The 57,313-nt window shown below is 54.8% G+C and carries 56 protein-coding genes and 1 tRNA gene (1 of these 57 cut by a window edge); 34 read left to right on the forward strand and 23 right to left on the reverse strand.

Annotated features, from left to right (window positions below; all coding sequences use genetic code 11):
• Window positions 1–134 precede the first annotated feature (134 nt).
• The 25 genes from tsf (at window position 135) to ACLL9E_RS06090 (ending at window position 23,400) form a co-directional block, all read left to right on the forward strand.
• A complete protein-coding gene (gene tsf / locus ACLL9E_RS05970; protein ID WP_411290893.1) occupies window positions 135–1,061 on the forward strand; it encodes a translation elongation factor Ts in 927 nt (308 codons plus the stop codon).
• A gap of 218 nt (window positions 1,062–1,279) precedes the next feature.
• Window positions 1,280–2,005, forward strand: coding sequence for a UMP kinase (gene pyrH / locus ACLL9E_RS05975; protein ID WP_411290826.1), 726 nt, complete (start codon window positions 1,280–1,282; stop codon window positions 2,003–2,005).
• A 3-nt stretch (window positions 2,006–2,008) separates the two neighbouring features.
• The gene (gene frr, locus ACLL9E_RS05980; RefSeq protein ID WP_411290827.1) at window positions 2,009–2,566 is read left to right on the forward strand and encodes a ribosome recycling factor; all 558 of its coding nucleotides are present in this window, start codon (window positions 2,009–2,011) and stop codon (window positions 2,564–2,566) included.
• A gap of 40 nt (window positions 2,567–2,606) precedes the next feature.
• Window positions 2,607–3,335, forward strand: a complete 729-nt coding sequence (gene uppS, locus ACLL9E_RS05985; RefSeq protein ID WP_411290828.1) for a polyprenyl diphosphate synthase — start codon at window positions 2,607–2,609, stop codon at window positions 3,333–3,335.
• The gene (locus ACLL9E_RS05990) at window positions 3,332–4,069 is read left to right on the forward strand and encodes a phosphatidate cytidylyltransferase (protein WP_411290829.1); all 738 of its coding nucleotides are present in this window, start codon (window positions 3,332–3,334) and stop codon (window positions 4,067–4,069) included. The genes uppS and ACLL9E_RS05990 overlap by 4 nt, the downstream gene beginning before the upstream one ends.
• 3 nt (window positions 4,070–4,072) lie before the next feature.
• A complete protein-coding gene (locus tag ACLL9E_RS05995) occupies window positions 4,073–5,239 on the forward strand; it encodes a 1-deoxy-D-xylulose-5-phosphate reductoisomerase (protein ID WP_411290830.1) in 1,167 nt (388 codons plus the stop codon).
• Entirely contained in the window at window positions 5,229–6,350 is a 1,122-nt protein-coding gene (gene rseP / locus ACLL9E_RS06000; RefSeq protein ID WP_411290831.1) for an RIP metalloprotease RseP, read from the forward strand. Before ACLL9E_RS05995 ends, rseP begins: the two co-directional genes overlap by 11 nt.
• Window positions 6,351–6,505: 155 nt before the next feature.
• A complete protein-coding gene (gene bamA / locus ACLL9E_RS06005) occupies window positions 6,506–9,151 on the forward strand; it encodes an outer membrane protein assembly factor BamA (protein ID WP_411290894.1) in 2,646 nt (881 codons plus the stop codon).
• Complete coding sequence (locus tag ACLL9E_RS06010; protein ID WP_411290832.1) at window positions 9,151–9,843, forward strand: OmpH family outer membrane protein; 693 nt, start codon at window positions 9,151–9,153, stop codon at window positions 9,841–9,843. Before bamA ends, ACLL9E_RS06010 begins: the two co-directional genes overlap by 1 nt.
• Before the next feature lie 5 nt (window positions 9,844–9,848).
• Window positions 9,849–10,310, forward strand: a complete 462-nt coding sequence (gene fabZ / locus ACLL9E_RS06015) for a 3-hydroxyacyl-ACP dehydratase FabZ (RefSeq protein ID WP_411290833.1) — start codon at window positions 9,849–9,851, stop codon at window positions 10,308–10,310.
• Between the two features lie 190 nt (window positions 10,311–10,500).
• Window positions 10,501–10,728 (forward strand): 50S ribosomal protein L31, encoded by a 228-nt coding sequence (gene rpmE / locus ACLL9E_RS06020; protein WP_411290834.1) that lies wholly within the window; start codon window positions 10,501–10,503, stop codon window positions 10,726–10,728.
• A gap of 86 nt (window positions 10,729–10,814) precedes the next feature.
• Window positions 10,815–10,891 (forward strand) — tRNA-His (locus ACLL9E_RS06025).
• 107 nt (window positions 10,892–10,998) lie between these two features.
• Window positions 10,999–12,030: a Leu/Phe/Val dehydrogenase gene (locus tag ACLL9E_RS06030; protein ID WP_411290835.1), complete on the forward strand. Its 1,032-nt coding sequence runs from the start codon at window positions 10,999–11,001 to the stop codon at window positions 12,028–12,030.
• A 52-nt stretch (window positions 12,031–12,082) separates the two neighbouring features.
• Window positions 12,083–12,799 (forward strand): heme ABC transporter permease CcmC, encoded by a 717-nt coding sequence (gene ccmC / locus ACLL9E_RS06035; RefSeq protein WP_411290836.1) that lies wholly within the window; start codon window positions 12,083–12,085, stop codon window positions 12,797–12,799.
• Window positions 12,799–12,930, forward strand: coding sequence for a heme exporter protein CcmD (ccmD, locus tag ACLL9E_RS06040; RefSeq protein WP_411290837.1), 132 nt, complete (start codon window positions 12,799–12,801; stop codon window positions 12,928–12,930). Before ccmC ends, ccmD begins: the two co-directional genes overlap by 1 nt.
• Complete coding sequence (ccmE, locus tag ACLL9E_RS06045; protein ID WP_411290838.1) at window positions 12,927–13,376, forward strand: cytochrome c maturation protein CcmE; 450 nt, start codon at window positions 12,927–12,929, stop codon at window positions 13,374–13,376. Before ccmD ends, ccmE begins: the two co-directional genes overlap by 4 nt.
• Window positions 13,377–13,403: 27 nt before the next feature.
• The gene (locus ACLL9E_RS06050; protein ID WP_411290839.1) at window positions 13,404–15,335 is read left to right on the forward strand and encodes a heme lyase CcmF/NrfE family subunit; all 1,932 of its coding nucleotides are present in this window, start codon (window positions 13,404–13,406) and stop codon (window positions 15,333–15,335) included.
• Complete coding sequence (locus tag ACLL9E_RS06055; RefSeq protein WP_411290840.1) at window positions 15,332–15,862, forward strand: redoxin family protein; 531 nt, start codon at window positions 15,332–15,334, stop codon at window positions 15,860–15,862. Before ACLL9E_RS06050 ends, ACLL9E_RS06055 begins: the two co-directional genes overlap by 4 nt.
• Complete coding sequence (locus ACLL9E_RS06060) at window positions 15,859–16,260, forward strand: cytochrome c-type biogenesis protein CcmH (RefSeq protein ID WP_411290841.1); 402 nt, start codon at window positions 15,859–15,861, stop codon at window positions 16,258–16,260. Before ACLL9E_RS06055 ends, ACLL9E_RS06060 begins: the two co-directional genes overlap by 4 nt.
• Window positions 16,257–16,913, forward strand: coding sequence for a tetratricopeptide repeat protein (locus ACLL9E_RS06065; protein ID WP_411290842.1), 657 nt, complete (start codon window positions 16,257–16,259; stop codon window positions 16,911–16,913). The genes ACLL9E_RS06060 and ACLL9E_RS06065 overlap by 4 nt, the downstream gene beginning before the upstream one ends.
• A gap of 128 nt (window positions 16,914–17,041) precedes the next feature.
• Window positions 17,042–18,979: a potassium transporter Kup gene (locus tag ACLL9E_RS06070; RefSeq protein ID WP_411290843.1), complete on the forward strand. Its 1,938-nt coding sequence runs from the start codon at window positions 17,042–17,044 to the stop codon at window positions 18,977–18,979.
• 388 nt (window positions 18,980–19,367) lie between these two features.
• Complete coding sequence (locus tag ACLL9E_RS06075; protein ID WP_411290844.1) at window positions 19,368–19,784, forward strand: hypothetical protein; 417 nt, start codon at window positions 19,368–19,370, stop codon at window positions 19,782–19,784.
• A gap of 42 nt (window positions 19,785–19,826) precedes the next feature.
• Window positions 19,827–20,300: an AHH domain-containing protein gene (locus ACLL9E_RS06080; protein WP_411290845.1), complete on the forward strand. Its 474-nt coding sequence runs from the start codon at window positions 19,827–19,829 to the stop codon at window positions 20,298–20,300.
• A gap of 214 nt (window positions 20,301–20,514) precedes the next feature.
• Entirely contained in the window at window positions 20,515–22,185 is a 1,671-nt protein-coding gene (gene leuA / locus ACLL9E_RS06085; RefSeq protein ID WP_411290846.1) for a 2-isopropylmalate synthase, read from the forward strand.
• Window positions 22,186–22,428: 243 nt separating this feature from the next.
• The gene (locus ACLL9E_RS06090) at window positions 22,429–23,400 is read left to right on the forward strand and encodes an NAD(P)H-dependent flavin oxidoreductase (protein ID WP_411290847.1); all 972 of its coding nucleotides are present in this window, start codon (window positions 22,429–22,431) and stop codon (window positions 23,398–23,400) included.
• A 133-nt stretch (window positions 23,401–23,533) separates the two neighbouring features.
• Here ACLL9E_RS06090 and ACLL9E_RS06095 read toward each other — a convergent pair whose 3' ends face one another.
• From ACLL9E_RS06095 to miaA, 5 genes are all read right to left on the reverse strand, one after another.
• Window positions 23,534–24,163: a YceI family protein gene (locus ACLL9E_RS06095; protein WP_411290848.1), complete on the reverse strand. Its 630-nt coding sequence runs from the start codon at window positions 24,161–24,163 to the stop codon at window positions 23,534–23,536.
• A gap of 78 nt (window positions 24,164–24,241) precedes the next feature.
• Window positions 24,242–25,261, reverse strand: coding sequence for a ketol-acid reductoisomerase (ilvC, locus tag ACLL9E_RS06100; protein ID WP_411290849.1), 1,020 nt, complete (start codon window positions 25,259–25,261; stop codon window positions 24,242–24,244).
• Between the two features lie 58 nt (window positions 25,262–25,319).
• Complete coding sequence (gene ilvN / locus ACLL9E_RS06105; protein WP_411290850.1) at window positions 25,320–25,835, reverse strand: acetolactate synthase small subunit; 516 nt, start codon at window positions 25,833–25,835, stop codon at window positions 25,320–25,322.
• Window positions 25,835–27,577, reverse strand: coding sequence for an acetolactate synthase 3 large subunit (locus ACLL9E_RS06110; RefSeq protein WP_411290851.1), 1,743 nt, complete (start codon window positions 27,575–27,577; stop codon window positions 25,835–25,837). The genes ilvN and ACLL9E_RS06110 overlap by 1 nt, the downstream gene beginning before the upstream one ends.
• A gap of 101 nt (window positions 27,578–27,678) precedes the next feature.
• Window positions 27,679–28,605: a tRNA (adenosine(37)-N6)-dimethylallyltransferase MiaA gene (gene miaA / locus ACLL9E_RS06115; protein WP_411290852.1), complete on the reverse strand. Its 927-nt coding sequence runs from the start codon at window positions 28,603–28,605 to the stop codon at window positions 27,679–27,681.
• Between miaA and serB the strand changes: the two genes are divergently transcribed.
• Window positions 28,598–29,485 (forward strand): phosphoserine phosphatase SerB, encoded by an 888-nt coding sequence (gene serB / locus ACLL9E_RS06120; protein ID WP_411290853.1) that lies wholly within the window; start codon window positions 28,598–28,600, stop codon window positions 29,483–29,485. The genes miaA and serB overlap by 8 nt on opposite strands.
• A gap of 75 nt (window positions 29,486–29,560) precedes the next feature.
• Complete coding sequence (locus ACLL9E_RS06125; protein WP_411290854.1) at window positions 29,561–30,100, forward strand: superoxide dismutase family protein; 540 nt, start codon at window positions 29,561–29,563, stop codon at window positions 30,098–30,100.
• A gap of 1 nt (window position 30,101) precedes the next feature.
• Here ACLL9E_RS06125 and ACLL9E_RS06130 read toward each other — a convergent pair whose 3' ends face one another.
• Window positions 30,102–30,689 (reverse strand): murein L,D-transpeptidase catalytic domain family protein, encoded by a 588-nt coding sequence (locus tag ACLL9E_RS06130; protein ID WP_411290855.1) that lies wholly within the window; start codon window positions 30,687–30,689, stop codon window positions 30,102–30,104.
• A 249-nt stretch (window positions 30,690–30,938) separates the two neighbouring features.
• Here ACLL9E_RS06130 and ACLL9E_RS06135 point away from each other — a divergent pair, with 249 nt between their 5' ends.
• From ACLL9E_RS06135 to ACLL9E_RS06145, 3 genes are all read left to right on the forward strand, one after another.
• A complete protein-coding gene (locus ACLL9E_RS06135) occupies window positions 30,939–31,799 on the forward strand; it encodes a L,D-transpeptidase family protein (RefSeq protein ID WP_411290856.1) in 861 nt (286 codons plus the stop codon).
• A 93-nt stretch (window positions 31,800–31,892) separates the two neighbouring features.
• Window positions 31,893–32,345 carry a MerR family transcriptional regulator gene (locus ACLL9E_RS06140; RefSeq protein WP_411290857.1) on the forward strand — a complete coding sequence of 151 codons (453 nt, stop codon included), beginning with the start codon at window positions 31,893–31,895 and terminating at the stop codon, window positions 32,343–32,345.
• 31 nt (window positions 32,346–32,376) lie between these two features.
• Window positions 32,377–34,176 carry an acyl-CoA dehydrogenase C-terminal domain-containing protein gene (locus ACLL9E_RS06145; RefSeq protein ID WP_411290858.1) on the forward strand — a complete coding sequence of 600 codons (1,800 nt, stop codon included), beginning with the start codon at window positions 32,377–32,379 and terminating at the stop codon, window positions 34,174–34,176.
• A gap of 58 nt (window positions 34,177–34,234) precedes the next feature.
• Here the strand turns inward: ACLL9E_RS06145 and cysK are convergent, their stop codons facing one another.
• The 5 genes from cysK to ACLL9E_RS06170 form a co-directional block, all read right to left on the reverse strand.
• Window positions 34,235–35,155 carry a cysteine synthase A gene (gene cysK, locus ACLL9E_RS06150; RefSeq protein ID WP_411290859.1) on the reverse strand — a complete coding sequence of 307 codons (921 nt, stop codon included), beginning with the start codon at window positions 35,153–35,155 and terminating at the stop codon, window positions 34,235–34,237.
• Window positions 35,152–36,501, reverse strand: a complete 1,350-nt coding sequence (locus ACLL9E_RS06155) for an MFS transporter (RefSeq protein WP_411290860.1) — start codon at window positions 36,499–36,501, stop codon at window positions 35,152–35,154. Before ACLL9E_RS06155 ends, cysK begins: the two co-directional genes overlap by 4 nt.
• A gap of 86 nt (window positions 36,502–36,587) precedes the next feature.
• Window positions 36,588–37,643, reverse strand: coding sequence for an aspartyl/asparaginyl beta-hydroxylase domain-containing protein (locus ACLL9E_RS06160; RefSeq protein WP_411290861.1), 1,056 nt, complete (start codon window positions 37,641–37,643; stop codon window positions 36,588–36,590).
• A gap of 274 nt (window positions 37,644–37,917) precedes the next feature.
• Window positions 37,918–38,808 (reverse strand): alpha/beta fold hydrolase, encoded by an 891-nt coding sequence (locus ACLL9E_RS06165; RefSeq protein WP_411290862.1) that lies wholly within the window; start codon window positions 38,806–38,808, stop codon window positions 37,918–37,920.
• 95 nt (window positions 38,809–38,903) lie between these two features.
• Window positions 38,904–41,207 carry an ATP-dependent helicase gene (locus ACLL9E_RS06170; protein ID WP_411290863.1) on the reverse strand — a complete coding sequence of 768 codons (2,304 nt, stop codon included), beginning with the start codon at window positions 41,205–41,207 and terminating at the stop codon, window positions 38,904–38,906.
• A 112-nt stretch (window positions 41,208–41,319) separates the two neighbouring features.
• Between ACLL9E_RS06170 and ACLL9E_RS06175 the strand changes: the two genes are divergently transcribed.
• Window positions 41,320–41,784 (forward strand): hypothetical protein, encoded by a 465-nt coding sequence (locus ACLL9E_RS06175; protein ID WP_411290864.1) that lies wholly within the window; start codon window positions 41,320–41,322, stop codon window positions 41,782–41,784.
• On the opposite strand, the gene rsmD is transcribed toward ACLL9E_RS06175, so the two are convergent.
• On the reverse strand, window positions 41,781–42,329 hold the full coding sequence (gene rsmD / locus ACLL9E_RS06180) for a 16S rRNA (guanine(966)-N(2))-methyltransferase RsmD (protein ID WP_411290865.1): 549 nt from the start codon (window positions 42,327–42,329) through the stop codon (window positions 41,781–41,783). The genes ACLL9E_RS06175 and rsmD overlap by 4 nt on opposite strands.
• On the reverse strand, window positions 42,329–43,174 hold the full coding sequence (locus tag ACLL9E_RS06185) for a pseudouridine synthase (protein WP_411290866.1): 846 nt from the start codon (window positions 43,172–43,174) through the stop codon (window positions 42,329–42,331). Before ACLL9E_RS06185 ends, rsmD begins: the two co-directional genes overlap by 1 nt.
• A 91-nt stretch (window positions 43,175–43,265) precedes the next feature.
• Here ACLL9E_RS06185 and ACLL9E_RS06190 point away from each other — a divergent pair, with 91 nt between their 5' ends.
• Window positions 43,266–44,828, forward strand: a complete 1,563-nt coding sequence (locus ACLL9E_RS06190) for an AmpG family muropeptide MFS transporter (RefSeq protein ID WP_411290867.1) — start codon at window positions 43,266–43,268, stop codon at window positions 44,826–44,828.
• Between the two features lie 21 nt (window positions 44,829–44,849).
• Here ACLL9E_RS06190 and ACLL9E_RS06195 read toward each other — a convergent pair whose 3' ends face one another.
• The 9 genes from ACLL9E_RS06195 to purB form a co-directional block, all read right to left on the reverse strand.
• Window positions 44,850–46,190: a bifunctional folylpolyglutamate synthase/dihydrofolate synthase gene (locus ACLL9E_RS06195; RefSeq protein WP_411290868.1), complete on the reverse strand. Its 1,341-nt coding sequence runs from the start codon at window positions 46,188–46,190 to the stop codon at window positions 44,850–44,852.
• Between the two features lie 147 nt (window positions 46,191–46,337).
• On the reverse strand, window positions 46,338–47,192 hold the full coding sequence (gene accD, locus ACLL9E_RS06200) for an acetyl-CoA carboxylase, carboxyltransferase subunit beta (protein WP_411290869.1): 855 nt from the start codon (window positions 47,190–47,192) through the stop codon (window positions 46,338–46,340).
• A gap of 113 nt (window positions 47,193–47,305) precedes the next feature.
• On the reverse strand, window positions 47,306–48,088 hold the full coding sequence (gene trpA / locus ACLL9E_RS06205) for a tryptophan synthase subunit alpha (RefSeq protein WP_411290870.1): 783 nt from the start codon (window positions 48,086–48,088) through the stop codon (window positions 47,306–47,308).
• A gap of 97 nt (window positions 48,089–48,185) precedes the next feature.
• Window positions 48,186–49,427 (reverse strand): tryptophan synthase subunit beta, encoded by a 1,242-nt coding sequence (gene trpB / locus ACLL9E_RS06210; protein ID WP_411290871.1) that lies wholly within the window; start codon window positions 49,425–49,427, stop codon window positions 48,186–48,188.
• Entirely contained in the window at window positions 49,414–50,055 is a 642-nt protein-coding gene (locus tag ACLL9E_RS06215; protein ID WP_411290872.1) for a phosphoribosylanthranilate isomerase, read from the reverse strand. Before ACLL9E_RS06215 ends, trpB begins: the two co-directional genes overlap by 14 nt.
• A 129-nt stretch (window positions 50,056–50,184) precedes the next feature.
• Window positions 50,185–50,559: a bleomycin resistance protein gene (locus ACLL9E_RS06220; RefSeq protein WP_411290873.1), complete on the reverse strand. Its 375-nt coding sequence runs from the start codon at window positions 50,557–50,559 to the stop codon at window positions 50,185–50,187.
• Window positions 50,559–51,233, reverse strand: coding sequence for an orotidine-5'-phosphate decarboxylase (pyrF, locus tag ACLL9E_RS06225; RefSeq protein ID WP_411290874.1), 675 nt, complete (start codon window positions 51,231–51,233; stop codon window positions 50,559–50,561). The genes ACLL9E_RS06220 and pyrF overlap by 1 nt, the downstream gene beginning before the upstream one ends.
• Entirely contained in the window at window positions 51,230–51,529 is a 300-nt protein-coding gene (locus tag ACLL9E_RS06230; RefSeq protein ID WP_411290875.1) for a hypothetical protein, read from the reverse strand. Before ACLL9E_RS06230 ends, pyrF begins: the two co-directional genes overlap by 4 nt.
• A gap of 101 nt (window positions 51,530–51,630) precedes the next feature.
• On the reverse strand, window positions 51,631–52,941 hold the full coding sequence (gene purB, locus ACLL9E_RS06235; RefSeq protein ID WP_411290876.1) for an adenylosuccinate lyase: 1,311 nt from the start codon (window positions 52,939–52,941) through the stop codon (window positions 51,631–51,633).
• A 215-nt stretch (window positions 52,942–53,156) separates the two neighbouring features.
• Here purB and parC point away from each other — a divergent pair, with 215 nt between their 5' ends.
• Both parC and ACLL9E_RS06245 read left to right on the forward strand, forming a co-directional pair.
• The gene (gene parC, locus ACLL9E_RS06240) at window positions 53,157–55,481 is read left to right on the forward strand and encodes a DNA topoisomerase IV subunit A (RefSeq protein WP_411290877.1); all 2,325 of its coding nucleotides are present in this window, start codon (window positions 53,157–53,159) and stop codon (window positions 55,479–55,481) included.
• A 118-nt stretch (window positions 55,482–55,599) separates the two neighbouring features.
• Window positions 55,600–57,288, forward strand: a complete 1,689-nt coding sequence (locus ACLL9E_RS06245; RefSeq protein ID WP_411290878.1) for a putative bifunctional diguanylate cyclase/phosphodiesterase — start codon at window positions 55,600–55,602, stop codon at window positions 57,286–57,288.
• On the opposite strand, the gene ACLL9E_RS06250 is transcribed toward ACLL9E_RS06245, so the two are convergent.
• Window positions 57,246–57,313 carry the 3' end of a CCA tRNA nucleotidyltransferase gene (locus ACLL9E_RS06250; protein ID WP_411290879.1) on the reverse strand. The gene runs 1,159 nt beyond the window's last position, so the window shows 68 of its 1,227 coding nt (coding positions 1,160–1,227); its start codon lies beyond the right edge, outside the window; its stop codon occupies window positions 57,246–57,248. The two genes, ACLL9E_RS06245 and ACLL9E_RS06250, sit on opposite strands and share 43 nt — an antisense overlap.

The raw sequence follows: 57,313 nt of genomic DNA on the forward strand, positions 1-57,313 counted from the left end.
CTCCGCGTAGGCGGGGGCTCAATCCCTGCGGCTGGCATCCTATGTCAGTTCGGGTATTGGATCCCCGCTTTTGCGGGGTGACGCATGTTATTGAGGCCGTTTCGGCCTTCCATATGATCAGAAAGGACAAAATGATGTCTGCAATTACCGCTTCAGCCGTCAAGGAACTGCGCGAGCTTTCCGGCGCTGGCATGATGGACGCCAAGAAGGCGCTTGAAGAAACCAATGGCGATATCGAAGCCGCAGTTGACTTGCTGCGCGCTAAGGGCCTTGCCACTGCTGCCAAGAAATCGAGCCGCACTGCGGCCGAAGGTCTGGTGGGCGTGGCTGTTGAGGGCACCAAGGGCACCGCGATTGAAGTCAACAGCCAGACCGACTTCGTTGCCAAGAATGAGCAGTTCCAGGAATTTGTCGCTGCAGTCAGCACGGTTGCACTCAACCTGGCCGCAAACGACGCTGAGGCCGTTCTGGCAGCGCCTTATGGCGATGGTGAAACTGTTCAGGAACGTTTGACCAACAACATTGCAACCATCGGTGAAAATCAGGTTATTCGCCGCGTGAAGTCGCTTTCGGTCAACAATGGCCGTGTTGTTTCCTACGTCCACAATGCTGCGGCGCCTGGCATGGGTGGCATCGGCGTATTGGTGGCGCTCGAAAGCGATGCCGACGCAGCGACACTTGACGGCCTTGGCAAGCAATTGGCGATGCACATCGCGGCTGCATTCCCGCTGTCCCTTGATGAGACCGGCCTTGATGCCGAAACGCTTGAGCGTGAACGCGGCATTGCACGTGAAAAGGCATCCGAAAGCGGAAAGCCTGCCGATATCGTCGAAAAGATGGTTGAAGGCGCTGTGAAGAAGTTTGCCAAGGAAAATGCCTTGTTGAGCCAACCGTTTGTCATGGACGGCAAGACACCGATTTCCGACGTTGTTGCCGCCGCTGGAAAAGAAGCCGGCACGCCAATCGTGCTGAAGGATTATGTCCGCTTCCAGCTTGGTGAAGGTATCGAAAAGGAAGTGTCCGACTTTGCGGCCGAAGTGGCTGCTGCGGTCGGCGGCTAAACCAAATAATAATATGCTGTGTCACCCCCCGCTTGACCGGGGGGCCATGGTCCAGAAATTCGGTCTAAACCGACATTTCAGACTATGGATACCCGCTTTCGCGGGAATGACCAAGGTTTGTTGTTTTGCGAAGTTTGAAGCCGCTTTATTGGCACTTGGCGATGTGGCGCGCGGCTCCTATAGCTGGGCGCCGTTATCGTATCTGGATGAGGAAAAACATGGGCGCGCATGGCTATCGCCGCATTCTGCTGAAATTATCAGGCGAAGTGCTTATGGGTGAACAAGCCTATGGCATTGACCCCGACACCGTTGCGCGCGTGGCCGAAGAGGTGAAAGCTGCTCAGGACACTGGCCTGCAACTGTGTCTCGTCATTGGCGGAGGCAACATATTTAGGGGCATGGCAGGCGCGGCGAAAGGAATGGACCGCGCTCAGGCCGACTATATGGGCATGCTCGCGACAGTCATGAACGCGCTTGCCATGCAGAATGCGCTTGAGCAACTCGGAGTGCCTACACGCGTGCAGTCAGCCATTGAAATGGACAAGGTGTGCGAGCCCGTCATCCGCCGCCGCGCCGAGCGGCATTTGGAAAAAGGCCGCATCGTTATTTTTGCAGCAGGCGTTGGCGCCCCTTTCTTTACCACTGATAGCGGCGCTGCATTACGCGCCGCCGAAATGCAGTGCGATGCCTTGTTCAAGGGCACATCTGTTGACGGCGTCTATGATGCCGATCCCAAAAAAGTATCAACAGCAACGCGTTACGAAACATTAAGTTATGACCGGGTGTTGGCAGATAATCTGAAGGTCATGGATGCAAGCGCGGTGTCGCTGTGCCGGGACAACAACATTCCAATCGTGGTGTTCTCCATCCGCGAGCAGGGCAATATTTTGAAAGTGCTCGACGGAAGCGGCACTTCAACTGTGGTAACAAGCGAAGGGAAATAATCCATGCCGCAATATGACAAAACTGACGTTGAGCGCCGAATGAAGGGCGCTGTAGATTCGTTCAAGAGCGACCTGTCCGGGCTGCGTACTGGCCGTGCCAACGTGACCTTGCTCGATCCTGTGGTGGTTGAGGTCTATGGCTCGCATATGCCGTTAAGCCAGGTTGCAACGGTCAGCGCGCCTGAGCCGCGGATGCTTTCGGTGCAGGTTTGGGATCGGTCGAATGTGACCCCGGTGGAAAAGGCCATTCGTTCGGCAGGGCTCGGGCTTAATCCTATAACCGATGGCCAGACGTTGCGATTGCCTATTCCTGATTTGACCGAGGAGCGCCGCAAGGAACTCGCCAAACTTGCGGGCCAATATGCCGAAAAGGCGAAGATCGCGATCCGTAACGTTCGCCGTGACGCCAATGACGGCCTGAAGACCGACGAGAACAAAAAGGTCATCAGCGAAGACGACCGTAAGCGTCTTGAAACCGAAGTGCAGAAGATGACGGACGAGATGATCAAGGCTGTGGATGATGCCGCCGCGCACAAGGAAAAGGAAATCCTGAGCCAGTGATTATTACGCTGGATCTTTCACGAACGGATTTAGGTACGTAATGGCCGTCGCTGAGGTAGAAACTCCATTGCCCACCCGCATAACAGCGGGAACAGGCAAATTGCCGCGCCATGTTGCGATCATCATGGATGGCAATGGCCGCTGGGCAAAGAAGCGTCTATTACCTCGCGCCATGGGACACAAGCGCGGCGTTGAGACCGTCCGAAACATTGTTAAGGCAGCGGGTGAGCTCGGGCTTGAAACATTAAGCCTTTATGCGTTCTCCAGCGAAAACTGGAAGCGGCCGGAAGAAGAAATCAATGACCTGATGGGGTTGATGCGGGACTTCATCAAATCGGATCTCGATGAATTCGCAGCCAATGACGTGCGTTTGAGAATAATTGGCGATTACAAGGCATTGGCGCCAGATATTGTGGAAATGCTTGAAGAGTCGATTGCGCGGACGTCGAAGAATAGTCGCACGACACTTGCCGTGGCGTTGAACTATGGATCACAGGACGAAATGGTTCGTGCGGCGCGCGCTGCGGCAACTCAGGGCGAAATCAGCGTTTCGTCTATTGAGGCTAATCTCGACACTTTTGGCTTACCACCGCTGGATTTGGTCATCCGCACGTCAGGCGAGCAAAGGCTTTCCAATTTCATGCTGTGGCAAGCAGCCTATGCCGAATTCTGGTTTACCGAAACCCTGTGGCCAGATTTCAGCAAGGATGAGCTTGCAGCTGCGTTGAACGAATTTGCACGCCGTGAGCGCCGCTATGGTGGCCGGTGACGGATAACACCGCGCCGCTGCACAAAACGCGTTCTGACTTGGGCGTGCGGACATTGTCCAGCGTCGTTATGATGTCGGTTGCCATTGGCGCGATCTACATTGGTGGCTATGCGTTTATGGCGCTCGTTATTGCCGTGGGACTGGGCGTCTTTTTCGAATATTCCAGGCTTGTCCTTGGCTTTGCAAAAGGCATTCCGTCCCGCTTAATGTGGCTTGCGGGCGGGTTAGTCTATGTCGGGCTAGCTTGTTTTACACTGCTCATCTTTAGCGCGCCATTTTTCGGGATGACGCCAGCAATCATGCTGATCGCCGGAGTAATCGGCACCGATGTTGGCGCATATTTTGTTGGAAGAAATCTAGGCGGACCCAAAATTGCGCCGCAGATCAGTCCGTCAAAGACATGGTCCGGCCTATTCGGCGGCATGCTTGGGGCAGGGCTCGCGATGGTGGCGATCCAGGCTGCTATCTATGCCATGCGAGGCGGACATGCTGGCGATGGCGATATGTATCTCGCTTATGGCTGGTCGCGGCTGATGCTGACCGGCGCTGCGCTTGCCGTTATTGCACAGGCAGGGGATTTCTTTGAAAGCTGGATGAAGCGGCGCGCCGGGGTCAAGGATTCAGGTGGCCTTATTCCGGGGCATGGTGGTCTGTTTGATCGGACCGATGGCCTCATCGCTGTCGCATTTGCGGCTGGGCTCGTTATGCTCTTTCAATTTAGTGCAGGCAGTTAACCGATGACGCGCAGTGTTTCCATTTTTGGCGCGACTGGCTCGGTTGGCTTGTCCACGCTTGACCTTATCCGCCAGCATCGAAGCAAATACCGGGTTGTCGCTCTTACCGCAAATGGCAACGCGTCCGCAATTGCGCAGTTGGCGCGCGAATTTGATGCCGAGATTGCTGTCGTTGCAGATGAATCGGCCTATTCGAAACTTAAGGAAGCACTTGCCGGTACAGGGATAGAGGCTGCGGCGGGCGCCGATGCCCTTGTAGAGGCTGCCAGGCGCGATTGCGACTGGACTATGGCATCGATAGTGGGTTGCGCTGGATTGCCCCCTACGATGGCTGCAATCGAGGCTGGGAAGACCGTTGCCTTGGCGAATAAGGAGGCGTTGGTTTCGGCCGGCGCATTGATGATGGCGGCTGTCCACAAATCGGGCGCCAAGCTTCTGCCCGTAGACAGCGAGCATAATGCGATCTTTCAATGCCTTGCCGGCGGCAAACTTGATCAAGTGCGCAAAATAACGCTGACCGCGAGCGGCGGGCCGTTCCGGTCATTTTCGTTGGATGAAATGCGCGCAGTCACCCCGGCTCAAGCCGTGGCGCACCCCAATTGGGACATGGGTGCAAAGATCAGCATTGATTCGGCCACCATGATGAACAAAGGCCTTGAGCTGATTGAGGCTTACCATCTTTTTCCTGTCGGGTTGGATAGGCTCGATATTCTTGTCCACCCGCAATCGGTAATCCATTCAATGGTCGAATATGTCGATTGTTCAACGCTCGCGCAGCTAGGGTCGCCTGACATGCGCATTCCAATTGCAAGCGCTCTGGCATGGCCTGAGCGCATCGCAACAAGCTGCAAGCCACTTGACCTCGCCTCGATTGGCCAATTGACATTCGAGCAGCCCGACCTTGTCCGCTTCCCAGCGCTTCGACTGGCGCGAGCGGCAATTACACAAGGCGGTGCAAAGCCTGCAATCCTGAACGCGGCAAACGAGGTTGCAGTTGCTGCGTTTTTGAATGGGCAAATTAAGTTCCTGGAAATCGCGGCACTGGTAGAATCCACGTTAACCGCGTATCTGCCAGAAGCCCCAATGAATTTGGACGACTTGTTCATCATTGATGCAGACGCGCGCCACTACGCGCGGGAAGAATTGGAGAAACTGACCAGTGGCAACTGAATCCCCGCACATACTTTTGACATTAGCCGCATTTCTGGCGCTGATTGGCTCGCTCGTCGTCGTGCATGAGTTGGGGCATTATCTGGTTGGGCGCTGGTTCGGGGTAAAGGCGGAGAAATTCTCGATTGGCTTTGGCCCACAAATTTGGGGACGTGAAGACAAACGCGGCACCTTATGGCGTGTGGGCCTGCTGCCTTTGGGCGGATTTGTCCAGTTCGCAGGCGACATGAACCCGTCAAGCCAAGCCGATGAAAGCTGGAGGCAATTGCCCGAGCATGAGCGCAATCAGACGTTCCAATCCAAAACCTTGTGGCAACGCGCGCTGATTGTTGCCGCCGGGCCTGCGGTCAATTTCCTGCTCGCGATCCTGATCGCCATGGGGTTCCTTCTGGCCTTTGGAAAATCATCGACACCGCCTGTGGTAGATGTTGTTCAACCGGCAAGCCCAGCTGCGGTGGCAGGCTTGCAAATTGGTGATCGCATCCTGACGCTGAATGGCCGTACGGTCGAAACATTCGATGCCATGGCAAGTGAAGTCGTGATGATCCCCGACGAAAAAGTCGTCATGGAAATTGAACGCGGTGGCGAGCGACTGACAATGGAAGCTACGGTTGCTGCGGTGACTGAAGTGGATCGTTTCGGCAATGAATACCGGATTGGTCGGATCGGCATCGGGGCCAGCAAGGTTGAGATACGCGAAGTTGGCCTGCTGGAGGCACCATGGGCAGCCACAGTGCAAACAGGCAATATATTGCGGCAGCAGATGATTGGCCTTGGGCAGATTATCACTGGTCGGCGTCCGCTTTCGGAACTTGGTGGACCGTTAAAGATTGCAAAAGTTTCCGGCGAAGCCATGAGCCTTGGCATTTTGACCTTCATCAGCCTTGCCGCGCTCATCTCGATTAACTTGGGGTTCATCAATCTCCTGCCAATCCCAATGCTCGATGGAGGGCATCTTTTGCTCTACGCGATTGAGGCAGTGCGGCGGCGACCAGCCACGCCAGTAGTGCAGGAGTGGGCTTTCCGTGCGGGATTTGCGATGCTGGCAGTATTCATGATAATGGTGACATTCAACGACCTAGCGTCTTTCGGGCTTTTCGGAAGCAGTTGAGGTCATTGCATACTTGATTGCGCGCGCTGCATCGGGCAGGGACGCCAAATTATTTTAGCGGCAAATTGCCAAGGCCCGGCGGGTGCCGGACATCAGATCGGATGACAATGAAAAGCAGACCTTTCGGCAACTTCAAAAGCCTTGGCCTATATTTGATGGGTTCAACGGCGCTTGCAGCGACGGGGACAATGACGCCCGCTTTTGCGCAAGCCACGCCCCAAAATACCCCCGTCCAGCCAGTAGCCGCAGCGCCGGCACAGCCTGATGCAGCAGCGCCCACGGAGCTTATCCAGTCCATAACCGTCGTTGGCACGCAGCGGCTCGAAGCCGACACGGTGCGGTCTTATATTCGCCTGCGCATTGGCCAGCCATGGACTCAAGTGTCTGCCGATCAGGCATTGAAAGACCTTTACGCAACGGAATTGTTTGCTGACGTTGCAGTGCGCAACAATTCAGGCGCGGTCGTCATAGAAGTGCGTGAAAACCCCGTCGTCAATCGCATCATTCTCGAAGGCAACAAGCGGATCAAGAATGACAAGATCGAGCCTGAAATAAAACTAGCACCGCGCCAGATTTATTCGCGTTCAAAGGTGCGCGCAGACGTGGCGCGCATCGTCGAATTATATAAGCGGCAAGGCCGCTTTGCCGCGGTTGTTGAACCAAAGCTGGTCCAGCTTGACCAAAACCGAGTCGATATCGTTTTTGAAATAACCGAAGGACCAAAATCCAAGGTTCAGCAGATCAACATTATTGGGAACGACAAGTTTTCCGATGGCCAGCTGCGCGGCGAAATGGTGACAAAGCAGTCGCGTTTTTACCGGTTTTTCAGCTCGGGCACGAGCTATGACCCGGATCGTCTGGCGTTCGACCAGCAGAAGCTGCGTCAATTCTATCTCACACAAGGCTATGCCGACTTCCGCGTTGTTTCTGCAATCGCAGAACTGACGCCGGACAAGCAGGATTTCATCATCACGTATGTGGTGGAAGAAGGCGATCGCTACAAATTTGGTGACGTAAAGGTTGAAAGCCAGATCCGCGATTTTGACTCGGAACGCCTGACGACAACGCTTCGCATGAAAAAGGGCGATTTTTACGACGCCAAGATGGTTGAGGACACGGTCGAAAGCCTTTCCGAAACCGCTGGTCTGTTTGGATATGCCTTTGCCGATGTGAACCCTGATTTCCAGCGCGACAAAGAAACGCTGACGATGGGAATAACATTTAATGTGGCGGAATCGCCGCGTGTTTTCGTCGAGCGTATCGATATTAACGGCAATACGTTGACTCAGGATAAGGTGGTTCGCCGCGAATTCCGCCTGAACGAGGGCGATGCGTTCAACAGCATTCAGGTAAAACGGACTGCCGAGCGCATTAAGTCGCTTGGATATTTCCAGGAAGATCTTGAAGTAGAACAGGCGCAGGGGAGCGCTCCTGACCGGATCATCTTGACCTCTAATGTTGAAGAAAAAGCCACAGGGGAATTGTCGCTTTCGGCTGGGTTTTCTTCGATTGAAAATTTCATCTTCCAAGGTTCGATCAAGCAGCGCAATTTCCGTGGGCTTGGTCAGGAATTGCGAACGAATATCTCATATTCTTCTTATTCAAAGTCGGCTGAAATCGGGTTTACCGAGCCTTATCTGTTTGACCGATCGATTGCATTATCGGGCGATATTTTCCGCCGGGATCTGAACAGCTTCAACTTCTTTAACAACCAGCGCAACACAACGTATCAGCAGGCGACGACTGGCCTTGAAGTGCGCGTTGGCGTGCCAGTTAATGAGTTCATCTATTTTCAGGGCCGATATGGTTTGAGCCAAGATGACATCTCGTTGGATGAAAATACGTTCTTTAGCGACCCCGACGGATCAGGACCGCTTTTGCCAACATGCGATCCAATCATCGCCGGAAGGTTCTTGTGTGACGCAATTGGCAAGCGCGTGACATCGCGGCTTGGTTATACGTTGCTTTATGATGATCGCGATAATCGCATTCGCCCGACACGTGGCCAAAGCGCAGGTATAAGTCAGGATTTTGCGGGTCTGGGCGGTGACGTCAAATATATCAAAACCCGGATCAACGCCGACAAATATTGGAAGCCGTTTGGCAACTTTGTGTTCGGCCTGTCGATCGAGGGCGGATATATACACCCCCTCGAAAACCGCGGACTGGCTTCTCAGGGTATCGACGATATCCGATTGACCGACCGTTTCTATCTTGGTGAGCCGCAAATGCGTGGCTTTGATATTCGCGGCGTTGGTCCCCGGGTACAGCGTGTGTTTTTTGAAGGGGCGATTGTGAACGGCGTTGCCGTCAATTCGCCGCTGACTGCCCGTAACCAGATTCAGGATGATGCCATTGGTGGCCGCTTTTATTATCTGGGCCGCGCCGAATTGCAGATACCCTTGGGTAGCGGCGCAAAAGAACTAGGCCTGCGTCCATCGGTATTTGTTGACGTAGGCTCGGTGTTCGACGTTACCCGCCCGATATTGCAAACTGTGCAACAGCGCGAAATATTGACTAATGGTTCGCAAGGTGCGCCCTTATATTACTTCATAGACACTGCCGGAGCGATTCAGACGTCGACCACGGCAACCAATGCGGACGGGTCGGCGCGGACTGCCGCCTTGCGTTTTGAAGAACGCTTCTTTGGCGACACATGGAAACCCCGCCTGTCGGTTGGCTTCGGCGTTAACTGGAACTCACCCTTTGGTCCGTTCAGGATTGATATAGCCCGCGCTCTGTTAAAGGAGCCTGGCGACGACACCAAATTATTTACATTCAACGTAGGAACGCAATTCTAATGAACACTCGTAACACCGCCATACTGGCTGCCTTATTGTCTGCCGCTGCTGTCGCAGCACCAGCTAGCGCCCAGGTTTCGGGCATCGCTACATCTGACACATCGGTCGCAATTGCCCGTTCAAAGGCGCTTGGCACTGCCTATCAGCAGATCGGGACCCAATATGCAGCCGTGGCACAGCAGATGCAGGCAAAGCGTCTGGAAATTAACAATTTGAATGCGCAGTTGGATACCAACAAGGACAAGGAGCTTACGCAAGCCGAGCTTGACGTTGCCATCAAGGCGAAGAGCCCTGTTCTCACGCAGATCGATGCAAAGCAGAAGGAAATTAATACGCTTCAGGACCCGATCATTCTGGCACAGCTTTATTCTGTCGAGCAGATTGCATTGAAATACGAAGCTGCGCAGCAGGCAGTAATTACGGCAAAGCGAATCAACGTCATTCTGGCACCTGATGCATTTGTATGGGCGCCAGAATCGGTTGATGTGACTGCTGCGATTACGGCTGAACTTGATAAAGCCGTGCCATCAGTGCCGATCACGCCACCTGCGGGTTGGCGTCCGTCACGCCAGATTGGCCAATTGTATCAGCAGATTCAACAGTTGATCAACGTTGCGGCACAACAGGCACAAGCCGCGGCAGCTCGGCCCCCTGCGCCAGCAACACCTGCAGCGCAGCCAGACAGCCGTTAATCTGTATGTCGGGGGGCGACTTTAGCAATTACGATGTGCGGCGGGTCATGGCGGTGCTCCCGCACCGTTACCCGATGCTCTTGGTTGACCGCGTAGAGGAGCTTGTCGTTGACGAGCGTATTTGTGCGGTCAAGGCTGTGACCATGAATGAAGGGTTTTTCCAAGGGCATTTTCCTGGACGACCCATCATGCCGGGCGTCATGATTGTTGAAGCGCTGGCGCAAGCAGCAGGCGTATTGGCGATGGAAAGCCTTGGTCTGATCGGTTCGGGCAAACTTGTCTATTTCATGTCGATCGACAACGCCAAATTTCGGGCTCCTGTTGAGCCCGGATGTCTTTTGCATTTGCATGTCGAATTTGTCCAAAAACGCGCGCGCGTCTGCAAATTTGCCGGGCGTGCAATGGTTGGCGATCAGGTTGCCGCTGAGGCCGAATTCATGGCGATGATTGCCGAACCACCGGCGTGATACGTCAATCGTCATTCTGAACGTGTTTCGGGATGACGCGCGAGGGTTCTTTGTTATCTTGAAACAAGTTCAGGATCACTATCTCGATTGTTAGTTGAGTCTTGCTATCGCGCGATACCCCCGCTATGCGCGGCGCTTCCGAATTTAGCGCTTCCGGTCGGAAACCGGTGGCTGAGCAAAGGATTTATATATGAAAGCCGACATTCACCCCGATTATCACATGATCAAGGTGCAGATGACCGACGGAACGATCTTCGAAACGCGCTCCACCTGGGGCAAAGAAGGCGATACGCTGGCATTGGATATCGATCCGTCCTCGCACCCCGCATGGACCGGTGGTTCGGGTCGTATGCTTGATACTGGTGGCCGTGTGGCTCAGTTCAACAAGCGTTTTGGCGGCCTCAGCCTGAAGAAATAAGCTATTACGTGTGCCGGGTTGACCCCCGGTATGTTATAGCTTTAAGCCTTCAAAGATAGGAATGCGCCTGCCTTAGTGGCGCTATGGCGATCGTAGCTCAGTTGGTTAGAGCGCTGGTTTGTGGTACCAGAGGTCGGGGGTTCAAGACCCCTCGGTCGCCCCATTTCCCCAATTTCACATTCCGGGTGACAATTGCTACGCGTAATATTATTACGCCCAAAAGCAATTTGATTCCGAACGAAAAAGCGCAACGCGCACAGGGGATATGACATGGCCGCTATTTGGGACCTGCCTGATTTTGACTCGCATGAGGCAGTCCACGTCTTCGACGATCTTGCAACAGGATTGAAGGCCGTTATCGCGGTGCATTCCACCCATTTGGGTCCAGCAGCTGGCGGCACCCGTTTCTGGCATTATGGCAATTCTCAAGCCGCGATAACCGATGCGTTGCGGCTATCGCGCGGAATGAGCTACAAAAATGCGATGGCGGGGCTATCTGCGGGTGGCGGCAAAGCGGTCATTCTGGCAGATTCCCAGCACACCAAGCCGCAAGACATGCTGAATGCATTTGCCCGCGCTGTCGATTCGCTTGGCGGTCAATATATCACCGCCCAAGATGTCGGCATGTCGGAGGCGGACATGGTTTCGTTATCTAAAGTCACTCCGCACGTAGCGGGGTTACCGGACCAGGGCGGCGATCCCGGGCCCTACACCGCGCGCGGCGTTTTTCTTGGCGTTCAAGCCGCTGTCAAACATGTGTCCGGGGCGGATGATATGACGGGCGTTCACGTTGCCATTCAGGGCGTAGGTAGTGTTGGCGGTGGATTGGCGCGCTATCTTGCCGCGCAAGGAGCGAAACTTACACTTGCGGATGTCGATGCGCAGCGTGCTGCTGATCTGGCGGCCGAATTGGGCGGCAGCAGCGTACCGGCCGATGCCATCATGGGCGTTGAAGCCGATATCTTCAGCCCATGCGCCTTGGGCGCGATACTGACCGAAGCAAGCGTTGCGGCGTTAAAGGTTCGCGCTGTGGCTGGCGGGGCCAATAATCAACTGGCGACAGGGCCAGAAGGGCAAATGCTGGCCGATCGAGGAATTCTATATGCGCCGGATTATGTCATCAACGCTGGCGGGATCATCAACGTTTTGCGTCACGTCGAAAACGCCGATGATGCGGAAATCAACCGCCGTATTGATGCGATTCCAGGGCGTCTGTCTGCCATTTGGGCGCAAAGTGATTCGACCGGCATGACACCAGCGGAAGTCGCAGACAATATGGCACAAAAGCTTATTGGCAGATGACGCCAAACCCATTGGCGTAAGGCTTTGGCGGTGCTAGACGCACAGCCGAGTCATGCATCGTTTCGCCAATCCTGCCCGTTTTTTGCGCATCGCAAAACCGCTGACCCCAGCCTTGTTCTGGCCGGGGTTACTGCTGACACTTGCGGCCTGCATTTGGGGTGCGTTTTTTACGCCGACTGAGCGGCTGATGGGTGATACGGTCAAGATCATCTTTGTCCATGTGCCCGCGGCTTGGCTTGGGATGGGCGGATGGACAGGCATCGCCGTCGCCAGCATCATTCAATTGGTATGGCGTCACCCGCTTGCCGGGGTCGCGGCGCGCGCGATTGCCGTTCCGGGCGCGACCTTTGCGGCTATTTGCCTTATAACTGGATCAATTTGGGGGCGTCCCACTTGGGGTACTTGGTGGGTCTGGGATGGTCGCCTGACCTCGATGCTGGTACTGTTTTTCCTGTATCTTGGTTACATCGCGCTTTCCAATGCCTCGAGCGAGAAGGGCGACACCAGCCGCGTTGCAGCGGTTTTTGGTATCATTGGTGCTGTTAATATCCCGATCATAAACCGGTCGGTGATCTGGTGGGAAAGCCAGCATCAAAAGGCGAGCATCACTTTAGGCGGATCATCAATCGACGACGCTTATTTATTGCCACTGTTTGTCTCTGTTGCGGGATTCAGCCTTCTATTTGGAGCGCTTGTCCTTATGCGGATGCGTGCCGCTCTTGCAGAAATGCGGATTGAGGCGCGGATGCGCCGGATGGCAGAAATTTAATGGCGCACGCACCATTCATTATTGCGTCCTTTGGCGTGACGGGTGTCGGCATTTTGTGGCTTGTCGTGTCAAGCTATCTTGCCATGCGCCGGGCAGAGGCATCTGCCGATAAATTGAGGCAGCCGACGTGAAGCCAAAGCATCAGCGTTTGTTGTTAGCCGCTATCGCCGTTGTAGCCTTGGTTGGCGCAGGCCTCATTGCGGCCTCTGCGTTGAAAGAAGAGGCATCCTATTTCTACACACCGACCACTCTGGCGTCGGCAAAGGTCGAGCCTGGCAAGGCTATACGGTTGGGCGGGATGGTTCAAAAAGGTTCCATACTACGCGGCGACGATGGTGTTTCGATCACTTTCGTAGTTCAGGACCAGGGCCGCAGCCAACCCGTCGCATATCGCGGTATTACGCCCGATTTGTTTGTTGAGGGTTCTGGCGTGGTTGCAGATGGCCGGCTTGGGCCAGACCGCGTGTTTGTGGCCGACAGCTTGCTGGCAAAGCATGACGAAAATTATGTGCCCAAAGAATTGGCTGATATCGACATGAATGCGGCCCAACATACCAAGGATACGCTTTCACAATGAAGGCTCTGGCGCAATGAGGGCATTGGCATGATGGCAGAAGCAGGCTTGGCTGCCTTATGGTTGGCTGCGTCCATGGCGCTACTTCAACTTATTGGTGGGCTGACGTTGTTGCGCGGTGCGACAGGGCAATTGGTCCCGCTGATAAAGCCTGCGGCTTATGTTCAGGGCGCTCTGTGCGCTTTTGCCTTTGGCGCGCTGATGTGGTTGTTTTATGTCACCGATCTGTCGGTGCTGCTGGTCGCGAGCAATAGCCATATCGACAAGCCAGTGATTTTCAAACTCGCCGGAACGTGGGGTAATCACGAAGGCTCCATGCTGTTGTGGGTCGCGATATTGTCTATATCGGGTGCAGCGATTGCGCTGTTTGAAAAACGGATCGCATCAAACACATTATATGCGACACTTGCGGTGCAGGGTTTCCTTGCGCTCGGCTTTTTTGCATTCCTGCTATTTGCGTCCAACCCCTTTGAGCGCCTCACGCCTGCGCCTGTTGAAGGTGCAGGGCTCAACCCGTTGCTTCAGGATGTCGGCCTCGCGTTTCACCCACCGACGCTCTATTTCGGTTATGTTGGTCTATCTATCGCTTTTTCCTTTGCGGTAGGCGCGCTGCTAACCAATCAGGTTGGTCCAAATTTTGCCCGCGCAATGCGGCCATGGGTTTTGGGTGCGTGGATTTTTCTGACCATTGGCATCGCCGCCGGCAGCTATTGGGCGTATTATGAACTGGGCTGGGGTGGATGGTGGTTCTGGGACCCCGTTGAAAACGCCTCGCTCATGCCGTGGCTTGCGGCAACGGCGTTGTTGCATTCGGTAAGCGTGCTTGCGACGCGCAATGCGTTGCGCGCATGGACTATCATGCTTGCCTTGGTCGCCTTTGCGATGTCCATGGCTGGGACATTTCTCGTCCGCTCGGGTATATTGACCAGCGTCCACGCATTTGCAGTCGATCCCGAACGCGGGTCATTTATCCTTGCGCTGATGCTGTTGTATACTGGCCTTGCTTTCGTCATCTTTGCGCTGCGCATTGGCTCGGTAAAGCAAGGTGAGGCTTTTCAGCTTGTCAGCCGCGAGGGTGCAATTGTTGCCAATAATATTTTCCTCAGTGTCATTTTGGCAGTCGTTTTGATTGGCACACTCTATCCGCTTGCGGCCGAGGCCATGGGCGACAAGATTTCGGTTGGGCCACCTTATTTTAACAAGGCAACGGTGCCTATTGCCGTCCTTCTGATGCTCGCCTTGTTGGTGGGTCCAATGCTGCGCTGGCGGCGTGATGAACTAAAGCGGCTCAAATACTGGTTGGTTGGCGCGGCAGCCATTTTGATGTGGAGCGGTTTGGCCGTTTGGAAGTTCGCGCCTGAAGTTGGTATATTCCCTCTATTGGGCATAGCTTTGGCTTTGGCCTTAGGCGTCGCTGCATGGTTGCCACTCAGGGGCCGTAAACTTTTGCGCACGCCATTGCCCGTTTTTGGCATGGTCATTGCCCATTTTGGCATCGCGGTCAGCGTTTTCGGTATGGCGGCTGAATCGGGCTTTTCGAAAGAAACCTTGACGGCGCTTGCGCCCGGCGAAAGCACCAATGTCGCCGGTTGGCAGGTTAAGCTCGATGATATCAAGCCAGTTGTTGGCGACAACTGGGTTGCGGTTGAAGGTGAAATGATTGCGGGGAGGAATGGCGACGCCTTTGTGCTGCGTCCGCAATCGCGGCAGTTCTTCAAGCCAGAAATGCAGACGAGTGAAGCAGCATTGCTCACGCAATGGAACGGCCAGCTTTATGCCGTGATTGCACAGCCCGACCAGCAAGGCGATGGCCGCTGGCAAGTGCGTTTGTGGTGGAAACCTTTCGTGACATTTATCTGGTATGGTGCGTTGCTGATCGCTTTAGGCGGCATGATTGCGTTGTTTGGCCGGATGTTCCGTCACGCCAAAAAGCCTGCACAAAATAAGTGGGGCGCGGCGTGAATCGACCGTGGCTTCTGTGGATACCACTTGCGGTCGTTGCGTTTATTGGTGGTCTTGCGGTGTACGGACTTGCGGTGCCGAAGGATGAACAGGTTCACTCGGCCATGATTGGCCGCAAGTTGCCCGAATTTGCATTGCCAGCCGCGACGCCGGGGGTTCAACCGCTGTCAAACACGGATATGGCCGACGGCACGCCAAGGTTGCTGAACATATTCGCGAGCTGGTGTATTCCCTGCAAGGCGGAGGCACCGCAACTTGAGGCATTGAAGGCGGCAGGTGTCGAAATCGACGCCATTGCTATCCGTGACCGTCCCGAGGATGTTGCTGCGTTTCTAACGGAATTTGGCAATCCATTCCGGCGGATTGGCTCTGATAGTGAAATGGCAGTTCAGCTCAAGCTGGGATCGTCTGGTGTGCCGGAAACCTACGTAATATCAGGCGATGGCATTATTTTGTTCCAGCATATTGGCGACATTCGGGCAGAACATGTGCCGATGCTGATTGAAAAATTGAAAGCTGCGCAATGAGGGCATTGCTGCTCATATCCTTGATGATTGCGACCCCTGTTTTTGCGCAAGGCAGCGGTCCGACGCCTGCGCTTGCCAACCGCCAATTAGCGGATCCCGTGCAGGAGGCAGACGCCACGCGCCTTATGCATAGCCTGCGCTGTATTCAGTGTCAGGGACAGTCAATTGCCGATAGCGATGCATTAATGGCAGGGACCATGCGTGCCGAAGTGCGTCAGCAGATCGCAGCGGGTCAGAAGCCCGAGGCCATCAGGAACTGGATGATTGGTCGTTATGGCGAATGGGTTAGTTTTGAACCGGACATGAGGGGCGCGGGGCTTTTACTGTGGCTCACACCATTATTGGTGCTGTTGGCGTCTATCTGGCTCGCCCGCGGGCTGTTTAGGAAGCGCACATGAATGGTTGGATTGCATTAGGGCTGTTGTCTGTCACCAGCGTTTCGGTGCTGATATGGTTTGTACGCTCGTCAAAGGCTTTGTGGCAGATTGCGGCAGCTGCAATATTGCTGGGTATGACGGGTTACGCGCTTCAGGGCCGTCCCGGTACGCCGGCGTCACCAGCAAAACCGCTGGCCGCAAGCGAAGTGGCTGCAACGCAGCTTGTCGAAATCAGGGCGGATATGGATCAGAGCTTTGGCGGGGCAAAACGCTGGCTGGTGACTGCAGACTCGTTTGCGAGACAAGGGGATTATCCACTGGCCGCAGCCTATATACAATCGGGTCTGCGCAGCGACCCCCAAAATCCGGATCTCTGGTCGGCGCTTGGCTTGCAATTGATGCTCGCAAGCGAGGGGCAGATGTCTCCGCCTGCGCAATTGGCTTTCGACAAGGCGCGCGCGATCCGGCCCAATTACCCAGCGCCTTATTATTTTGCAGGCCTTGCCCGGCTGTTTGCCGGTGACCTTGATGGTGCAATTTTATTGTGGGAAAAAACCGTTTCCTTGGCGACGCCGAAAGCAAAATGGAAAGCCCGCATTGAGTCGCAGCTGCAAGCCGCAAAGACTCTGCAAGCGCAAGCTGCACAAGCTCAATTAAATGCCCAAGTTAAATAACTGATATTGCGTATTATTAGTCGAGAATATGTGTAGGATTGCTTGGTTGTGCAGGGCGGTAGGCCATGCTAATGCGCCCGTCCCGCCTACGATTATCGTGGTATTGGGGCGAAAGCCGGGGAAACAAAATGGTTGGACCGCAAGCAGACGATTTTGGTCATAGCGATCAAGATCACCAAGGCAGCCATGCCCCGAAAGGGTCGCTGCTGGCTTTGTGTGTCGGCACAGTTGGCGTGGTGTTTGGTGACATCGGTACAAGCCCGATTTACGCCTTTCGCGAGACTTTTTCAGGCCATCATCCCATCACGCCCGACCCGATGCACATCAAAGGTGTGCTGAGCCTCGTGTTTTGGTCAATGATGATTGTCGTTACCTTCAAATATGTTTTCACGATCATGAAGGCCGACAATAAGGGCGAAGGCGGAAGCCTCGCATTGCTGGCTCTCATAAACCGTCAGACAGCGGGCGCAAAATGGACTGCGCCGTTTGTTATGCTTGGGGTTTTTGCAACTGCGTTATTCTATGGCGATTCCATGATTACGCCGGCGATGTCGATCCTTTCGGCAGCGGAAGGTCTCAAATATGTAAATGAAGGCTTTAGTGCGTGGATCATTCCGATATCCGTAGTGATTATCGGCGCGCTTTTTGCCTTCCAGTCGCGCGGTACAGCTAAGGTTGGCGCGTGGTTTGGGCCAATCATGCTGGTGTATTTTGCGACGCTCGCCGGGCTGGGTATCATGCACCTGACGAAAATGCCGATGATCATTTTCGATGTGTTGAATCCGCTAAATGCGTTTTATTTCTTCTATATTGACGGTTTTCGCGCCTTTGTGGCCATGGGTACCGTAGTTCTTGCTGTGACAGGTGCAGAGGCGCTCTACGCCGATATGGGCCATTTTGGACGCCGCCCAATCAAGTTTAGCTGGCTCTTCTTCGTGCTGCCTGCGCTGATGCTTAACTACATGGGGCAGGGCGCAATGATATTGTCGATGACGCCGCAAGAGGCGCAGATGGCCATTCGCGACCCGTTCTTTCTGATGGTCCCTGAAATCATCAGCACGCCGGTCATTTTCCTCACGATTATGGCGGCTGTCATTGCCAGTCAGGCCGTTATTTCGGGGGCATTCTCCTTGACGCAGCAGGCCATTCAACTTGGCTTCATGCCGCGTCTCAGCATATTGCATACAAGTGAAAAAGCCGCAGGGCAGATTTACATCCCCGCGATTAACTGGGGCCTTGCCGTCATGGTCCTGCTGCTGGTGCTGTTCTTCCAGTCGTCGTCCAATCTGGCTGCAGCTTATGGCATTGCGGTAACTGGCGCGATGTTCATTGATACCTGCCTGATCGCGGTCGTATTGCTGACGCTCTGGAAATGGCCGAAGTGGAAGGCAATTCCAACTTTGGCTTTGTTCTTCATCGTCGACTTTGCCTATTTCGGCGCGAATTTGTTAAAGGTTCCGTCGGGCGGATGGGTTCCGCTGCTGATTGGTCTGGTTATCTTCACCTTGCTGACAACATGGTCACGTGGCCGAGCGTTGATGCGCGAGCGGATGGCGGAGAGCACGATGCCGATGGAGATTTTCATCAAATCCGCCGCCAATAGCGCCACCCGCGTTCAGGGCACTGCGATATTCATGGCTTCTGCGGCCAGCGGCGTGCCATCGGCGCTGTTGCATAATATCAAGCACAACCGGATCTTGCATGAGCGCATCATCATCCTGACCGTGCAGATCGAAGATGTCCCGTTTGTTGATGCTGCTGACCGGATCGTCTGCAAAGATTTAGGCGAAGGCTTTTATCGCGTGAAAATGCGCTTTGGCTTTTTGGAAGAAACCAATGTCCCCGAGACACTAAAACAGGTTGAGCTATGCGGGCCTAAATTTGACATGATGCACACCAGCTTCTTCCTGTCACGCCAGACATTGATTGCGTCGAAAATTCCCGGAATGGCCATTTGGCGCGAGAAGGTGTTTGCCTGGATGCTGCGAAACGCAGCGAACGCGATGGAGTTTTTCAAGCTGCCGAGCAATCGGGTTGTGGAACTTGGCAGTCAGGTCGAAATCTAACCAGAACAGGTCCTTATCGGGCCCTATTAAAAGCGCTTGAACGTTTTTGTCGGCAATCCTAAGAACAAAAATGGAACGTCGATAGGAATGCCAGATGTCAATCATGTCATTGCTGAGCACGCAGGATTGCGCGGATTTGAGGTTGGCCTGGCGTTCGCTTGATTTTGGTCGGCTTGGTATTTCGTTCGTTTGCGAGGATGCGGATCCGTTAGATTTCGGGATTTTATCATATCATGGCGTGTCATTTGCTTACGACATTCAAAGCATGACGCAGGTTAAGGCAGCACAACATATCTTCTGTAGCACGGACATGGGCGACGTGCGGTCAGCTATCCATTTGGAACTTGGGCCCGCCGTTGACAAGGGCGGTGCCATTCCGGCTATTGCTATGGCGTTGATGCAACTGGGGGAAGTTCTCGGGCGGTTATTTCGCGCCAAGGCTGTTTTATGGAAGCCGGCTTCGATCTTGTCGGGATTTGAATATTTTGCAGAAGCCGTTAAGCAGTATTCCAATAAAGCGGCTTTTCCTGCACTCATTTGTGTTCAATTCGACACGACCGATCAATCCAAAGTCGAAACCCACGGCCTGAAATGGTTTTGCGGGCAGGAACTTGAATTTAAACATGCCCCGATGGCGACGCGAGATGCGATGCGCTTTATGGTACGTTTGGTGCATGATCTTGCAACGCAGGGTGCAATTTTACGCGAAATAGCAGTTCCGGGTATGCAGTCTGGTGAAACCATTCTTCTTACGCCGAATGCGCAGAATGACATTGTAATTGCAGAATTTTTTATGCCAGAATAATCCCGCAACAAACAATATGGGGTATTTGTGGCGGTGGGCGATATGCGGAGTTTCAAAAGGGTCGCGGGTTCAAGTGCGCCCGGGGAATTTCAGTCGCACCATTTGATACCTGTGGGTGTCTTTGCCAGCAAAGCGTTCTCCCCTGCATTTGAAGCGGTCAGGGCCGATGGATTTGATGGACGCTATTTCGCCCGCAACGGTGTGTTTCTTCCGGCAACCGAAGCTGCTGCGCTGCGCAGTGGATTGTCGCTACATCGTGGTCCACACCGGCGATACAATGAACTTGTTGCCCACCGCATTGCAGCGATCTTCCGGGATTATGCCACTATTCGATATCGCCAATCCGCCCGACGCGATGCCGCCGACAGAATTAACCTGCTTGTAGGTGCGTTGCGCACGGTTTTGTCACGTTCGCCACCACTCATGTCGCTGAATCAGCGTGACCCATTCCATACCAGCGTAAACTTCGACAATATTGACGCAGCTTGCGAAGCGATCTGGATTGCAACAAAATGACATTTTTTGAATTTAAGACTGGACGAAAGTTGCACGACATGGCTATCGTTTAAACATAATGACCGTGCACACCGCCATTTCGCTCTTGCTTCGACTTACACGCCCTTAGGCGTGCCTGTTCGCCGGTTCGTCCGGCAACCCGTCTAAGGGCATCAATTTTCCGCCAGATCTCAAAGCCTGCAAAACGGGCACATTAGCGAAATTGCCAATCATCATGATGTTATCAGACCCATCGCGAAAATACCGACCGTTCCCGCAGGTTAACCTGCCAGACCGCCAATGGCCCTCGCGGACGATTGATTGTGCGCCTCGCTGGCTCTCGACCGATCTGCGCGATGGCAATCAGGCGCTTATTGATCCCATGGGCGCCGAGAAAAAGAAGCGCTTTTTTGATCTGCTGCTGAAAATTGGCGTAAAGGAAATTGAGGTCGGCTTTCCCAGTTCAGGTGCCACGGATTTTGATTTTATCCGCGGCTTGGTCGACAGCGGCTGCATTCCGGACGATGTGATGATCCAAAGCCTCACGCAGTCTCGGCGAGATCTGATCGAAAAAACCTTTGAAAGCATGGCAGGCGCACCGCGCGCTATCGTCCATCTCTATAATGCCGTGAGCCCTGCTTGGCGGGACATTGTGTTCAAGCTTGATAAGCCAGGCGTTAAGGCCATCGCCGTAGAGGGTGCGAGCATATTGAAAGAGCAAGCGGCGAAATATCCGCAAACAGACTGGCATTTCGAATATAGCCCCGAAACTTTCTCGACTGCCGAACTCGAATTCAGCCTTGAAGTGTGCGAAGCCGTGATGGACGTGTTGCAACCGACCGCTGCAAAGCCGCTCATCCTCAATTTGCCTGCTACGGTGGAGGCGGCAATGCCCAACGTCTATGCCGATCAAATTGAATGGATGTGCCGCCACATCAGCGCGCGCAATCACGTTATCATTAGCCTTCATCCGCACAATGACCGCGGCAGCGGTATCGCCGCGGCGGAACTGGGTCTGCTTGCGGGCGGAGACCGGATTGAGGGCTGCTTGTTTGGTAATGGCGAGCGTACGGGCAATGTTGACCTGGTGACGCTGGCGCTCAACTTGTATACGCAAGGTTTGAACCCTGGCCTCGATTTCAGCGATATAGATGAAGTCATCCAGACCGTTGAATATTGCAATCAACTTCCCGTCCATCCGCGACATCCTTATGCGGGTGAACTGGTCTTTACTGCCTTTTCCGGCTCGCATCAGGACGCGATCAAAAAGGGGTTCACTGCGCAAGAACAGCAGAATGACGAAATCTGGCGCGTACCTTATTTACCCATTGACCCGGCTGACTTGGGACGAAGCTACGAAGCTGTCATCCGCGTAAACTCGCAAAGCGGTAAGGGCGGCGTGGCATGGGTCATCGAACAGGACCAGGGCCTAAAACTTCCCAAGCGCATGCAGGCGAACTTTTCCAACACCGTCCAGGAACTGTCGGATTCCACGGGCCACGAACTGACGAGTGCTGACATCTGGGCGGCGTTTGAAAAGCGCTATCACCTAAAAGGCGAAGGCCGTTTCCACTTGGTCGATTTTCACGAAAGCCAAAGTCCGCGTCAGCACAGCGAGCGAATCTTTGCTGGCAATATCCGGATTGATGGTGAGATCCAAGGCGTCAGCGGTCGCGGAAATGGCCTTATTTCCAGTCTGGCCGACGCCCTGCAAGAAGCGTTGGGTGGGCCATTGGATATCATAGATTACAGCGAACACGCCATTGGCCGTGGCACCGATACGCGTGCTGCCGCCTATGTCGAATGTCGTGTAGGTGACGGTCCGATATTATTTGGCGTAGGCATCAGTCAAGATGTGGCCACTGCATCCGTCAGAGCCATTCTCAGCGCAGCGAATAGCCTTTAAGGTCATGGGCTGGCGGACAGCATGTTTCTTTCTTAATGCGCCTCCATGGGCGGTGGAGAGCATTTGAGAAATGGTACGCGGCATCAACTACACGTGCGCTGGAGCTGCCGAGCGTTCCTCTAAACACAATAGAGGGGGGACGCTGCCGTTACGGAACGGGGTGTCCCGTACCCGCCATTTGACAGCCGCGATATGCTGTGGCTAACGAACTTTTAATCAGCGAATTAACAGGGGATTCGGCGCATGGCACTTCCGGCAATTTTCGACAATCTGCGGCTTCCGGTGATCGGCTCTCCGCTGTTCATCGTATCGGGGCCGGAATTGGTCATCGCACAGTGCAAGGCTGGCATTGTCGGGTCGTTCCCTGCACTCAACGCGCGACCTCAGGCGCAGCTCGATGAATGGTTGCACCAGATTACCGAAGAACTGGCCGCGCATAACCGCGACAATCCCGACCGTCCCGCTGCACCTTATGCGGTCAACCAGATCGTGCATAAATCGAACAACCGCCTGCAAGAAGACATCGGGACCTGCGCCAAATGGCAAGTGCCTATCACTATCACGTCACTGGGCGCTCAGGTCGAACTCAACGAAGCTGTGCATTCATGGGGCGGGATCGTGCTGCATGACGTGATCAACGATCGTTTTGCGCACAAGGCCATCGAAAAGGGTGCGGACGGCCTTATTCCCGTTGCGGCAGGGGCTGGTGGTCACGCAGGCGTGACGTCACCCTTTGCCTTGATGCGCGAAATCCGTGAGTGGTTTGATGGACCAGTCGCCCTTTCCGGATCAATCGCACATGGCGCGTCGGTCTTGGCAGCGCAGGCAATGGGCGCCGATTTCGGATATATCGGCAGCGCGTTTATCGCGACCAAGGAAGCCAATGCCGTCGATGGCTACAAGGAGAATATTGTCGAGGCGAAGGCAGCGGACATTGTCTATTCAGACCTGTTCACTGGCGTGAGCGGCAATTATCTGCGCCAGTCGATCGAGAAGGCCGGCATGGATCCGAACAACCTGCCCAAGGGCGATATTTCGACGATGAACTTTGGCTCCGGCGGTAATAGCGAGGCCAAGGCGTGGAAGGATATCTGGGGTTCAGGCCAAGGCATCGGCGCGATCAAGGAAGTGCAGACCGTCGCTGAATTTGTCGACCAACTTGAGGCAGAATATCGCGCAGCCAAGGCCAGCCTCGACGCGCGATATTTGGGGTAATCTAAGCGGGCCAGCGCCGTTTTTACACCGAACAAATTTTATCACGCAAAGCCGCAAAGCCGCAAAGCCGCAAAGATGAAGAATTCTCCTTTTCTTTGCGCCTTCGCGGCTTTGCGTGGGAATATTTTACAGCTTAGCTCGCCTTTTCAAACGCAACGCTGATGTCCAGTTTCACATCGTCTGAAACTACAGGGATGCCGTAGGTTACGCCAAAGTCGCTGCGTTTGATCGTCGTGGTCGCGTGAAAGCCCACCGTGGCTTTTTTATTGAACGGGTTGTTGCCTGCGCCTGAAAATTTTGTGTCGAGCACAACTGGCTTGGTCACGCCATTCAACGTCAGGTTACCCGTGATTTTCGCTGAAGTACCCGAAGCGACAACGCTCGTGGAAACGAATTTCGCGTCGGCCGGGGCTGGGCCGAAAAAGTCGGCCTTGCCGCCGTCCTTGCCAGCGCGCAGCAAATGTCCGGTCAAGCCTGCACTTGCGGTGGTAACCTTGCCGATGGGGATTGTGATATCGACCTTGGATGTGTTCGGCTTGGCCGGATCAAGTGTCAACGTACCCGTTGCGTCGCCAAAAATGCCGAAATAATCGTTGAAACCAAAATGGCTGACGCGCCAGCCTATGAGTGTATGGCCGGGGTCGGTATTATATGTTCCGGCGGTTACACGGGCGACGTCCATCGCGCCTGGCACTTCAGGTGCGCTCTGCGCGATTAGCGGCACGGCGACAAAGAGGGGAAGGGCACATAAAATCTTGCGCATGAGGATGCTCCGGACATGAAAAAAGGGAGGCATCAATGTCGATGCCTCCCCCAAAACTGTCAAGCCGTGAAAATAAATTTAGTTCTTTGCCTGATCCACCAGCTTATTTTTTGCAATCCACGGCATCATCGCGCGCAATTGGGCACCTGTCGCCTCAATTGGATGTGCAGCCGCCGCCTTGCGCGCCGCTTTAAGTTCAGGCTGGCCTGCACGGTTATCAAGCACGAAATTTTTGACGAAACGACCAGATTGAATGTCAGCTAAAACTCGCTTCATTTCTGCCTTTGTTTCGTCAGTAATGATGCGTGGTCCAGTAGTGATATCGCCATATTCGGCCGTGTTGGAGATGGAATACCGCATGTTGGCGATGCCGCCTTCGTACAACAGGTCAACGATCAGCTTGGTTTCATGCAGGCATTCGAAATAAGCCATTTCGGGTGCGTATCCTGCTTCGGTCAATGTTTCGAAGCCGGCCTGAATCAGGTGGGTAATGCCACCGCACAACACGGCCTGTTCACCGAAAAGGTCTGTTTCGCACTCCTCGCGAAAGTTGGTTTCGATGATGCCGCTGCGTCCACCGCCAACGCCGCTTGCATAAGCAAGTGCCACGTCATGTGCGTTACCGCTTGCGTTTTGCGCGACGGCAATCAGGCATGGCACGCCGCCACCCTTCTGATATTCGCTGCGTACGGTATGGCCAGGGCCCTTTGGTGCGATCATGATGACGTCAATGTCGTCCCGCGGCTCAATCAGGCCGAAATGGATGTTGAGGCCGTGCGCAAATGCTAACGCTGCACCCGGCTTCAAATTGGCATGGAGGTCATCGGCGTAAATTGCGGCCTGATGTTCGTCTGGTGCCAGAACCATTAAAATATCGGCCCAGGCCGCAGCGTCGGCGTTTGCCAGAACCTTGAAGCCAGCAGCTTCGGCCTTCTTGGCCGTGGCCGAGCCAGCCCGCAATGCAATCGCGACCTCTGCAACGCCACTGTCGCGCAAGTTTTGCGCATGGGCATGGCCTTGACTGCCATAGCCTACAATCGCGACCTTCTTGTCTTTGATTAAGCCGAGATCGCAATCTGCGTCGTAAAAAACTTTCATTTTCAGAATCCCTCTTTTTTGCCGTCACGCGCACATTGTTTTAGCGTGACGATGATTTTCAACTTGCCTCGGATCCGCGCATCAGCCCCACAATGCCCGTCCGGCCTATTTCGACAAGGCCGACCTCACGCATGAGAGTTACGAACGTGTCGATTTTCTCAGGCCCACCGGTAATTTCGAAAATGAAGCTGTTGACGGTCGCATCGATAACTCGGGCGCGGTAAATATCGGCCAAGCGCATAGCTTCGACCCTTTGGTCGCCAGCACCGCTGACTTTTACCAACGCAAGCTCGCGCTCGACATGCGGTCCAGCTTCGGTGAGGTCCGTGACTTTATGTACCGGGACGAGCCGTTCGCATTGCGCAATTATTTGGTCAATGACGGGCGGGGGGCCTTTGGTAACAATTGTTATCCGGCTGGTCGTGTGATCTTCGCTGATGTCGGCGACGGTAAGGCTGTCGATATTATATCCGCGCGAAGTAAACATCCCGGCAATACGCGCAAGGGTGCCCGCTTCGTTATCCACCGTCAGCGTCAGGACGTGACGCTCGCTGATCTCCTGCTTTATATGCATTATACGAGCGCCTTTGCTTCGTCATCCATCGTTCCGGAGACCTGATCGGAGTTCAAGATCATATCGGTATGAGCCGCACCGGACGCAATCATCGGGAAGCAATTTGATGTTTTATGCACGCGGCAGTCGAACATAACTGGTCCGTCATAAGCCAACATTTCAGCGATAGCATCATCAAGCTTGGCAGGATCATCACAGCGAATGCCTTTCCAGCCATAAGCTTCGGCGAGCGCGACAAAGTCAGGCAGGCTGTCGGAATAGCTTTCCGAAAAGCGACTTTCATAGGTCAGTTCCTGCCACTGACGCACCATGCCCATCCATTCATTGTTCAGGATGAATACCTTCACAGGCAGGCGATATTGCGTCGCCGTGCCCATTTCCTGAATGTTCATCTGGATTGATGCTTCGCCCGCAATGTCAATGACGAGCGCGTCGGGATGGCCCATTTGCGCGCCGATTGCCGCGGGCAGGCCATAGCCCATCGTGCCGAGACCACCGCTGGTGAGCCACTTGTTTGGCGCATCGAAGTGGAAATGCTGGGCCGCCCACATCTGATGCTGGCCCACTTCAGTCGTTATGATCGGTGCCTTGTCCTTGGTTGCCGCAAACAGCCGTTCGATCGCGTATTGCGGCATGATCTCCTGCGTACTGCCGGGATAGCTGAGGCAATCAACCGCGCGCCAGCCCGTGATCCGCGACCACCAATCTGTGAGTGCCGGCTTTTTGTATTTCCGGCCTTTCCATACATCAATCATCTGCCGCATGGCCGTGCCAACATCTGCGACGATGGGTAGGTCGACACGGACCGTCTTGTTGATCGAACTGCGGTCAATATCGACATGGATTTTGATACTGCTAGGTGAAAAAGCATCGAGGCGGCCCGTCACTCGGTCGTCAAAGCGCGCACCAAGGCACACCATCACGTCGCATTGGTTCATGGCCATATTGGCCTCATACGTACCGTGCATGCCCAACATGCCAAGCCAGGCATCACCCGATGCTGGATAAGCGCCAAGGCCCATCAGCGTTGAGGTTACCGGCGCTCCGCTTAATTCGGCCAATTCGCGCAACGCTTCACTTGCCGCTGGCCCTGAATTGATGATGCCGCCGCCGGTATACAATATCGGTGCCTTGGCATGTGCCAGCAACTCGACGGCACGGTTTATTTCCGCATAGTCTGCTTCGCCAGCATAAGTGTACCGCGACGGAGTGGGGCGCTTAACATCGGTCGCGGCGGTTGCCACCTGCACGTTTTTGGGGATATCGATAACGACTGGACCCGGGCGTCCTTTTGTAGCGATAGCAAAGGCCTCACGCACAACAGAGGCAAGCTCAGCCGGGTCCTTCACGAGATAATTATGCTTCGAACAATGACGGGTGATGCCAACGGTGTCTGCTTCCTGAAACGCATCGGTACCGATTAGGTTGGTCGCAACCTGACCAGTCAAAACAACCAGAGGGATCGAGTCAAGAAACGCATCGGCAATGCCGGTTACAGCGTTGGTTGCGCCGGGCCCAGAGGTCACGAGGACAACGCCTGGCTTTCCGGTTGAACGTGCATAACCCTCCGCTGCATGCGCAGCGCCCGCTTCATGTCGCACAAGGACGTGGCGGATTTTGGTCTGTTGAAACAGCGCGTCATAAATCGGCAACACCGCGCCACCGGGATAACCAAACACGGTGTCCACACCCTGTTCAATCAGGGTATCGATCAATATTTCTGCGCCGGATTTTTCGGCCACTGGACAGTCCTTATTTGTTTAGCTGCCGCCCTATGTTGCACTGCAATAGGGTAAGCAAGAGCGGGCTAGCTAATGATTAGAAAATGGCTTGTCAAATAGTATCATTGAAATAATGTTTCAAAACTTAGCATATTTGAGTCATTTATTTCTTCTTCCATCCGCGGCCACCCCGCCGGGGCCTGGTTCCGAAACCACGTGAACTGTCGCTTGGCATATTGCCGGGTCGCGATTTGTCCGCGCATTACCGCTTCGTCATATTGCATCGTGCCTGTCAGGTAGGCCGATATTTCCGGCATGCCGATAGCCCGCATGATCGGCGCGTCATGAGGCAAATTACGTGCGAGAAGCGCCTCCACCTCGTTCACCGCGCCACGCTCCATCATCATAGCAAAGCGGGCATCGCACCTGTGGTAGAGCCAGTCACGCGGCGGCAGAAGCAATGTCGGACGCAAGTCGATCTCGGCGCCGATTCCGCCCGTCTTTGTCTTGCGCCATTCCGCTATGCTGCATCCCGTGCTCTGGACGACTTCAAGCGCGCGCGTGATGCGGCTGATGTCCGTCGGTGACAGGGTTGCCGCAATTGTTGTATCGAGCCTCTGAAGCGCTGCATATGCTTTTTCGACGGGCATCGCTCTCACCTGCGCACGCAATGCAAGATCGACCTCAGGAATTGGGGCAATACCGTCAAGCAAAGTGCGGATGTACAGGCCGCTGCCGCCGACTAGTATTGGCGTTGCACCCGCCGCATGTGCTTGGGCAATCGCCAATTTTGCATCGCCTGCCCACCGTGCTGCGGAGCAGTGGGTTACGCCATCAAGATATCCAAACAAATGATGCGGCACGCTGTTTTGTTCTTCGACGGTCGGTTGCGCGCTCAATATCGGCAAGTCGGAATAAACCTGCGCGCTATCGGCATTAACAATTACAAAATTACCCGATTTGGCGAGATGCAGCGCTAATGCCGTCTTGCCGCTCGCGGTCGGACCCGCAATAAGCGCGACCATCTTTTGAGGATTCGAAATGCCCATCTTGACCCTGATAGCAGCAGATACGGCTGAAAGTGGCATAGTTTCCGAGGCCGCCGACCGCTTGCAGATGGCTGATTGCATTCCGGGCCCGGTAACCTGGCTTGCGCAATGGAAGGCGGTTGATATCGCTTTTGAAGGCGACATGGCGCGCGCGCGAACAGCAATGTCTGACTTGGAAGATCGGTTGGATATCGTGGTCCAGACAGAGAGCAACCGGCGCAAGATGCTTTTGGTGTCCGATATGGATAGCACCATGATCACCGTTGAGTGTATCGACGAGCTTGCCGATTATGCGGGTATCAAGCCAGAAATCGCAGCGATTACGGAACGTGCTATGGCAGGTGAGCTTGATTTTGCCGAAGCATTGAAAGCCCGTGTGGCATTGCTTGCCGGACTTGACGAAAATGTGATCGAAACCTGCCTTCGGGAACGCGTTCGGCCCATGCCAGGTGCCGAAGTTCTTGTGCGCACAATGACGGGGTGGGGCGCACATGCTGTGCTCGTGTCGGGCGGGTTTACAAGCTTTACCGGGCCCGTGGCGGCAATGCTGGGCTTCGCCGAAGTGCATGCTAATGTGCTTGAAATACTGGACGGCAAGCTGACGGGAGCACTATTCGGGGAAATTGTCGACGCCAATGTTAAGCGTGACGTTTTAACATCCGCCGCAGATTTTCGAGGGATAGACCTAAATGCGACATTGGCCATTGGCGACGGCGCTAATGATTTACCGATGATAAGGGCAGCAGTATCGGGAGATGGTCTCGGCGTCGGTTATCATCCCCGGCCACAGCTTGCCGAGGCTGCGAACTTCGCCGTTCGCCATAATGACCTAACGGCCTTGTTATTCGCGCAGGGCGTCAGGCCAGAACACTGGGCATAGTAACGCTGCGAAACAAATTGAGTGTGGCCCCGTTGGTGTTATGTTGCCGCCAAACGCCCATTATAGGAGCATGTTATGCGTAAATTTTTGCTTATTCTTATCATCCCAGTAATCGCCAGCTGCTCAACCTTAAAATCAACGAGTGCTGTTGAGGTTTCCGAGGTGTTAACGGCGGACCTCGCACGCGCCGATGGCAGCTGGGCCGGTGTGGCGACAATATCGCAACGCAGCGATGGCGTATTTATGAGCTTGTCCGCTGAAGCACCTGCAGCAGGTACTTTTGGCATGCACCTTCATGCAGTTGGAAAATGCCAAGGGCCCGAGTTCACTAGCGCCGGGCCGCACTGGAACCCTGATATGAAACAGCATGGCCGGGATAATCCGATGGGCGCGCATGGCGGCGATCTGCCAAATGTAGATGCGGCCGGGGATCGCAAGATCACCCTCGAATATCAGCTTCCGAACATGAAACTGTCAGGCCCTGCGGGGTTGCTCGACGCCGATGGCGGCGCACTGATTATTCACGAAAAAGCTGACGACTATAAAACCGATCCAAGCGGCAACAGTGGCAAGCGTATTATTTGCGGTGTTTTCAAATCAGGAAACAAAAGCTGATTTATATTTTATCGGCATAAAGTAAGCATCCTGGGGCAACGCGCTCCAGGATGACATTGATATCTTCCTTGGCGAATGCGAAGCAGCCTTGGCTTCTGCCGATTTTCCCTTGGTCATGAATCATTGTCTGGTTCACGTACCAGGCGGGATGGATCACGATGGCGCGTGCCTCCGCTTGATCATTTTCAGCGTCCAGCCCGATAAGCCGTCGGGATTCACCATATTGGCCAATATAGGTCTCACCGACAAGATAACTGCCGGCTGAAGTCGCCTCCGAGCCATGGACATTCGAGAAATTTTGGACCCAACCACTATGGCTTGGGTCTGAACCCTTGCCATGGGCGACCAGATAGGGCGTTGCATGTCCGTTACGCAAATCAACGACATAAAAGCGCGGGTCACGCGACGGTTTTGAAAAATCGGCGATGGCCAAAAGGTCGTGGTTGTGGATACGCGATTTATGCTTGGCCAAAGCCGCTTTTGCGCGAGCAAGTAACAATGGCGAAGGCCCAGCATGTCCGTTACCGGTTCCAGGGAGAAAGACGATCTCTGCGGCACGCGACGGCACCGCAAGCAGCGTTGCCCCCAATATTGCAGAATGTATGAATTGCCTTCGGCCGATAAAACTCATGGGACTGAGATAAGCGGCAATCCTTTACAAAAACAGGGCATCAATTGCGTTTGGGCGCAAAAGCAGGCCGTTTAGGCGCATTGTAGTATCAAGCTGTTTTGTCGCATTTAACAATTTTGACGTCGAATATTCCTACGGTTCTTGCTACGGAACCACTAATCGCAGCCCCCAGCGGGCTGTTTCGTTGACACGGTCTGGGGCAACTTCATGAGTTTTGGCGCGGGTATCCGCAAATTGCATAGCTTATATGCGCTTGCACTGCTTCTTTTGGTGACAAGCGGCGCTTTTGCATCCCAGCAGCAGGCCCAGACCACGCGCGTTAAACAGAGCCAGAGTCAACCCACCGAGCCACCCGAGAATGATCCAGCCACCAATCCGCAATTGGTTGTGCCGACCACTTCGCCCCCACCGATTGTTACGCCGCCAGTCGCAGTGCCACCTGTGACTACTCCGCCTGTCTTTGCCCCTACGGTCATTGCCCCCCCCGTCGTTACACCTGCGCCCAAGCCGCGAAAAAAGGGACCAGTGGACGCTTTAAAGCCGGGGGACTTCGTGTGGGTTCCGCAAGCCGTTTATGAAGGGCCGATGAAAATCGTGATCGTTCTCGATATTCAGAGGATATATGTGTTTCAAAATGACGTGTTGATTGGTTTTAGCACCATATCGTCAGGTAAGAAGGGCAAGGAAACGCCGACCGGTTTTTTCAATATTCTGCAAAAAAATGTCGATCATAAATCCAATCTCTACAGCAATGCACCAATGCCTTATATGCAGCGTTTGACATGGGATGGCATCGCGATCCATGGCGGCCACCTGCCAGGATATCCCGCATCGCATGGCTGCATCCGGTTACCGCTCGCTTTTGCCAAAATGCTTTATGGCGTGACGCAGATGAACCAAGAGGTGTTTGTCCTTAAGGATACGGCAACACCCGTTAAACGACCAGAGCCAAAGCCTGTTGAGGAACCAGCGGTTCAGCCAATGGACCCAGCTGTTGATCCTGCACAACCCGTGACTGGTTCGACGCCCGAGCCGGCGAACACGCCTTTGCCCGATCCCGTAAGCTGACGAGACCCCACAAGCAGAACGGCCGCACTTCGCTGATTGACGTTTACGCTAACGTAAACTAGTGACGTTACTGCAACGAAGAGGGAAGGTGCTATGGAATCTTATACGCGCGATCAAAGGCGAACCGATGCAACCATCGAAACGCCCGACGCATATAACCGGGAATCCTTTACGATATCGGACCTATCGATCGAATTTGAAGTAACCGCGCGCGCCTTGCGATTTTATGAGGATCAAGGGTTGATTTCGCCGGAACGTATGGGACTGGCGCGCATTTATTCCAAACGTGACCGCGCCCGCCTTGCGTGGATATTGCGCGCCAAGCGCGTTGGGTTTAGCCTTGCGGAAATTCGCGAGATGATCGACCTTTATGATTTGAATGACGGCCGGAATATTCAACGGCGTGTTACAATCGAAAAGTGTCGGGACAGAATTAATCTGTTGAAAGCGCAGCGCGATGATATCGAAAGCGCTATCAACGAACTTACTGAGTTTGTTTCAACGGTTGAAAAAGTGGAAGCCGCGGAAAAATCTGCCACAGCCTGACAGCGCAATTCGTGATTTTTGAGGATAGAAAATGCCAAGTTATAATGCCCCTGTTCGCGACATGCAGTTCATCCTGAACGAAGTTTTAGGAATCGAACGCTTTGCCAATCTTCCAGGCTTTGAAAACGCCAGCGCGGATATGATCGAAGCAATCCTGACCGAAGGCGCGAAATTTGTCGAAGGCGTACTTTTCCCGTTAAATCAGCTCGGCGATCTTCAGGGCTGCACCCGGCACGAAGACGGCAGCGTAACAACACCCGATGGATTTAAGGAAGCCTATAAGCTGTATTGTGAGGGCGGTTGGGGGACATTGTCCGGGCCTGAAGAGTTCGGCGGTCAAGGTATGCCACATATCGTCTCCATGGCCTTTGAAGAATTGATGGCCAGTTCGAACATGGCATTCGCCATGTATCCTGGCCTTACGCAAGGCGCGGTATCTGCGATCCTGGTCAAGGGAAGCGACGCGCAAAAAGCTACCTATGCGCCGAACATGATTTCAGGCAAATGGGGCGGTACCATGAACCTGACCGAGCCGCATTGCGGAACGGACCTTGGCCTAATCCGCACCAAGGCAGCGCCCAATGGCGATGGCAGCTTTGCCATTACGGGTACGAAAATTTTCATCTCTTCCGGCGAGCATGATCTTACGGAAAATATCATCCATCTGGTGCTTGCAAAGACTCCGGGCGCGCCCGACAGCGTTAAAGGCATTTCGTTGTTCATCGTGCCAAAGTTCCTTGTGAACGATGATGGTTCGCTTGGCGCGCGCAACACCCTTTCCTGCGGTTCGATCGAACATAAGATGGGAATCCACGGCAACGCTACTTGCGTGATGAACTATGATGGCGCGACAGGTTATCTCGTCGGTGAAGAAAACAAGGGCCTCGCCGCCATGTTTATCATGATGAATATTGCGCGTCTGGGCGTAGGCCAGCAAGGCCTTGGTGTGGCCGAAGTCGCTTACCAGAATGCGGTGCATTATGCGCAGGATCGCCGGCAGGGCCGTGCGCTGACTGGCCCGCAGGATATGGATCAGAAAGCCGACACGTTATTTGTTCACCCCGACGTGCGCCGCATGCTCATGGACGCGAAAGCATTCACGGAAGGCATGCGCGCTTTTTGCTTGTGGGGCGCGTTGCAAGCCGATTTGCTGCATCACGCTCAGACCGAGGAAGAACGTCAGATGGCAGATGATCTGCTGTCTTTGCTCACGCCGGTTATCAAGGGCTATGGCACCGACAAGGGGTATGAAGTCGCCACCAATGCACAGCAAGTCTATGGCGGCCACGGCTACATCGCGGAGTGGGGTATGGAGCAGTATGTGCGCGACGCCCGAATCGCGATGATCTACGAAGGCACCAATGGCGTGCAGGCAATGGATCTTGTCGGACGTAAGCTTGCACAAAATGGCGGCCGTGCCATCCAGGCATTGTTCGCGATTGTCGATGAGGAATGCGCTGCTGCAAAGGCGGGGCCACTTGCGGACTTCGCTGGCCGGCTTGAGAAGGCGAATGGCGATCTGAAGGCGTCGACGATGTGGTTCATGCAAAATGGCATGGCCAACCCAAACAACATCGGCGCAGGCGCGCATCATTATATGCACATCATGGGCATCGTTGCGCTTGGACTACAATGGCTGCGTATGGCGCAAAGCGCGCAGAAGGCGCTTGATGCAGGGGCTGGCAACGCTGCATTTTATGAAACCAAGCTGGTGACGGCGCGGTATTTTGCCGAGCGCTATTTGCCAGACTGCGGCGCGCTCCGCCGCAAGATTGAGGCAGGCAGCGAGGCTATCATGGCACTCACACCTGAAATGTTCGCTGCGGCTTAGTCATGAACGCCGCCGTTAGATAACAAAATGCCGGGATGATAAGTCCCGGCATTTTTGTTTATTCCACAGGCAAGAAATCGGGCACCGAAAGATAACGTTCGCCGGTATCATAATTGAAACCGAGCACGCGGCTTCCGGCAGGCAATTCGGCAAGCTTTTGTGCGATTGCGTCCAGCGTCGCGCCGGACGAGATACCCACCAACATGCCCTCTTCACGCGCAGCACGGCGCGCGGTTTCCTTTGCGGCTTCGGGATCCACCTGAATAACGCCATCAAGCAAAGCGGTGTGCAGGTTGGCAGGAATGAACCCGGCGCCGATACCCTGAATTGCATGCGGACCCGGTTGCCCTCCGCTGATCACAGGTGACAATGTCGGTTCGACGGCAAACACCTTTAGATTAGGCCACGCCTTTTTCAGGACCTCTGCGCACCCCGTAATATGGCCGCCTGTTCCAACGCCTGTAATCATGACGTCGATAGGCGAATCGGCAAAATCTTCCAATATCTCCAGCGACGTTGTGCGCACATGGACATCGATGTTGGCGGCGTTTTCAAATTGTTGTGGCATCCATGAGTTCGGGGTCTGAGACACCAACTCAAGCGCCCGTTCGATCGCGCCCTTCATGCCCTTTTCCCGCGGCGTCAGATCAAAACTCGCACCATAAGCCAGCATCAAGCGCCGACGTTCCAACGACATGGACTCAGGCATGACGAGTATAAGCTTATATCCCTTGACCGCAGCCACCATGGCGAGGCCAACGCCGGTGTTGCCTGACGTTGGTTCAATGATAGTGCCGCCGGGCTTAAGGCTGCCGTCTGTTTCGGCGGCTTCAATCATGGCAAGGCCGATACGATCCTTGATCGACCCGCCCGGGTTGGACCGTTCGGACTTGATCCAGACCTCAGCATTGGGGAACATACGCGCCATGCGGATGTGCGGCGTATTGCCAATGGTTTCGAGGATTGAATGTGCTTTCATGGACTTTTTCCTCTATATTGCGGTTCGAATGTTCGGGCATTTTTGAGTTCGGGAAATAGACCCGCCCAGATTGCTGTTACGAATATGGCACCAGCGCCGCCAAATACAACCGCGCCGACGGGGCCAAGTACTGCCGCGGCCAATCCGGATTGCAACTCGCCCAGTTCATTGGAGGCGGAAATGGCAAGTCCCGACACTGAACTGACGCGGCCGCGCATATCGTCGGGTGTGTTGAGCTGGACCAACGAAGAGCGCACATAGACCGACAGCATGTCCGATGCTCCAAGCACCACCAGCATGACCAATGCGACCGCCATGCCAGCGCCTAACTCTACACAGCCGAAGTCGGGAAGACAGAGAGCCACTTGCGCGTCGCTGAACACGCGGTTGCCGATTTCGTGACTAAGGCCAAAGCCGATGGTGGCAACGCCGAACACCACAACTGCCCAAAGCATTTTTGCGCCGACGTTGTGACGCAGTGGCCAGATGGCGAGCATTAAAGCTACGACTGAAGCACCAACTGCAGGTGCAGCACGCAGTTGTCCGAGACCACTCGGACCAACCATCAATATGTCACGTGCATAAACGGGAAGCATGGCTGTTGCCCCCGCAAGCAGCACCGCAAAAAGATCAAGCGTGATGGCGCCCAGCAAAAAGCGTTCTGACCATGTGTAGCGTATACCATCGACCATCTGCCGGATGGGATGGATCTTCTTTTCCATCGGGGGAGGATAGACCGGCCGCACGAAGCTGAGGCTGATCGTGGCCATCAGCATGAGACCCGCCGACGCCCAATACGGTAAGGACGGGCTTGCCGCGAACATCAGTCCGCCTGCCGCAGGACCAATGACCGAGCCAATTTGCCAAGCGATTGAACTTAAGGCAATCGCGCGCGGGAGCGATGCGGGCGGAACGATATTTGGCGCAATAGCCGACATCGAAGGCCCCACAAACACCCGCGCTACGCCATGCAATGCTGCGAAGACAAAGAGCAGCGGCAAGGTAAGCGCGTCCGCATAGGTGAACCAACCCAAAGCGAGCGCCACCAGCATGTCGATGCTGTTGGCGAGCCGGGCAACGGTGCGTCGTTCCCAACGGTCTGCCGCCCAACCCGCGACCGGGGTCAACAGTGCAAGTGGAACGAACTGCACAAGGCCAAGCAGACCAAGCTGTAACGACGCTTCGCGGATCGACATGCCATAATCGCTGCGGGCGATGTCGTAAGCTTGATAGCCAATAACCACGACCATTCCCATGGTTGCGAGTACCGCCATGAACCGCGCCATCCAATAGAAGCGGAAATCGGCAATCTTAAGCGGATGAATTTCGGCGGGAATATCAGACATATTTGGTGCGCCTATCGGCTTATGTTTCTGCGCGCAATGCACAGACTTCTATCTGGCTGCAAAGCAGCATTTTACAGACAGGGCGGCTAACCCATATCCTCGGGCACACCATGATAGTCGTTAATTGTCTCGAATATCGTGGTGAGAGCTGCACGTTCCTCCAAGGATATTTCCGGACGCCAGATTTCGAACAGCAAAATGACCCGCGTTTGGCCGCTTCTGTTCCATGCCTCATGCTCAAAGCTATCATCGAAAATCAACGCTTCGCCTTCCCGCCAGGCGCGGGTTTCGTTGCCGACGCGTAGGGCGCAATCCTCCGGAACGATCAACGGAATGTGGCAGATCAGCCGCGTGTTCAAAAGCCCATGGTGCGGCTGGATATGCGTATTGGACTTAAGCAACGACCATAACGCAATTGGCGACCGGCTATTGATGCGTGGCATCGGTGCACTTTCCAACGCTTGCATGGTAACCGGACAGCGCGAAGCATTTTCCGGGACAATTTCGCCGTTCCGCCAGAAATAAAATGCACCCCAGCTTGGATCGTTGATCAGCGGATTAGCAGCGCTTGGGCGGTCAGCCGTTGCCTCGACATATGGCGGAAAGTCTTGGCCGTCTGCCAGAATTTCGCGCAGTTCGGCCTGCATTTCTGGAACGCACTGTTCGATTTCTGCGATCCAATCGAACTCATCGCGTTCATAAAATTGACGCTGAGGTAGACCCGGAAAGTAAAAACTTGATGGCTGCTGCAAATAGAGTTGCTTGCGGCCAAGCAACATGTCGATGGCTGTGCCGACCCTGCCATCGCGCTGCAGGCCAGCCTGATCAATTCCATCCATCAAATGCTGCTCAAATTTATCCTGCACCTCGTCCATAAAATTGCGCGCACGGTCGAGCATCGGGTGGAGCGCAGTGGGTACATTTGGCATGGACGATGCCTGATTGAGCGCAGCCTGAAAGAAGGCGTTTGCGGCGCGATCATCGCCGGCGCGGGCCTTCAATTCGCCTGACAGGATTAATGCTGGCAAATTACGGGGCTCAATTTCCAGCTGTCGCTGTAACGCCAGCCCTTCTGCCGCCACGTCCCCGGAAAGACTGCATGCCTGTGCCATTAACAACCACGGCATTTTGTCATCGGACAACTCGGTGAGCAATAGCCTAGCCGAGGCGCCATCTCTGCGCTGAAGCGCCGCTCTGGCGTCAGATATAAGTTTTGAAGCCCCCGCATCCATTCGGCATCATAACCGCAAAGCCGATAAGTTTACCAGCACTGTTGCTTTTATTCACGCGTCGGCGGTCAAGACCCTTTGATAATCCAATTCGTCAACCATCAGGCCGATGGTCGCGGCTATTCCAAACCGCATGGAGTTATCAACATAATGGCTTGATCAGCCGGGGTCTATTTCCATCGGGAACTTAGAACCCACCCATCGGCAATGCGGGGTTGATGACAAAATTTTCAGGGTCCTGAGAACCTGGCTCTTCTCCATTTAGAAATGCCATGAGATCAGAAATCAACCGATCGCGGTCCGTTTCAAACAGCCCATGGGGGGACCCTGCATATTCGACTAGCGTGACATCTTCGATCATCGCCGCCGCCATCCGGGCTGTAGGATCGATTGGCACGGTTTTGTCCGACGTTCCGTGAATGATTAATGTTGGCACGTTGAACGAAGGCAGATCGCCTCTAAAATCAGTTGAGGAAAATGCTTCCGCCGCTTTCAATGTCGGACGAAGGCCTGCCTGCATGGACATATTCCATGCCCAATCCAAAGTAGCGCCGCTGACGGGCTTACTCAGCCAGCCGATACCGAAAAAGTCATGCAAGAAAGTCCGCATGAATGCAGGGCGATCTGCAATCATGTCCTGCGTCATCTGATTGAAGGTTTCCTGCGGAACACCATCGGGATTGTCGTCAGCTTGCAGCATATACGGCACCACCGACGCGACAAGCGCTGCGCGGACAATACCTGCGCCCGCATAGCGTGACATATAGCGCGCCACTTCACCGCCACCCATGGAAAAACCAACTATGGTAACGTTTTCCGTAGCGCCCGTTGCCTTCATCACATCAGCAAGGTCGTCTGTGAAGCTATCATAATCATAGCCACCCCAAGTTTGTTCGGACCGTCCAAAGCCGCGTCTGTCATAGGAAATCACACGGTGTCCGGCATTCGCCAAAGCTTCGGCTATTGGATCCCAACTGTCCGCCGTGAGCGGCCAACCATGCATCAAAATGACTGGATTCCCGGTGCCCCAATCTTTCACATAAAGCCACGCGCCGTCGCGGGTTTCGATCATGGGCATCGTTCAATCTCCTATCCAAAGCGAATTGTACAGGAAACACACGAGAATGGTGGACGTTCCGTTATCTCATCGGATGGGTCTACGGCAGAGGCAGATCAACCAAGCGTTACAAAGCTGTCCATCACTCGTTTGCGTCCGGCCACTTCAAAATCGATCTCAAGCTTATTGCCTTCAATCAACGCAATTGCGCCATAGCCGAATTTTTCGTGGAAAACGCGCAACCCAATGCTCAGGTCGCTACGCCCTGCGTTGCCAAGGCTGATCGCGCTGCGTGTATTCTCTGCAATGCGTTGCGGGCGAGGGTTGAAGCCACCCGAAGTCGCGGCGCGTTGCCAGCCAGGGCCGCGCGCACCGGCCCGGGTGGCGTTGGCAGCGGCAAGGTGCGCGAACGGGTCGGACTGTTCGCTCCAGTTAGCCCGCCATAACGAGGCGCCGCCAGTCATCGTCTGCTCAGCCTCGATATGGTCGAGCGGAAGTTCTTCGATAAAGCGGCTCGGAATGCTGCTTGTCCATTGACCGTAAATACGGCGGTTTGCCGCGTGGATGATGGTGCATTTGCGTTTTGCGCGGGTAATCGCAACATAGGCCAGACGACGTTCTTCCTCCAATGAGGCAAGACCGCCTTCATCAAGTGCGCGTTGTGACGGGAAAATGCCTTCCTCCCACCCGACCAAGAACACGTTGTCATATTCAAGGCCTTTGGCGGCGTGGATCGTCATGATCGTCACGCTTGCCCCTTTGTCACCGCGGTCATTGTCCATCACCAGGCTGACATGTTCCAGAAACTCGCCAAGCGTTTCATATTCTTCCATGGCGCGGGCAAGTTCGCTCAGGTTTTCAAGCCGGCTAGATGCTTCAGTGCTACGTTCCGCCTGCAAAACGGCAGTGTAGCCGCTTTCGTCCAAAATGAGCCGCGTGAGATTGGCCGGGGACATTGTCGCTGCCTCGTCGCGCCAGCGGGCGATGTCGACCACTAGGTCCGCCAGCGACTTACGCGCCTTTCCGGTCAGTTCATCGGTGCCGACCAGGCGTGCGGCGGCGACCGACAGTGGCGCGCGCTCTGCGCGGGCAACGATGTGGATTTTCTCGACGGCCTTATCGCCGATGCCGCGTTTCGGAACATTGACGATGCGTTCGAAGGCTAGGTCGTCCGCTGGCTGGTTTACGATGCGCAAATAGGCGATGGCATCACGGATTTCAGCGCGTTCGTAAAAGCGAAATCCGCCTACTATCCGGTAGTTAACGCCAACTTGGATGAAACGGTCTTCAAATTCCCGGGTCTGATGCTGTGCGCGGACGAGGATGGCGACGCTGTCGAGGCTCTCGCCCTTGTACTGCAATGCTTCAATTTCTTCACCCACGCGGCGCGCCTCTTCGGGGCCATCCCACACGCCGATGATCCGGACCTTTTCGCCCTCGTCCAACTCGGTCCAGAGCGTTTTGCCAAGCCGCGCGCTGTTAGCGTCAATAAGGCCGGATGCGGCGGCAAGGATATGCGGCGTACTTCGGTAATTCTGCTCCAATTTAATGGTTTTTGCGCCCGGAAAGTCTTTTTCAAAGCGCAATATGTTGGCAACCTCGGCGCCGCGCCAGGAATAGATGCTTTGGTCATCATCGCCCACACAGCAGATATTCTTGCGCTTTTGCGCAAGCAGACGCAGCCACAGATATTGGACTGCGTTGGTATCCTGATACTCGTCGACCAGGATATATTTGAACTGCGCCTGATATTTTTCAAGGATCTCGCGGTTGTTCTTTAGGAGGTTGAGCCCATGCAACAAAAGATCGCCAAAGTCGCAGGCATTCAGCGCAAGTAGCCGGGCTTGATACAGCGCATACATAAGCTGTCCTTTGCCGTTGGCAAAAGCTTCATTGTCAGCCGCGTCCAAGTCAGTGGGCGATTTGCCAGCATTTTTCCATTTATCGAGCAAGCTCGCAAGGCCTCGGGCGGGAAAGCGCTTTTCGTCCAAATCTTCTGACTGGATCAGTTGCTTCAACAACCGAATCTGGTCGTCGGTGTCGATGATGGTGAAGTTGCTTTGAAGGCCGATAACTTCTGCGTGACGACGCAGCAGCTTGGCACCAATGCTATGGAAGGTGCCTAGCCACGGCATCCCTTCCACCGCAGACCCGACCATCGCGCCAATGCGTTCGCGCATCTCCCGCGCCGCCTTGTTAGTGAATGTCACGGCCAATATTTCCGATGGCCACGCCTGACGCGTGTATAATATCTGCGCCATTCGGGCAGTTAAGGCGGCCGTTTTTCCTGTTCCTGCGCCAGCGAGCAGTAAAACCGGGCCCTCGGTGGTCAGCACCGCCTCTCGCTGTGGAGGATTTAAGCCACGCAACCATGGCGGTTCCGCTTCGGACGGGTGGGGCTGGACCTGAACATCTGACATAAGGCGAACAGTTAGGGAACGTCGCGACGAACCGCAAGCGATGTTCGCCCGAGCGTTGGAACTATTGTCCGCGACGGCCATTTTCCCTTTCGTTCATCAAAGGAGACATATCATGCGAAAAACTATATTAGCGGGCGCCGCAGCGTTGATCGGGTTAATTGCGACTGATCCTGCCTTTTGTATGCAAAACGGAATGCCCACGACGTCGCAGACGCAGCCTGATCAGCCTGCCGGACCCGACGGCATGCCGGTCCCACCAGTGGAAGATCCATCCCAACCGTCCCCCCCAATAACTGAACCTTTGCCACCCGAAATGCCCCCGGTGGCCGAAGAGTCGCGGGACGTTCCGCCGACTCCGGGCCAAACACCGACTATGGGCCGGACCGACGCCCCGATCGGCCCCATGGCCACGCCGCCATCTTCGGGTGACCGAACCGCAGTCAGTGGTGGCACCACCCGCGCTATGATGACGCCGCAGCCTGCAACCAAAGCATATCCATTATGTACGCGTGATATTCAGGACAGCTGTCGCAACCCGGGCGAAGGTCCTGGAGCCTCCAAAAAACGCCGCCGTTAATCCGCGTCGACACGAAGCAGGGTAAGGCGCGCCTTGCCTACGTCGCGAACGGTATCAACGATAAAGCCTTTTACGGCTACATCCTCCTTCACGCTGGTTTCGACGCTGATCCAAGCCGATGGCGCAAACCAGTTGAAGCGAATAAGTTTATCGAGTGCGACAGCGCCGGCGCCACTAAGATAAGGCGGATCCATAAAGATCACGTCCGCCGGGTTAATGGCCGTGCCAAGCGAGAGCACCGAGCATTTGCGTACGTCAGTTCGATCCGCTGCGCCAAGCTTCGTGATGTTCCCCGCAAGCGCATCAAGCGCAAGATGGTCCTGTTCGACAAAGGTACAATGTGATGCACCGCGTGACAGCGCCTCAAGCCCCAACGCACCAGAACCTGCAAACAGGTCAAGTACGCGCAAATCCTGAAATGAGCCAAGCCGGCTGGTCAGCATCGAAAATAATGTTTCGCGCGTGCGGTCAGCGGTGGGACGTGTGGTATCACCCTTGGGCGCGACCAGCGGCCGGGAGCGCCATTGGCCGGATATGATTCGCATTACTTCAAAGTCTTTCGAAATTCGATCAGGTCAACGCGGCGCACTTCGCCAACTTCGCCGGGCGCCAGTTCGCCCAAAACGAAGGAACCATAACGCGTTCGGATCAGGCGGCTGACCTCAAGCCCCAGATGTTCAAGCACACGGCGGACTTCGCGGTTTTTGCCTTCGGTCAATGTCATTTCGACCCAGCCATTGCGGCCCGTCCGGCGTTCCAGATTGGCGTCGATTTTGCCATAGGTCACGCCGTCAATTTCAATGCCATGGATGAGTTCTTCCAGTTGTTCCTGACTGACTTCACCAAAGCAGCGCGCGCGATAAGTCCTTTCAACGCCAGTTGAAGGCAATTCCATCTGCCGTTTGAACTCGCCGTCATTGGTAAGCAGCAGCAAACCTTCAGTGTTCAAATCTAGACGACCAATTGGCATGAGGCGCGGCAGATCCTTCGGCAGCACATCATAAATCGTTTTGCGGCCACTAAAATCGCGTTCGGCGGTCAGGCAGCCTTCGGGCTTATGAAACATATACAGCTGCGTCGGCGCTGGCTGACCTACGGCCTTGCCGTCGACGGCTACGCCATGCAGCGATTTAAGCAAGGTGGCGGGTGTTTCAACCTTGTCACCATTCAGCGTGACCCGGCCATCGGCTATCATGCGCTCGATTTCGCGGCGTGAAGCCACACCAGCGCGCGCAAGGAGCTTTGCAATGCGTTCTTCCCCGTCCTTGCGTTCCAATGCGCCTTTGCTCGGCGCAGCATTCGCGTTGGGCTTACGTGACGGTTTGCTGTCCCAACGCAGACGCGGTGGCTTGGCGGGACGGGCAGGTGCTTTTGACGGAGGTTTAACCATCAAGCGCCTTTGACGCATGTTGCTTGAAAAGTCACTGGCCATTCAGGAAAATGCCGTTAGTCGTGGTCGCAATAATCTCGGAGGGGTCTGCATGTCAGTCGATTTGATGCGATTTATCATTTTTGCAGCGATAATTCTCGCGCTGCCGCTAATAGCGCTCACCGTCCCGGCATTCCGTCCATATTTGCGCAAAAATCCTGTCATTACCTTCTTGCTCGGCATTTCGAGTGGTTTCCCGCTGACGTTACTGGTTGCAACCATGACATTCTGGTTGGCCAAGGTGGGCATCGACACTGCAACGATCGGCTTTGCGGTCGCTTTGGGCATCCCCTACACGATTAAGTTCCTCTGGGCGCCGTTGGTGGACAAGCTGCATTTGCCCGTGTTGACCAAGTTGTTCGGGCAACGCCGTAGCTGGCTTTTCTTTGTGCAGGCACTGCTGTTTCTGTCGATTTGGCAATTGGGCGCGAGCAATCCGCAGCCCGGCGATATGGGACTGTTTGCGATCTGGGCACTCATTACGGCCTTTCTGTCCGCCACACAGGACATCGTCATTGACGCGTATCGTATCGAGATATTGGAAGAAGAAGAATTCGCGCACGGCACCGCGACCAACCAGTTCGGCTATCGCACAGGTAACCTTATCGCTGGTGCCGGCACCATTTACTTTGCTTCACAGGAAGGTCTCGGGCTTGGCTGGTCCACGGCTTATGGCTTAACCGCATTCTGCATCATCCCTGCGATCATTGGTGCATTATGGGCTGGCCCCGGCAAATTCATTGACCGCTTTGCCCACGTCGAAGGTATGAAGCCCAAGCAATGGCTGACCGAGGCTGTCGTTAATCCTTTCCGCGAATTTCTGACGCGACATGGTGCGTTCCTGATTTTGGGCTTTGTGCTGGTCTACAAGGTAGGTGACGCGATGGGGCAGGCGATGCTCAGCCCGATGATCGTCGATTTGGGCTTTTCCGACCTAGAGTATATTTCGGCGAACAAGTTATGGGGTTTTGGCGCGTTGATCGTTGGATCGGCCTTAGGCGCTCCCTTTATATTGTGGCTCGGTATGGGCCGCGCGCTGCTTATTTCCGGCCTGCTGATGATGTTTTCGAATGTCATGTTCATGTTATTGGCGGCAACGGGCAACAGCTACTGGATGATGGTCGCTGCTATTTGTACCGAAAATCTGACCAGTGGTATCGGCCTGACGGTGTTCGCGACCTATTTGTCGGGTCTTTCGAGTATAGCATACACTGCGACGCAATTTGCTTTGTTGTCCTCGTTCGCCGGTGTTGGACGTACATTTATGGCCGGACCAGCGGGGATCGTCGCGGAAAATGTCGGCTGGGTCGGCTTTTGGGGTTTCACCGTAGTCGCAGCAATCCCGGGCATGGTTCTCTTATGGATATTATGGAGCAAAGGCTACGTCGTTCAAAGCATTCATCAGGTCGAGGCGGTTGATGAAAAGGCACTGAAAGAGCCAGTTGGACCGCTGCGCATTGCTGGGTTTTTGCTCGTCGTAGCGGGGCTCATCGGGCTATTGCTCTCGCAGCCGCTTGAGTTTGCGGCCAATCTTACTTGGACATTTGCAGCGGTGCTGGTTGGCGGGGGATTGCTGGCGTGGAAGGGACAGCCCGAGAGTGCGGCTCAGCGTTAATCGTTACACAAGGTTCAAATCTTAGTCAGGCACTTGGTCGTTCAGCCGTAACACTTCGCCCGCGAGATATAGCGATCCGCAGATAAGGGCACGAACCGGCGCTGGCTGTTTCGCTAGATGTTCCAGTGCTATAGTTACATTCTCGGCTGTCCGTGCCTCAGAAACCCGCAGGCTGCGCTGCACCAAGTCGCACAAGTCCGCTGGATCATGATGCTCATGCCCCGGTATCGGCACAGCTATCAGCGTTTCAATCTTGTGCGAAAAGGGGGTGAGGAAACCAAGTGCATCTTTGTTCTTCAACATACCGATGATGACATGCACGGGCGGGCCAGCCTCGAGCGTCTTGGCTATCGCGGCGCCTGCGTCAGGATTGTGGCCACCGTCGAGCCAAACCGTCGACCCGTTGGGTAGCAAATCGGTCAAGGGCCCCATCGCCAATTGCTGCATCCGCGCTGGCCATCTTGTCCATTCCATCGCCGCAGACAATGCGGCTTCGGGAATGTGGATTGCCGATTGATGTCGCAACATCGCGACGGCCAAAGCGGCGTTATCGGCCTGATGCGCGCCGGTCATGCGGGGCAGGGGTAGGCTGAGTTTTCCAGTGATATCGCGATAATGTAACCGCCCGTCATACACGGCTGCATCCCAGCTATCGCCGCGCGCGCGCAATATTGCGCCGTGCAGGCTGGCCTGCGATGCGACCATATTCGCCATCGAAGCGCTGTATTTCTGAGTCAATAACGGTGACCCGGACTTTGCTATGCCCGCCTTTTCAAAGGCAATTCGGTCCAATGGCGGCATTTCTGGCACGCCTTCTTCGTCCGCTAACAGGAACGCCTCATGATCTAGCCCCAATGAGGCAATTCCGCATGCGACGGGTTTTGCCAAGACGTTGGTGGCATCTAGCCTTCCGCCTAGGCCAACTTCAACGATACACGCGTCCGCTTTGGTCCGCGCAAAGGCACAAAAAGCGACAGCGGTGGTGACTTCGAAAAAGCTGGCCTGAAGTCCTTCGGCTTGGTCGAGCACTTCCGACAGCAGCGCCGACAATACGGCATCGTCGATCAGCTTGCCAGCGACCCTGATACGTTCGTTGAAGCGCACAAGGTGCGGGCTCGAGTAGACATGGGCGGTTAATCCAGCCGCCTCGATTGCGCCGCGTAAGAAAGCACAAGTTGACCCCTTGCCGTTTGTGCCGGAGACATGGAACACTGGCGGGAGACGATGATGTGGGTTACCGAGCCGGTCCAGCAAAACAGCAATTCGCTCGAGCCCCAACACGTCCTTGCCGGGCGACAACATCGTCAACCGGTCAAGCTGGGCCTGAACTGCTGGGTCAGTCGATGTGGCGTGGTCAGGCATGTTGGCCGAATAGCTTCAAAAAAAACCAACGTCACCCTGAACTTGTTTCAGGGTCCATTATTCACGTCAACTCAGGGGTGTCGTTGCTCGATAGACCCTGAAACAAGTTCAGGGTGACGATCAATGGGCGAATACCTGAGAGCTACCTCAAGCCGCCTTTTTCTCCGGCGTTAAATATCCAACGAGTTGCGACAAAACCCCGCGCAGGTCATGGCGGTGGGTGACCATGTCGATCATGCCATGTTCAAGCAGATATTCGGCGCGCTGAAACCCTTCCGGAAGCTTTTCGCGGATCGTCTGTTCAATAACGCGCTGTCCGGCAAAGCCGATAAGCGCGCCGGGTTCGGCAATCTGCACGTCGCCAAGCATTGCGTATGACGCAGTAACGCCCCCCGTGGTGGGATCTGTCAGCACGACGATATAGGGCAATCCCGCATCATGCAGCATCTGGATCGCGACGGTCGAACGCGGCATTTGCATCAGGCTTAATATTCCTTCTTGCATGCGTGCGCCGCCAGCCGCTGTGAAGATAATATAAGGGCATTTCGCACGGATCGCGGCTTTGACGGCGTCAATGAACGCCTCGCCCACTGCCATGCCCATGGAACCGCCCATGAAAGCAAAATCCTGCACACTGACGACAACGGTTTGGCCATTGATCTCACCGCGTGCGCTTTTCATCGCATCGGTCTCGCCCGTGGCAAGTCGTGCAGCCTTAATGCGGTCGACATATTTCTTGGTGTCTTTGAACTTTAACGGGTCCTCGTCAACAACAGGTGGCTTCAGAATGTCATAGCTTTCGTCGTCGAACAAAGCATCGAAACGCGCAGCTGGACCGATCCGGCCATGATGGTCGCATTTGGGGCAGACCGACTGGTTTTCCTCAAATTCCTTCAGAAATATCATCGCCTGACATCCCTTGCACTTGTGCCAGAGCGTTTCAGCAGTTTCGCGCTTGGCGATGAAGGGAATGGCGTTGCGGACGCGGGTGACCCAGTTCATGAATTTTCCCCTGTAATTTCTACCGTAGCCCTGAGCCTGTCGAAGGGCGCTTCCCGATGAGGGCGCTGACCCGAGAGGCGTGCTTCGACAGGCTCAGCACTACGGTTTTGTAATCATGTTCGTGCGGTAACTATCGCTTGCTTCAAAGATGCCACATAATCGCGAACCGCGCCAGCAGCGTTCATTCCGTGTTCGGCGACTAGCTCTACAATTGCGGAACCCACAACAACGCCATCTGCAACACGCGCGATGTTGGCGGCTTGTTCAGGGGTCCGCACACCAAAGCCGACGGCCACTGGCAGGTCGGTATGTGCCTTCAGACGGGCCACGGCTTCGTCGATGCTTGTTTGCGCAGCTACTTGGAGGCCAGTGATACCAGCGACCGACACATAATATAGAAAGCCCGACGCGCCATCCAGGACGGCAGGCAAACGCGCGGTATCGGTTGTCGGGGTTGCGAGCCGGATGAGGTCAATGCCGGCGCTGCGCAGGGCAGGGCCAAGCTCCGGGTCCTCCTCGGGCGGAATGTCGACGCAGATGACACCATCGACGCCGGCCTTGTTACATTCGGACGCAAACCAGTCGCCACCACGAATCGTCATCGGGTTGGCGTAACCCATCAGCACCAAAGGCGTGCCGGGGTGGCGTTGGCGAAATGCAGCGGCGATGGCAAAGATATCGGCGGTCGTAGTGCCAGCGCCCAAGCTGCGGATGTTTGCTTCCTGAATAGCCGGTCCATCGGCCATGGGATCGGTGAACGGCATACCAAGCTCGATTACATCCGCCCCGCCTGCGACGAGCGCATCAAGGTTAGCTGCAGTGTCGCCATCGCCCGCGGTGATGAATGTCACAAGCGCGGCGTGAGGCTTGGAAAAGGCAGTTGAAAGGCGAGTCATTGCGCTACCCCTTCGTCATCCCGAATTTGTTTCGGGATAACGGGGTACGATCGCGTGTTATCCTGAAACAAGTTCAGGATGACGAGGCGTGGAGGCTTCATATCTTCGTCCCCAAAGCCTCGGCCACGGTAAAGATATCCTTGTCACCACGTCCGCATAGATTGGCCAAGATGATCTGGTCGCGGTCCATCTTCTTGGCTTCACGCTCTACGGCTGCGATGGCGTGGGCAGGCTCTAGCGCGGGAATGATGCCTTCGGTCCGGCATAGCAATTGAAACGCGTCCAAAGCTTCCATGTCTGTGACGCTGTCATAACGCACACGGCCGATTTCTTTCAACCAGCTATGCTCTGGGCCAATACCCGGATAGTCAAGGCCAGCCGAAATTGAATGCGCTTCGGCAATTTGGCCGTCGGCGTCTTGCAACAGATAGGTTTTGTTGCCGTGCAATATGCCCGGACGACCACCTGCAAGGCTTGCGGCATGTTCGGCGTCGAGGCCGTGGCCTGCCGCTTCAATGCCAAGCATTTCGACTTCTTTGTCATCCAAAAACGGGTGGAACAGCCCCAAAGCGTTTGAACCGCCGCCGATGCAAGCTACCAACAAATCGGGTAGGCGGTTGATGCGGCTCAGCATTTGCGCACGCGCTTCTTTGCCGATAACGCTTTGGAAATCGCGCACCAATTCGGGATATGGGTGCGGGCCTGCTGCCGTCCCAATGATGTAGAATGTGTCGTGGACATTGGCGACCCAATCGCGCAGCCCCTCGTTCATCGCATCTTTCAACGTGCCAGCGCCGCTGGTCACAGGAATAACTTCAGCGCCCAATAAACGCATCCGGAAGACATTGGGCTGCTGCCGCTCAATGTCTTTTGCGCCCATATAGATGAAGCAAGGCAGGCCAAAACGCGCGCACACGGTCGCTGTCGCAACACCGTGCTGGCCAGCGCCGGTTTCCGCGATAATCCGTGTCTTGCCCATGCGAATGGCGAGCAAAATCTGACCGATGCAATTGTTGATCTTGTGCGCGCCAGTGTGATTGAGTTCGTCGCGTTTGAACCAGATTTGCGCACCTTTACCCTCTGGCGCACCCTTGCGGACCTCCTCTGTCAGCCGCTCGGCATAATAAAGCGGCGAGGGGCGGCCGACATAATGTTCGAGCAGGTCGTCGAACTGGGCGGCAAAGGCTGGGTCCTGTTTTGCAGCGCGATATTCGCGTTCGAGATCGAGCACGAGCGGCATGAGCGTTTCGGCGACATACCGCCCGCCGAACTGGCCGAAATGGCCACGATCATCAGGTTGGTTACGGAAAGAGTTAGGCGTGAGTTCAGCTGTTGTCATAATCGCGCACCGCTTGGCAGAAGGCGCCAATCTTGTCCACATCCTTGATGCCCGGCGCAGACTCCACACCGGACGATGTATCAACCAATTGCGCTCGCGTCTGGTACAGCGCATCATGCACATTTTCGGGGTTCAGGCCCCCTGCAAGACCCCAAGGCAGCTTGTGTTGGTGTTGCGTGAGCAATGACCAGTCGAAACGATGTCCTGTTCCGCCGGGCAAAGCTTGGGCAGGCGCATCGAAAAGGATCAGGTCGGCTGCGCCTTCATATTGGTCAGCGTTTTTGAGTGTTGCAACGTCTTTCACGCCAAAAGCTTTCCAGATCTCGATGGAAACCACGCTTTTCAAAAGCCGAAGCCATTCGGCTGTTTGTGTTCCATGAAATTGTACAATGTCAGGTTTTACAATTTCAATGGCCTTTGCCGTCAAACCTGGGTCGGCATTCACCAGCAAAAGCACAACTTTAACGCTGGATGGCGCGCGCATCCGCAACGCTGCGGCTTGGTCGAGCGGAACATGGCGGGGGCTTTTTTCGAAATGAACTAGGCCTATGTGCGAAGCGCCCGATGCGGCTGCCGCGTCAATGCTGGCTTCATTACTTAATCCACAGATTTTGATTTGGGTTTGCATATTGCCGCCATTAGCGAACGTTCAACCTCCCGTCATGCTGAACTTGTTTCAGCATCTTAATTTTTCGGACCGGAAAATAAGGCCCTTAAACGAGTTCAGGGTGACGAGTGGATGACAGATTGAAGAAGCTTAAATGTTCACAGCCTCATTCTGCACCAGCCGAAGCAAGCTTCCATCCAAATCGACCAGATAGGCAATCGTCATGCCGCTGTGCTCTTTGCGCGGTGAGTGTAGGCGCGGCCAGCCAGTTGTCTTTACTGGTACCCCGGATTCAACACAGGCTCGGTAAAAAGCAGCCATATCGTTCAGCCGCAGACAGCAGCTAAAGGAACTCTGCGCTGGATCGAGATCAGGATAGCGGAAAAATTCCAGCGTGACGCCGTCTCTTTCTAGAATCAGCCATCCTTGATCATGCCAACTTGTTTCGAAACCCAACTGCACATAAAATGCGACAGTCTTGTCAAAACCGCGCGAGGGCAAGTTAGGCGTGGCGTGGTCCGGCACTACAGCGTGCCCATAATCGCCCGCGCAGCATTATCGGGGCTTTCCGCCTTCGTAATTGGTCGCCCAATCACGAGAATGCTTGCGCCATCGTCACGCGCTTGGCGCGGCGTCACTGTACGCTTTTGGTCGGCAGCAGTTCCACCCGCAGGTCGAAGGCCAGGAACCACGAAAAAACCGTCTTTCCAGATTTTCTTGACGGCTTTCACCTCATGTCCTGAACACACGATACCGTCCAGACCAGCGTCTTGCGCGAGTGCCGCAAGCCGCGCGACCTGCAATTCCGGCGAATCAGAAACGCCAATGCGGTTGAGGTCGTGGTCATCAAGGCTCGTGAGCACGGTCACCGCCACTACCTTAGTATGCGCGCCAGCGGCTGCCTTGGCATCTTCCATCATCGCGCGGCCACCGGCGGCATGAATGGTAACGATGGCCGGCTCAAGTGCATTTATCGCCTGCATCGCTTTTGCCACTGTATTGGGAATGTCATGCAATTTCAGGTCAAGAAAAATAGGCAGGCCAAGTTTCTGAACTTCGTGGACGCCATGATGCCCATTTGCGCAGAAAAATTCGAGGCCAAGTTTTATGCCGCCTACCTGATCCTTGATGCGCCGGGTCAGCTCGAGAGCATCTTCGAGATACGGCGTATCGATCGCGACAAAAATCGGGTTGGTCATATCGGGTCCACGGCAGTGTAAGTGGGGCGAGGAGCCATGGGTGTTGGTGGAGCGACCGCCCGCTGACTGCCTTCTAGCGTGAGTATTCGCCGTTTCATTCTCCAAACCTGCGTGCGGTGCAAAATGTATAACGGCAAAAAGCCGAGCAGAAATGCGACGATGACCAAGGCAGGCAATTTGGTGTCAAGGCGCAAGCCGCCCCAAAGACTGACCGACACAGGCGCCCAATTGTTGGTTGCAAACACCACCAGCCCGATAATGATCGTTACCCAGATCAGCGTTTTCAGAAATCGCATTGCGCGTGCTCTCCTTTTCACATGCAGCTTATGGCAACTTTCCCGCTTTGGGTAGTGGGTAGTGATTATTGGTCGAAACGCGGTGTTGAGACTGCCTGCGGTTAACCGAATACCCGCTCGAAGATGGTATCGATATGCTTGAAATGATAATCAAGGTTGAAGCGCTCCTCAATTTCGGAAGCCGTCATTTTCGCAGCGACATCTGGATCGGCTTTAAGCAATTCCATGAGCGATTCCGCGCCGTCTGATTCCCACACCTTCATGGCATTACGCTGCACAATGCGATAGCTGTCCTCGCGGCTAATCCCGGCTTGAGTCAGCGCCAAAAGCACGCGCTGTGAGTGGACAAGCCCACCCATCCGGTCCAGATTCTTCTGCATGCGTTCGGGGTAGATCAACAATTTGTCGATAACGCCTGTCAGCCGACCCAGCGCGAAATCTAGCGTGATTGTTGCGTCGGGGCCGATATACCGCTCGACACTGGAATGGCTGATATCGCGTTCATGCCATAACGCGACATTTTCGAGGGCAGGTGTGACATAGCCGCGCACCATACGGGCAAGGCCAGTGAGGTTCTCGGTAAGAACGGGGTTGCGCTTGTGCGGCATTGCTGAGCTGCCCTTTTGACCTGGCGAGAAATATTCCTCAGCCTCCAGCACTTCGGTGCGCTGCAAATGGCGCACTTCGGTTGCGAGACGCTCAATCGACGACGCAATGACGCCCAGCGTCGCGAAATACATCGCGTGGCGGTCACGCGGGATGACTTGCGTGGAAACGGGTTCAACCGCAAGACCAAGCTTTGCAGCGACATGTGCTTCGACAGCGGGGTCAATATTGGCAAAGGTGCCGACTGCGCCCGAAATTGCGCAAGTGGCGATTTCGGCGCGTGCAGTAACAAGACGTTCGCGTCCGCGGGCAAACTCGGCATAAGCTTGCGCAAGCTTCATCCCAAAGGTCACGGGCTCTGCGTGAATACCATGACTTCTGCCGATTGTAGGTGTGAACTTATGCTCCATGGCGCGAGTTTTTATTGCGGCCAACAATGCGTCCATATCCGCAAGTAATAAATCGGTTGCTTGAGTTAACTGCACCGCAAGGCAGGTATCGAGCACATCGGATGACGTCATCCCCTGATGCATGAAGCGCGCTTCGTCACCAACCTGTTCAGCAACCCATGTGAGGAAGGCAATGACGTCGTGCTTGGTCACCGCCTCGATGGCGTCAATCGCCGCGACATCAATGGTCGGATTTGTGTCCCACCATTTCCAAAGTGCCTCCGCAGCAGAAGCAGGTACCACACCCCGTTCGGCAAGCGCGTCAGTGGCATGGGCCTCAATTTCGAACCAGATGCGGAAACGGTTTTCCGGCTCCCAAATCTTCACCATGTCGGGGCGGGAATAACGTGGGATCATGGCGGCTTCTTTCCTGTTATTGCGAGAGTCGTGGTCCCGTTAGCAGGCGCGCCCGCAACCGTCAAAACGCCCCATCGCACCAACGCGTGGAAGCGAGATCCTTTAGTTGAAAGTATCACCTGAGTTTCAGTGACGGGTCACCAAATCTTCATTAAGCTGTGGATTGCTGCAATCGCCGCTTTGCGACAGCTTGCTGGCTCGCTATCGGGGCAACAATGGCCGATATTGTTGATGACCCCGTAGAAGATCCGTTCGACGCAATAGTCGATGCCCCGTTCGATGCGGCTCTGTCAGAGCGTTACCTGATCTACGCGATGTCAACCATTACGGCGCGGTCGCTGCCAGATTTGCGCGATGGGCTGAAACCCGTTCACCGGCGGCTGCTATGGGCCATGCGGCTGTTGAAGCTCGATCCGGCGAGCGGATACAAAAAATGTGCGCGTGTAGTTGGCGACGTTATCGGTAAATATCATCCACATGGCGACCAGTCAGTTTACGACGCGATGGTGCGCCTCGCACAGACATTTTCGCTTCGCTATCCATTGGTCGACGGGCAGGGCAACTTTGGAAATATCGACGGCGATAACGCCGCAGCCTACCGATACACGGAAGCCCGGCTGACGCGGACCGCAATCGAGCTCATGAACGGGCTTGATGAAAATGCGACCGATTTCAGGCCCACTTATAATGGCGAAGACGAAGAGCCTGAGGTGATGCCCGGATTGTTCCCTAACCTATTGGCAAACGGAGCGAGTGGTATTGCAGTCGGTATGGCGACGAGCATTCCATCGCATAATGCCGCGGAAATTATCGACGCAGCCATGCTGCTGATCGACGAGCCGCAGTCAAGTCATGACCAGTTAATGGACATTGTCCGCGGGCCCGACTTCGCGACAGGCGGCGTGCTGGTGGATAGCCGCGCCGTCATCAGCGCCGCTTATGCCAGCGGGCGCGGCGCAATGCGGGTACGGGCGCGTTTTTCGACAGGATGGCAGGACAATAACAGTTGGGAGCCAACTGGCGTGGAGAAGCTTCCAGGTGGTACGTGGCAGCTTGTCGTGTCCGAAATTCCGTATCAAGTCCAAAAGGGCAAGTTAATCGAGCAAATCGCTCAGCTTATTGCGGACAAGAAGTTGCCTATTCTCGATGATATTCGCGACGAGAGCGATGAGCAAATCCGAATAGTTTTGGTACCTAAAAGCCGGAATGTGGACCCCGATGACCTGAAAAACGCGCTGTTCCGTCTGACCGATCTGGAAACTCGATTTTCGCTAAATATGAATGTTCTGGACGCGGACCGAACACCAAAGGTCATGGGAATTGGTGAGGTGTTGCTCAATTGGCTGAAGCACCAGATTGAAGTTCTCGTCCGCAAGTCGCAACACCGGCTAGATAAAATCGATGCACGGCTGGAGCTGCTTGAAGGGTACATCATTGCGTATCTGAACCTCGACCGCATTATCGAGATTATCCGGACCGAAGATGAACCAAAACCGCTGATGATGGCGGAGTTTCAGCTCAATGACAGGCAGGCCGAAGCTATTCTGAATATGCGTTTGCGATCGCTTCGCAGGCTTGAGGAAATGGAGCTGCGACGCGAGCTTGAAGGGTTACAGGCCGAGCGCGAGGAACTCGTTAAATTACTTGAAAGTCCGGCGCGTCAAAAAACACGGCTTAAAAAGGACCTGTCGGCTCTGCGGAAGAACTACGCCGAGGAAACCAAGTTGGGCCGGCGCCGGACCAGCCTCGAAGAAGCCGGCCAGGCGCGTGAAATTTCGCTTGAGGCATTTGTCGAACGCGAACCTGTAACGGTGATCATGTCCAAGCGCGGTTGGATCAAGGCGATGAAGGGCCATGCTGATTTGTCAGCGCGCGCCGATTTCAAATTCAAAGAGGGCGACGGCCCTGCCTTTGCCTTCCATGCACAGACTACCGACAAGATCCTGATCGCCACTGCAAATGGCCGTTTCTACACGCTGGGCGCGGATAAGCTTCCCGGTGCGCGTGGTTTTGGCGAGCCAGTTGGGACCATGATCGACATCGAGGCAGGCAACGACATTGTCGCCGTTCTTCCTGCCATTCCTGATGGGCGCATGCTGCTTGCGGCAACAACGGGTAAGGGTTTCATTGCGCGCATAGGAGACATTATCGCCGAAACCCGCAAGGGACGCGGCGTCGTTACGCTTAAGCCAGGCACCCGACTTAAAGTCGTTCGTCTCGCACCGGCTGAATCGGCCGACGAAGCCCTATTGCGCGATCAATATGTCGCTGTCGTAGGCGACAACAGAAAATTGGTGGTGTTCCCGATGACCGAGATACCTGAAATGTCCAAGGGGCAGGGAGTGACCTTGCAACGTTACAAGGACGGTGGACTTGCCGATGCCATCTGTTTCCGTATGAGCGAAGGTCTAAGCTGGGCCATGGGCGGTGACAGCGGACGGATGCGGACAGAGAATGATATGTCCTTGTGGCGCGTCGCACGTGGTGCCGCCGGGCGCTTGCCCCCACAAGGTTTTCCAAGAAACAACCAATTTGATTGATTTTAGTTAGATATTAACCATGAAAATAGTGACGATTTTTTACAATCGTCCTCCATGACCGTGGATAATGAACAAAATCGGTCGCCTCCCACATGCAAAAAACATAGCAGAGAGAAGCATGCTTGCGCGTGTCTCGACGCCACATGTCAGCATAGCTGTGGCCGAATTTGCCTGGCTTGCGGCTCTGCCAATTGCAGGCGCCCTCTTTCGGACCGACCTTAATAGCGTTGAGCGTGTCGCTGCAAACGACAAGTTTGAACATCTTGCGCTGGGGTTCGGGCGGTCATCGGGTTTGGACATGGCCAGCATTGCAGATCGCATATTGGCAATGGCGAGAGATAAACGTGATACGCTTGTCGAATGCTGGCGTTCGGATGATATGATTAATCCGCGCGAACTGGAAATCAGCATTGCGCGCTTTGGCATCACCGGCGATATGTTTTTACTTTCCATGTTCGACCGAACCGCGGAAGCCGTTAACCGCGCAAGCTTGCGCCGCGAAATGTTGAGCGACAGCCTAACGGGTTTCTGCAATCGTACCGGGTTCGAAGAACAGGTAGAGGATGCGGTTGGCAAGATGCTAGTCTCGGGCGGCAGCGCGGCATATGCCATCATCTTGGTTGATTTGGCGCGCTTTAGTCGAGTAAATGAATCAGTCGGGGCCGTTGCTGGCGACGAATTGATCATTACCGTTGCGCGCCGTTTAAATGCGCGCATTCGCAGCAACGAGATATTGGGTAGGCTCGGCAGCAACGAATTTGCGCTGTTTGTGCAGTTAGACAATGACACAGCAGACATTGCGAAGATTGCTCAGCGGCTGGGCGACGCATTCGTCGAACCCTGCAAACTGTCCAACCTTGAAATTCAGGTTGAATGCGCATTGGCGGGTGCCCTTGGTATTATCAGTCAGGATGAGCCCACAGACACTTTGCGCCATGCCCAGATTGCGCTCAAGCAGGCAAAATCGTCAAAGTCGTTTAAATTATATGCGGCTGGGTCAGTCGATATGGAACGGCGAAGATTTAGTCTTGAAACGGATTTACGGCGGGCCTTGCAGCGTGGCGAGCTGAAACTGCATTACCAGCCGCTCGTCGATCTCGACAGTGGTTCGCTCAGCGGGTTTGAGGCGCTCGCCCGTTGGGATCATCCCGACCACGGGCCGATCTCCCCGGTCGATTTTATTCCAGTCGCCGAAGAAAGCGGACTGATTGTGCCTTTGGGTCGATGGGCGTTGGAGGAGGCGGCCCGAACGATTTCAAAGTGGGACGCGCGGCTTAATCGCCAACAAGATTTCCGCATTTCGGTCAATATGTCTGCCGTACAAATGCAACGTGATGATGTCGTCGAAGCCGTATCGCAGGCCCTTGACGGGGAGCGCGTAGCCGGTAACCGAATGACGATTGAACTGACCGAAAGTGCATTTATCAACGACCCTGTTCGTGCCAAAAAACTGCTCGATGCTCTGAAATGTCTCGACACGGATGTAGCCATGGATGACTTTGGCACCGGATATTCCAATTTAGCTTTTTTGCAGCAACTCCCGATTGACGTGCTGAAAATCGACCGCAGTTTTGTGACAGAAATGACCGTCAACAAAGACAAACGCGCGATCGTCCGTACTGTATTGTCTCTCGCGCGGGCGCTTGGCATGAAGACGACGGCAGAAGGCATTGAGTGCGAAGAAACATCGCTCATTCTCCGGCGACTTGGCTGTTCCGATGGACAGGGTTATTATTATGCCCGGCCGCTTTGCGAAGATGACGCTTATGCGTTTTTGATGGCCGATAAGGCCGTGTTGACCGCCTGACGCGCCAGTGCGTATTGGCGTTCTT

Source organism: Sphingorhabdus sp. (assembly GCF_046596595.1).
GTDB lineage: Bacteria > Pseudomonadota > Alphaproteobacteria > Sphingomonadales > Sphingomonadaceae > Sphingorhabdus_B.

Coding starts and splice junctions, on each gene's coding strand:
- tsf (WP_411290893.1), top strand. CDS start 135: ATGTCTGCAATTACCGCTTCAGCCGTCAAGGAACTGCGCGAGCTTTCC.
- pyrH (WP_411290826.1), top strand. CDS start 1,280: ATGGGCGCGCATGGCTATCGCCGCATTCTGCTGAAATTATCAGGCGAA.
- frr (WP_411290827.1), top strand. CDS start 2,009: ATGCCGCAATATGACAAAACTGACGTTGAGCGCCGAATGAAGGGCGCT.
- uppS (WP_411290828.1), top strand. CDS start 2,607: ATGGCCGTCGCTGAGGTAGAAACTCCATTGCCCACCCGCATAACAGCG.
- ACLL9E_RS05995 (WP_411290830.1), top strand. CDS start 4,073: ATGACGCGCAGTGTTTCCATTTTTGGCGCGACTGGCTCGGTTGGCTTG.
- bamA (WP_411290894.1), top strand. CDS start 6,506: ATGGGTTCAACGGCGCTTGCAGCGACGGGGACAATGACGCCCGCTTTT.
- ACLL9E_RS06010 (WP_411290832.1), top strand. CDS start 9,151: ATGAACACTCGTAACACCGCCATACTGGCTGCCTTATTGTCTGCCGCT.
- fabZ (WP_411290833.1), top strand. CDS start 9,849: ATGTCGGGGGGCGACTTTAGCAATTACGATGTGCGGCGGGTCATGGCG.
- rpmE (WP_411290834.1), top strand. CDS start 10,501: ATGAAAGCCGACATTCACCCCGATTATCACATGATCAAGGTGCAGATG.
- ACLL9E_RS06030 (WP_411290835.1), top strand. CDS start 10,999: ATGGCCGCTATTTGGGACCTGCCTGATTTTGACTCGCATGAGGCAGTC.
- ccmC (WP_411290836.1), top strand. CDS start 12,083: ATGCATCGTTTCGCCAATCCTGCCCGTTTTTTGCGCATCGCAAAACCG.
- ccmD (WP_411290837.1), top strand. CDS start 12,799: ATGGCGCACGCACCATTCATTATTGCGTCCTTTGGCGTGACGGGTGTC.
- ACLL9E_RS06050 (WP_411290839.1), top strand. CDS start 13,404: ATGATGGCAGAAGCAGGCTTGGCTGCCTTATGGTTGGCTGCGTCCATG.
- ACLL9E_RS06060 (WP_411290841.1), top strand. CDS start 15,859: ATGAGGGCATTGCTGCTCATATCCTTGATGATTGCGACCCCTGTTTTT.
- ACLL9E_RS06065 (WP_411290842.1), top strand. CDS start 16,257: ATGAATGGTTGGATTGCATTAGGGCTGTTGTCTGTCACCAGCGTTTCG.
- ACLL9E_RS06070 (WP_411290843.1), top strand. CDS start 17,042: ATGGTTGGACCGCAAGCAGACGATTTTGGTCATAGCGATCAAGATCAC.
- ACLL9E_RS06075 (WP_411290844.1), top strand. CDS start 19,368: ATGGCGTTGATGCAACTGGGGGAAGTTCTCGGGCGGTTATTTCGCGCC.
- ACLL9E_RS06080 (WP_411290845.1), top strand. CDS start 19,827: ATGCGGAGTTTCAAAAGGGTCGCGGGTTCAAGTGCGCCCGGGGAATTT.
- leuA (WP_411290846.1), top strand. CDS start 20,515: ATGATGTTATCAGACCCATCGCGAAAATACCGACCGTTCCCGCAGGTT.
- ACLL9E_RS06090 (WP_411290847.1), top strand. CDS start 22,429: ATGGCACTTCCGGCAATTTTCGACAATCTGCGGCTTCCGGTGATCGGC.
- ACLL9E_RS06095 (WP_411290848.1), bottom strand. CDS start 24,163: ATGCGCAAGATTTTATGTGCCCTTCCCCTCTTTGTCGCCGTGCCGCTA.
- ilvC (WP_411290849.1), bottom strand. CDS start 25,261: ATGAAAGTTTTTTACGACGCAGATTGCGATCTCGGCTTAATCAAAGAC.
- ilvN (WP_411290850.1), bottom strand. CDS start 25,835: ATGCATATAAAGCAGGAGATCAGCGAGCGTCACGTCCTGACGCTGACG.
- serB (WP_411290853.1), top strand. CDS start 28,598: ATGCCCATCTTGACCCTGATAGCAGCAGATACGGCTGAAAGTGGCATA.
- miaA (WP_411290852.1), bottom strand. CDS start 28,605: ATGGGCATTTCGAATCCTCAAAAGATGGTCGCGCTTATTGCGGGTCCG.
- ACLL9E_RS06125 (WP_411290854.1), top strand. CDS start 29,561: ATGCGTAAATTTTTGCTTATTCTTATCATCCCAGTAATCGCCAGCTGC.
- ACLL9E_RS06135 (WP_411290856.1), top strand. CDS start 30,939: ATGAGTTTTGGCGCGGGTATCCGCAAATTGCATAGCTTATATGCGCTT.
- ACLL9E_RS06140 (WP_411290857.1), top strand. CDS start 31,893: ATGGAATCTTATACGCGCGATCAAAGGCGAACCGATGCAACCATCGAA.
- ACLL9E_RS06145 (WP_411290858.1), top strand. CDS start 32,377: ATGCCAAGTTATAATGCCCCTGTTCGCGACATGCAGTTCATCCTGAAC.
- cysK (WP_411290859.1), bottom strand. CDS start 35,155: ATGAAAGCACATTCAATCCTCGAAACCATTGGCAATACGCCGCACATC.
- ACLL9E_RS06155 (WP_411290860.1), bottom strand. CDS start 36,501: ATGTCTGATATTCCCGCCGAAATTCATCCGCTTAAGATTGCCGATTTC.
- ACLL9E_RS06165 (WP_411290862.1), bottom strand. CDS start 38,808: ATGCCCATGATCGAAACCCGCGACGGCGCGTGGCTTTATGTGAAAGAT.
- ACLL9E_RS06170 (WP_411290863.1), bottom strand. CDS start 41,207: ATGTCAGATGTTCAGGTCCAGCCCCACCCGTCCGAAGCGGAACCGCCA.
- ACLL9E_RS06175 (WP_411290864.1), top strand. CDS start 41,320: ATGCGAAAAACTATATTAGCGGGCGCCGCAGCGTTGATCGGGTTAATT.
- rsmD (WP_411290865.1), bottom strand. CDS start 42,329: ATGCGAATCATATCCGGCCAATGGCGCTCCCGGCCGCTGGTCGCGCCC.
- ACLL9E_RS06185 (WP_411290866.1), bottom strand. CDS start 43,174: ATGGTTAAACCTCCGTCAAAAGCACCTGCCCGTCCCGCCAAGCCACCG.
- ACLL9E_RS06190 (WP_411290867.1), top strand. CDS start 43,266: ATGTCAGTCGATTTGATGCGATTTATCATTTTTGCAGCGATAATTCTC.
- ACLL9E_RS06195 (WP_411290868.1), bottom strand. CDS start 46,190: ATGCCTGACCACGCCACATCGACTGACCCAGCAGTTCAGGCCCAGCTT.
- accD (WP_411290869.1), bottom strand. CDS start 47,192: ATGAACTGGGTCACCCGCGTCCGCAACGCCATTCCCTTCATCGCCAAG.
- trpA (WP_411290870.1), bottom strand. CDS start 48,088: ATGACTCGCCTTTCAACTGCCTTTTCCAAGCCTCACGCCGCGCTTGTG.
- trpB (WP_411290871.1), bottom strand. CDS start 49,427: ATGACAACAGCTGAACTCACGCCTAACTCTTTCCGTAACCAACCTGAT.
- ACLL9E_RS06215 (WP_411290872.1), bottom strand. CDS start 50,055: ATGCAAACCCAAATCAAAATCTGTGGATTAAGTAATGAAGCCAGCATT.
- pyrF (WP_411290874.1), bottom strand. CDS start 51,233: ATGACCAACCCGATTTTTGTCGCGATCGATACGCCGTATCTCGAAGAT.
- ACLL9E_RS06230 (WP_411290875.1), bottom strand. CDS start 51,529: ATGCGATTTCTGAAAACGCTGATCTGGGTAACGATCATTATCGGGCTG.
- purB (WP_411290876.1), bottom strand. CDS start 52,941: ATGATCCCACGTTATTCCCGCCCCGACATGGTGAAGATTTGGGAGCCG.
- parC (WP_411290877.1), top strand. CDS start 53,157: ATGGCCGATATTGTTGATGACCCCGTAGAAGATCCGTTCGACGCAATA.
- ACLL9E_RS06245 (WP_411290878.1), top strand. CDS start 55,600: ATGCTTGCGCGTGTCTCGACGCCACATGTCAGCATAGCTGTGGCCGAA.